General features: G+C 70.3%; 44 protein-coding genes, 1 tRNA gene and 3 pseudogenes (1 of these 48 running past the window's edge). 22 read left to right on the plus strand and 26 right to left on the minus strand.

Annotation, left to right across the window (positions count from 1 at the left end):
* Positions 1–104, minus strand: a 104-nt coding sequence (locus tag ACILRB_RS05620; RefSeq protein ID WP_395665410.1) for an NAD-dependent epimerase/dehydratase family protein, incomplete at its 3' end; no start/stop codon positions are given.
* 334 nt (positions 105–438) lie between these two features.
* Between ACILRB_RS05620 and ACILRB_RS05625 the strand changes: the two genes are divergently transcribed.
* Together ACILRB_RS05625 and ACILRB_RS05630 are read left to right on the plus strand one after the other, a co-directional pair.
* Positions 439–1,734 carry an aminotransferase class I/II-fold pyridoxal phosphate-dependent enzyme gene (locus ACILRB_RS05625; protein ID WP_395665318.1) on the plus strand — a complete coding sequence of 432 codons (1,296 nt, stop codon included), beginning with the start codon at positions 439–441 and terminating at the stop codon, positions 1,732–1,734.
* A gap of 164 nt (positions 1,735–1,898) precedes the next feature.
* Positions 1,899–3,734: an ABC transporter transmembrane domain-containing protein gene (locus ACILRB_RS05630; protein WP_395665319.1), complete on the plus strand. Its 1,836-nt coding sequence runs from the start codon at positions 1,899–1,901 to the stop codon at positions 3,732–3,734.
* A gap of 137 nt (positions 3,735–3,871) precedes the next feature.
* Here the strand turns inward: ACILRB_RS05630 and ACILRB_RS05635 are convergent, their stop codons facing one another.
* Positions 3,872–4,177, minus strand: coding sequence for a hypothetical protein (locus tag ACILRB_RS05635; RefSeq protein ID WP_395665320.1), 306 nt, complete (start codon positions 4,175–4,177; stop codon positions 3,872–3,874).
* 244 nt (positions 4,178–4,421) lie between these two features.
* Complete coding sequence (locus ACILRB_RS05640; RefSeq protein ID WP_395665321.1) at positions 4,422–4,886, minus strand: GNAT family N-acetyltransferase; 465 nt, start codon at positions 4,884–4,886, stop codon at positions 4,422–4,424.
* A 77-nt stretch (positions 4,887–4,963) separates the two neighbouring features.
* Between ACILRB_RS05640 and recF the strand changes: the two genes are divergently transcribed.
* Positions 4,964–6,130 (plus strand): DNA replication/repair protein RecF, encoded by a 1,167-nt coding sequence (gene recF, locus ACILRB_RS05645; RefSeq protein WP_395665322.1) that lies wholly within the window; start codon positions 4,964–4,966, stop codon positions 6,128–6,130.
* Between the two features lie 43 nt (positions 6,131–6,173).
* On the plus strand, positions 6,174–7,355 hold the full coding sequence (ftsY, locus tag ACILRB_RS05650; protein WP_395665323.1) for a signal recognition particle-docking protein FtsY: 1,182 nt from the start codon (positions 6,174–6,176) through the stop codon (positions 7,353–7,355).
* Here the strand turns inward: ftsY and miaA are convergent.
* Both miaA and ispH read right to left on the minus strand, forming a co-directional pair.
* Positions 7,352–8,257, minus strand: coding sequence for a tRNA (adenosine(37)-N6)-dimethylallyltransferase MiaA (gene miaA, locus ACILRB_RS05655; RefSeq protein ID WP_395665324.1), 906 nt, complete (start codon positions 8,255–8,257; stop codon positions 7,352–7,354). The two genes, ftsY and miaA, sit on opposite strands and share 4 nt — an antisense overlap.
* A gap of 37 nt (positions 8,258–8,294) precedes the next feature.
* On the minus strand, positions 8,295–9,266 hold the full coding sequence (gene ispH / locus ACILRB_RS05660) for a 4-hydroxy-3-methylbut-2-enyl diphosphate reductase (RefSeq protein ID WP_395665325.1): 972 nt from the start codon (positions 9,264–9,266) through the stop codon (positions 8,295–8,297).
* A 245-nt stretch (positions 9,267–9,511) separates the two neighbouring features.
* Here ispH and ACILRB_RS05665 point away from each other — a divergent pair, with 245 nt between their 5' ends.
* Positions 9,512–10,411 carry an alpha/beta fold hydrolase gene (locus ACILRB_RS05665; RefSeq protein ID WP_395665326.1) on the plus strand — a complete coding sequence of 300 codons (900 nt, stop codon included), beginning with the start codon at positions 9,512–9,514 and terminating at the stop codon, positions 10,409–10,411.
* Between the two features lie 20 nt (positions 10,412–10,431).
* Here the strand turns inward: ACILRB_RS05665 and ACILRB_RS05670 are convergent, their stop codons facing one another.
* A complete protein-coding gene (locus ACILRB_RS05670; RefSeq protein ID WP_395665327.1) occupies positions 10,432–13,965 on the minus strand; it encodes an AsmA-like C-terminal region-containing protein in 3,534 nt (1,177 codons plus the stop codon).
* A 278-nt stretch (positions 13,966–14,243) separates the two neighbouring features.
* Here ACILRB_RS05670 and ACILRB_RS05675 point away from each other — a divergent pair, with 278 nt between their 5' ends.
* Positions 14,244–14,735 (plus strand): peroxiredoxin, encoded by a 492-nt coding sequence (locus tag ACILRB_RS05675; RefSeq protein WP_395665328.1) that lies wholly within the window; start codon positions 14,244–14,246, stop codon positions 14,733–14,735.
* 130 nt (positions 14,736–14,865) lie between these two features.
* On the opposite strand, the gene ACILRB_RS05680 is transcribed toward ACILRB_RS05675, so the two are convergent.
* On the minus strand, positions 14,866–16,221 hold the full coding sequence (locus tag ACILRB_RS05680; protein ID WP_395665329.1) for an Nramp family divalent metal transporter: 1,356 nt from the start codon (positions 16,219–16,221) through the stop codon (positions 14,866–14,868).
* 888 nt (positions 16,222–17,109) lie between these two features.
* On the opposite strand from ACILRB_RS05680, the gene ACILRB_RS05685 reads away from it, so the two are divergent.
* Positions 17,110–17,976, plus strand: coding sequence for a tetratricopeptide repeat protein (locus ACILRB_RS05685; protein WP_395665330.1), 867 nt, complete (start codon positions 17,110–17,112; stop codon positions 17,974–17,976).
* Between the two features lie 115 nt (positions 17,977–18,091).
* On the opposite strand, the gene xth is transcribed toward ACILRB_RS05685, so the two are convergent.
* The 7 genes and pseudogenes from xth to gltX form a co-directional block, all read right to left on the minus strand.
* Complete coding sequence (gene xth / locus ACILRB_RS05690) at positions 18,092–18,868, minus strand: exodeoxyribonuclease III (protein ID WP_395665331.1); 777 nt, start codon at positions 18,866–18,868, stop codon at positions 18,092–18,094.
* A gap of 80 nt (positions 18,869–18,948) precedes the next feature.
* Positions 18,949–19,329, minus strand: coding sequence for a penicillin-binding transpeptidase domain-containing protein (locus tag ACILRB_RS05695; RefSeq protein WP_395665411.1), 381 nt, complete (start codon positions 19,327–19,329; stop codon positions 18,949–18,951).
* A complete protein-coding gene (locus ACILRB_RS05700; protein ID WP_395665412.1) occupies positions 19,326–19,529 on the minus strand; it encodes a penicillin-binding transpeptidase domain-containing protein in 204 nt (67 codons plus the stop codon). Before ACILRB_RS05700 ends, ACILRB_RS05695 begins: the two co-directional genes overlap by 4 nt.
* 235 nt (positions 19,530–19,764) lie before the next feature.
* Positions 19,765–20,154 carry an FAD-dependent monooxygenase gene (locus ACILRB_RS05705; protein WP_395665413.1) on the minus strand — a complete coding sequence of 130 codons (390 nt, stop codon included), beginning with the start codon at positions 20,152–20,154 and terminating at the stop codon, positions 19,765–19,767.
* A gap of 169 nt (positions 20,155–20,323) precedes the next feature.
* A pseudogene (locus ACILRB_RS05710) lies at positions 20,324–20,986 on the minus strand (FAD-dependent monooxygenase); the annotation flags it as partial.
* Between the two features lie 183 nt (positions 20,987–21,169).
* Positions 21,170–22,449 (minus strand): annotated as a pseudogene (gltA, locus tag ACILRB_RS05715) (citrate synthase).
* Between the two features lie 361 nt (positions 22,450–22,810).
* Positions 22,811–24,227: pseudogene (gene gltX, locus ACILRB_RS05720) on the minus strand (glutamate--tRNA ligase).
* 217 nt (positions 24,228–24,444) lie between these two features.
* Between gltX and ACILRB_RS05725 the strand changes: the two are divergent.
* Together ACILRB_RS05725 and ACILRB_RS05730 are read left to right on the plus strand one after the other, a co-directional pair.
* Positions 24,445–26,826, plus strand: a complete 2,382-nt coding sequence (locus tag ACILRB_RS05725; RefSeq protein ID WP_395665332.1) for a ComEC/Rec2 family competence protein — start codon at positions 24,445–24,447, stop codon at positions 26,824–26,826.
* Between the two features lie 147 nt (positions 26,827–26,973).
* Entirely contained in the window at positions 26,974–27,591 is a 618-nt protein-coding gene (locus ACILRB_RS05730; RefSeq protein ID WP_395665333.1) for a L,D-transpeptidase, read from the plus strand.
* A gap of 197 nt (positions 27,592–27,788) precedes the next feature.
* Here the strand turns inward: ACILRB_RS05730 and ACILRB_RS05735 are convergent, their stop codons facing one another.
* Both ACILRB_RS05735 and mbfA read right to left on the minus strand, forming a co-directional pair.
* The gene (locus ACILRB_RS05735; RefSeq protein ID WP_395665334.1) at positions 27,789–28,712 is read right to left on the minus strand and encodes a metallophosphoesterase family protein; all 924 of its coding nucleotides are present in this window, start codon (positions 28,710–28,712) and stop codon (positions 27,789–27,791) included.
* A gap of 22 nt (positions 28,713–28,734) precedes the next feature.
* Positions 28,735–29,706 carry an iron exporter MbfA gene (mbfA, locus tag ACILRB_RS05740; RefSeq protein WP_395665335.1) on the minus strand — a complete coding sequence of 324 codons (972 nt, stop codon included), beginning with the start codon at positions 29,704–29,706 and terminating at the stop codon, positions 28,735–28,737.
* A gap of 103 nt (positions 29,707–29,809) precedes the next feature.
* Between mbfA and ACILRB_RS05745 the strand changes: the two genes are divergently transcribed.
* From ACILRB_RS05745 to ACILRB_RS05765, 5 genes are all read left to right on the plus strand, one after another.
* A complete protein-coding gene (locus ACILRB_RS05745) occupies positions 29,810–30,316 on the plus strand; it encodes a GNAT family N-acetyltransferase (RefSeq protein ID WP_395665336.1) in 507 nt (168 codons plus the stop codon).
* A 362-nt stretch (positions 30,317–30,678) separates the two neighbouring features.
* Positions 30,679–30,768 (plus strand) — tRNA-Ser (locus ACILRB_RS05750).
* A 477-nt stretch (positions 30,769–31,245) separates the two neighbouring features.
* On the plus strand, positions 31,246–31,590 hold the full coding sequence (locus ACILRB_RS05755) for a hypothetical protein (protein ID WP_395665337.1): 345 nt from the start codon (positions 31,246–31,248) through the stop codon (positions 31,588–31,590).
* A 99-nt stretch (positions 31,591–31,689) separates the two neighbouring features.
* Positions 31,690–33,915: a TonB-dependent siderophore receptor gene (locus ACILRB_RS05760; protein WP_395665338.1), complete on the plus strand. Its 2,226-nt coding sequence runs from the start codon at positions 31,690–31,692 to the stop codon at positions 33,913–33,915.
* A gap of 10 nt (positions 33,916–33,925) precedes the next feature.
* The gene (locus tag ACILRB_RS05765; protein ID WP_395665339.1) at positions 33,926–34,765 is read left to right on the plus strand and encodes a DJ-1/PfpI family protein; all 840 of its coding nucleotides are present in this window, start codon (positions 33,926–33,928) and stop codon (positions 34,763–34,765) included.
* Between the two features lie 370 nt (positions 34,766–35,135).
* Here the strand turns inward: ACILRB_RS05765 and ACILRB_RS05770 are convergent, their stop codons facing one another.
* The 6 genes from ACILRB_RS05770 to fabA all read right to left on the minus strand — a co-directional run bounded on the left by ACILRB_RS05770 (position 35,136) and on the right by fabA (position 45,650).
* Complete coding sequence (locus ACILRB_RS05770) at positions 35,136–35,657, minus strand: hypothetical protein (protein ID WP_395665340.1); 522 nt, start codon at positions 35,655–35,657, stop codon at positions 35,136–35,138.
* A 228-nt stretch (positions 35,658–35,885) separates the two neighbouring features.
* Complete coding sequence (locus tag ACILRB_RS05775) at positions 35,886–40,811, minus strand: beta strand repeat-containing protein (protein WP_395665341.1); 4,926 nt, start codon at positions 40,809–40,811, stop codon at positions 35,886–35,888.
* Positions 40,812–41,002: 191 nt separating this feature from the next.
* Positions 41,003–42,802 carry a ShlB/FhaC/HecB family hemolysin secretion/activation protein gene (locus ACILRB_RS05780; protein WP_395665342.1) on the minus strand — a complete coding sequence of 600 codons (1,800 nt, stop codon included), beginning with the start codon at positions 42,800–42,802 and terminating at the stop codon, positions 41,003–41,005.
* A gap of 87 nt (positions 42,803–42,889) precedes the next feature.
* A complete protein-coding gene (fabI, locus tag ACILRB_RS05785) occupies positions 42,890–43,744 on the minus strand; it encodes an enoyl-ACP reductase FabI (RefSeq protein ID WP_395665343.1) in 855 nt (284 codons plus the stop codon).
* The gene (fabB, locus tag ACILRB_RS05790; protein ID WP_395665344.1) at positions 43,731–44,954 is read right to left on the minus strand and encodes a beta-ketoacyl-ACP synthase I; all 1,224 of its coding nucleotides are present in this window, start codon (positions 44,952–44,954) and stop codon (positions 43,731–43,733) included. Before fabB ends, fabI begins: the two co-directional genes overlap by 14 nt.
* A 168-nt stretch (positions 44,955–45,122) precedes the next feature.
* Entirely contained in the window at positions 45,123–45,650 is a 528-nt protein-coding gene (gene fabA / locus ACILRB_RS05795; protein WP_395665345.1) for a bifunctional 3-hydroxydecanoyl-ACP dehydratase/trans-2-decenoyl-ACP isomerase, read from the minus strand.
* Positions 45,651–45,967: 317 nt separating this feature from the next.
* Between fabA and ACILRB_RS05800 the strand changes: the two genes are divergently transcribed.
* The 4 genes from ACILRB_RS05800 to ACILRB_RS05815 all read left to right on the plus strand — a co-directional run bounded on the left by ACILRB_RS05800 (position 45,968) and on the right by ACILRB_RS05815 (position 51,460).
* Complete coding sequence (locus ACILRB_RS05800) at positions 45,968–47,017, plus strand: Tim44 domain-containing protein (protein ID WP_395665346.1); 1,050 nt, start codon at positions 45,968–45,970, stop codon at positions 47,015–47,017.
* 204 nt (positions 47,018–47,221) lie between these two features.
* Positions 47,222–47,749, plus strand: coding sequence for a single-stranded DNA-binding protein (ssb, locus tag ACILRB_RS05805; RefSeq protein WP_395665347.1), 528 nt, complete (start codon positions 47,222–47,224; stop codon positions 47,747–47,749).
* Between the two features lie 187 nt (positions 47,750–47,936).
* A complete protein-coding gene (gene gyrA, locus ACILRB_RS05810) occupies positions 47,937–50,726 on the plus strand; it encodes a DNA gyrase subunit A (protein WP_395665348.1) in 2,790 nt (929 codons plus the stop codon).
* Complete coding sequence (locus ACILRB_RS05815) at positions 50,726–51,460, plus strand: potassium channel family protein (protein WP_395665349.1); 735 nt, start codon at positions 50,726–50,728, stop codon at positions 51,458–51,460. The genes gyrA and ACILRB_RS05815 overlap by 1 nt, the downstream gene beginning before the upstream one ends.
* 29 nt (positions 51,461–51,489) lie before the next feature.
* Here the strand turns inward: ACILRB_RS05815 and hspQ are convergent, their stop codons facing one another.
* A complete protein-coding gene (hspQ, locus tag ACILRB_RS05820) occupies positions 51,490–51,819 on the minus strand; it encodes a heat shock protein HspQ (protein ID WP_395665350.1) in 330 nt (109 codons plus the stop codon).
* A gap of 271 nt (positions 51,820–52,090) precedes the next feature.
* Here hspQ and ACILRB_RS05825 point away from each other — a divergent pair, with 271 nt between their 5' ends.
* The 4 genes from ACILRB_RS05825 to ACILRB_RS05840 all read left to right on the plus strand — a co-directional run bounded on the left by ACILRB_RS05825 (position 52,091) and on the right by ACILRB_RS05840 (position 55,969).
* Positions 52,091–53,635 carry an NAD(P)H-hydrate dehydratase gene (locus tag ACILRB_RS05825; protein ID WP_395665414.1) on the plus strand — a complete coding sequence of 515 codons (1,545 nt, stop codon included), beginning with the start codon at positions 52,091–52,093 and terminating at the stop codon, positions 53,633–53,635.
* Between the two features lie 7 nt (positions 53,636–53,642).
* Positions 53,643–54,761, plus strand: a complete 1,119-nt coding sequence (locus ACILRB_RS05830; RefSeq protein ID WP_395665351.1) for an OpgC family protein — start codon at positions 53,643–53,645, stop codon at positions 54,759–54,761.
* The gene (locus ACILRB_RS05835) at positions 54,713–55,570 is read left to right on the plus strand and encodes an SGNH/GDSL hydrolase family protein (RefSeq protein WP_395665352.1); all 858 of its coding nucleotides are present in this window, start codon (positions 54,713–54,715) and stop codon (positions 55,568–55,570) included. The genes ACILRB_RS05830 and ACILRB_RS05835 overlap by 49 nt, the downstream gene beginning before the upstream one ends.
* Positions 55,571–55,666: 96 nt before the next feature.
* Positions 55,667–55,969 carry a hypothetical protein gene (locus tag ACILRB_RS05840; RefSeq protein WP_395665353.1) on the plus strand — a complete coding sequence of 101 codons (303 nt, stop codon included), beginning with the start codon at positions 55,667–55,669 and terminating at the stop codon, positions 55,967–55,969.
* A gap of 5 nt (positions 55,970–55,974) precedes the next feature.
* Here the strand turns inward: ACILRB_RS05840 and ACILRB_RS05845 are convergent, their stop codons facing one another.
* The 3 genes in view from ACILRB_RS05845 to ACILRB_RS05855 are tightly spaced (at most 6 nt apart) and all read right to left on the minus strand, a layout consistent with a single transcriptional unit that may run on beyond the window.
* Positions 55,975–57,147, minus strand: coding sequence for an ATP-binding protein (locus ACILRB_RS05845; protein ID WP_395665354.1), 1,173 nt, complete (start codon positions 57,145–57,147; stop codon positions 55,975–55,977).
* Between the two features lie 6 nt (positions 57,148–57,153).
* A complete protein-coding gene (locus ACILRB_RS05850; RefSeq protein ID WP_395665355.1) occupies positions 57,154–57,579 on the minus strand; it encodes a response regulator in 426 nt (141 codons plus the stop codon).
* A gap of 2 nt (positions 57,580–57,581) precedes the next feature.
* Positions 57,582–57,671 carry the 3' end of an ATP-binding protein gene (locus tag ACILRB_RS05855; protein WP_395665356.1) on the minus strand. It continues 1,071 nt past the right edge of the window, so the window shows 90 of its 1,161 coding nt (coding positions 1,072–1,161); its start codon lies off the right edge, out of view; it ends in the stop codon at positions 57,582–57,584.

The following is a 57,671-nucleotide window of genomic DNA, read 5'->3' on the forward strand; positions in this document are numbered from 1 at the left end:
CTCGACGTCCGGCGCAGAAGGGCGCGCACGCAAAAACCTTCGGCGATGAGCGCGCGCGCGACGGCTGAGCCGACGAAGCCCGACGCCCCCGTGACCAGAACCATGTCCGCGTTGACGCCGCCCTGCACGTCGCCTCGACCCCTCGTCGCGTCCGACGCGCGCGCCGGCGCGCTGTTCGACGGCCCCCCGCCGCAACGTCCGCGTGCGGCATTATCATCCCGACGCGCGCTTCGGCAAGGCGCGTGCGGCTCCGCGCCGGATTAAGAGAGGCGCGCGCGCCGCGCTTGACATTTTGCGCCGCGTCTCCGACGGCCCGCGCCAAAGCGCCGTTTCGCCGCTTCAACGCGTCGCTTTCCGGCCCGGCTTGGCGATCCGCGCCATGAGGCGTATGTACGCGCGGAATCCGCTTCAGATCCAACCGGCCCGGGGACAGGACAGATGAGCCTGATCGACGACCTTTCCGCTTCCGACCTCGCCGCGCGACGCGCCGAGGTCCAGGCGAAATACGACGCCTTCCGCGCCAAGGGCCTCAAGCTCGACATGACGCGCGGCAAGCCCGCGTCCGACCAGCTCGACCTCTCGAACGCCCTGCTCGCCCTGCCGGGCGAAGGCGACTTCAAGGCGGCCTCGGGCGAGGACGTGCGCAACTACGGCAATCTCCAGGGCCTCGCCGAGGCGCGCGCCCTGTTCGCGCCGATCCTCGGCGCCGCGCCCGAGAACATCGTGGTCGGCGGCAACTCCAGCCTCGCGCTGATGCATGACACGCTGGTCGACGCGCTGGTCAAGGGCGCGCCCGGCTCGCCGCGCCCCTGGGGCAAGGACGAGGAGGTCGTCTTCCTGTGCCCCTCCCCCGGCTACGACCGCCATTTCGCGATCTGCGAGGAATATGGGATTCGCATGATCCCCGTGCGCCTGACCGGCCACGGCCCCGACATGGACGAGGTCGAGCGGCTCGTCGCCGACCCGGCCGTGAAGGGCATGTGGTGCGTGCCGAAATATTCGAACCCGACCGGCGAGATCTATTCCGACGAAACCGTCCGGCGCCTCGCCGCGATGAAGACGGGCGCGCCGGACTTCCGCCTGTTCTGGGACAACGCCTATTGCGTCCACCATCTGACGCCGGCGCGCCACGGCCTCGCCGACGTGCTCGCGGCCTGCGCCGGGGCGGGCGCCCCCGACCGCGCCTTCGTGTTCGCCTCGACCTCCAAGATCACCCTCGCCGGCGCCGGCCTCGCCTTCTTCGCGTCGTCGCCGGCGAACGTGAAATGGCGCCTCGCCTCGATGGGCAGGAGCACCATCGGCTCGGACAAGGTCAACCAGCTGCGCCATGCGCGCTTCCTGCGCGACGTCGCCGGGATCGAGGCGCTGATGGACCGTCATCGCGCGCTGATCGCGCCGAAGTTCGAGGCGGTGATCGACGCCTTCGAACGCCATCTTTCAGGAACCGGGGCGGCGCGCTGGAGCGCGCCCGAGGGCGGCTATTTCATCAGCGTCGACGCCGCGCCCGGCACGGCGAAGCGCGTCGTGGAGCTTGCCAAAGAGGCCGGCGTCGCGCTGACGCCGGCGGGCGCGACCTATCCGCTCGGACGCGACCCGCAGGACCGGAACCTGCGCATCGCCCCGACCGTGCCGGGCCTCGCCGAGGTGCGCGCGGCGTCCGAAGGCGTCGCCATCTGCATCCTGCTCGCGGCGATCGAGGCGCGCGGGACGCAACTCGCCGGCAAGGCCGCCTGAGCGCGCCGTATCCCACGGCCGGATCTCGCGATCCGGCCCCTTCCTGGAATGAGCGCGAAAAGTTGAGCCGGCGGCTCGGCCTTTTGCGCTACAACCCTCGGCGATCGCCCGCAGGACCAGAACCCGCGGCCCGCGCGGGCGCCCCTCAACATGCGGCAGTCCCCATGACAGAGATTTCAGAGCCCGCCCGCAAGCGCCGTTCCCGCCGCGCCGCCGGCGACGGCGGCGTGAAGCGCGCGCTCGCCGCCATGGCGCCCTATCTCCTGCGCTACCGCGGCCGGGTCGCCGGCGTGGTGGCCTCGGTCCTCACGGCGGCGGCGGCGACGCTCGCCGTGCCGATGGCGCTGCGCCGCGTGATCGACTTCGGCTTCACGCCCGACGCCGCCGCGCTCATCAACCAGTATTTTCTGGCGCTCATCGGCGTCGCCGCGCTGCTCGCGGCGGCCTCGGGCTCGCGCTATTATTTCGTGACGACGCTCGGCGAGCGCGTCGTCGCCGACCTGCGCGAAAAGGTCTTCGCCCGCCTGACGCGGCTCGACGCCGCCTTCTTCGACCGCTCCCGCGTCGGCGAGCTGATGTCGCGCCTCACCGCCGACATGACGCAGATGCGCTCGGGCTTCACCACCACGGCCGCCGCCGCGCTGCGCAATTTCCTGCTCTTCGTCGGCGCCGCCGGGCTGATGATCTACACGAGCCCGAAGCTGTCGGCCTTCGTGCTGATCGCCATTCCGGTCATCGTGCTGCCGCTCGTCGCCTCCGGGCGCGCGGTGCGCGGGCGCTCGCGCGCGGCGCAGGACACGCTGGCCGAGGCCGCCGCCTACGCCAGCGAGGCGCTCAGCGCGGTCCGCGTCATGCAGGCCTATAACGCCGAGGACGAGACCGCCCGCCGCTACGCCGAGGCCGCCGAAGACGCCTATGGCGCGGCGCGCAAGGCCGCCTTCTCCCGCGCCAGGCTGACCGTCGTGGTCATCTTCCTCGTCTTTTCGAGCGTGGTCGCGCTCCTGTGGTTCGGCGCCCATGACGTGCTCGCCGGCCGCATGACGAGCGGGGTTCTGTCCCAGTTCCTGCTCTACGCCCTGCTCGCGGCGAGCGCGCTCAGCGAGCTCAGCCAGGTCTATGGCGAGATTTCCGCGGCCTCGGGCGCGGCCGGCCGGATCGCCGAGCTTCTCGCCGCGCAGCCGAAGATCGCCGCGCCCGCCGCGCCAAAGCCCTTCCCGACGCCGACGCGCGGCGCGATCCGCTTCGAGGACGTCTCCTTCGCCTATGAGAGCCGCCCCGACGAGCCGGCGCTCGCCCGCCTTTCCTTCGCGGTCGCGCCGGGCGAGACGGTGGCGATCGTCGGCCCTTCGGGCGCCGGCAAGTCGACGCTGTTCCAGCTCCTGCAGCGCTTCTACGATCCGGCCGAGGGGCGCATCCTGCTCGACGGCGTGGACATCCGCGAGGCCGACCCCTCGGAACTGCGCCGGCGCATCAAGTCGGTCCCGCAGGACCCGGCGATCTTCGCCGTCTCGATGGCCGACAACATCCGCTACGGCGCGCCGCAGGCGAGCGACGCGGCGGTGCGCGCCGCCGCCCGCAAGGCCGCGGCCGACGAGTTCATCAGCGCCCTGCCCGAAGGCTACGCCACCCGCCCCGGCGAACGCGGCGCGACCCTTTCGGGCGGCCAGCGCCAGCGCCTCGCCATCGCCCGCGCGATCCTCGAAGACGCGCCGGTGCTGCTGCTCGACGAGGCGACCTCGGCGCTCGACGCCGAAAACGAGGCGCAGGTGCAGGCGGCGCTCGACCGGGTGATGTCGGAGCGCACCACGCTGGTCATCGCCCACCGGCTGGCGACCGTGCTCAAGGCCGATCGAATCCTGGTGCTCGACGGCGGCGCGATCGTCGAAGAGGGCGACCACGCGAGCCTCGTCGCCGGCGGCGGCCTCTACGCCCGCCTCGCCAGGCTTCAGTTCGAGGCGGGCGCGGGCGCGGGCTTCGGGGCCGAGCAGGCGGCCGAATAGGAGCCGCGGCGAGGCCGCCGCCCGCGACGGCCGCGCGTCTCACGCCCGGCGGCTCCGGTCTCGTCCCGGAGCCGCGCGCATAAAAAAGCGCCCTTCGGGACGAAGGGCGCTTCAAGAAACGGCGAATCGGGCTGCGGCTAGTCGTCGCAGCAGCAGCCTTCGTCGTCGTCGTCCTCCATGGGCTGGAACTGTCCGAGCTTCGCCCAGAGGGTCGAACAGGTCTCGTTTCTGGCTTGCCATTGCGCCAGAAGATCGTCGAAGATCGGCGCGTCGAAGTTGAACACCTGATCGGGGCTCACCGTGATCGGCTTGGCGACGCCGAAGCGGATCGCGTAGAGCATGCCGGGGTCGGCGACATAGACAGAGTCGTCAGAGGCGGTCATCAGGACGCGTTTGAGCGGCTTGCCGCCTGAACCCTGCACCGTGACAAACTGCTGAAGCATGGAAAAAACCTCATGCGCGAGCATGACGCCGAAGCGGTCGCTCCGGACGGCGAATGCGTCTCGTCAATATTCTAGGGGGCAGAATGCGCGGACGCATTCTGCGCTGATTGCGCCGCCGTCTCTGGACAGCCGCGTCTGATGCGCGGATACATGCCGCGATTGACGGAAAATCTCAAGTCCCCGACGAAAATTTTTTCAGGCGCCGCGCCTGCGAAATCCTTTTGCGCACGCGAACATGACGGCCTCAGCCGGGGCCCTGCGCGTCGCGCATATGCAGGATGGCGAGCCCGGAGCGCGGATTGACCCCCTCGCCCGTCACGACGAACCCTTCGCGCAGATAAAACCGCAGCGCGCGCGGATTGTCGCGGTTGACGTCGAGGCGCAGGGCGCTTCGCGCGCGGGCCCGCGCGGCCGCGATCAGCGCCCGCCCCGCTCCCGTCCCCTTCGCCCGCGGCGCGACCGCGATCTGGTCGATGAAGCCGCCCGCCGGATCGACCGTGACGAATCCGAGAAGCGCGCCGTCGCGCGCGGCGCACAGCGTCAGAGCGCCGTCCGCCTCAAGGCGCGCGAGATGGTCGAGAAACCAGGCGCGCCGCGCCGGAAAGTCGATCTCCGGCATGGCCTCGGCCCAGCTTTCGACCCACAGGTCGGCGAGCGCGCCGCATTCGTCGCCGTCGCGCGGGCGCAGCCTGAGGCCGTCCGTCGTCACGCCAAATTCCTCCGCGCGCATTTTCCTATAAAAGCAGGGCCGGCGCGAGCCCGCGCCTCCGGATCGACGAACGGCCCATGACCGCCCCGCAAGACGACAGCCAAACCCCCGCCGGCGTGCGGCGGCTGACGCTCGCCGACTTCCGCTCCTACGCCGCGCTCGACCTTGACGGGCTCGGGCGCATGGTCGCGCTATCGGGCGACAATGGCGCGGGCAAGACCAATGTGCTCGAGGCGCTGTCGCTGCTGACGCCGGGGCGCGGGCTGCGCCGCGCCGAGCTGCATGACTTCGCCCGGCGCGGCGGGGCGGGCGGCTTTGCGGTTTCGGTCGAGGTCGCGGCGCGGGGCGGCGCGCTCCAGCTCGGCGCGGGCGTCGAGCCCGGCGGGCCTGCGGCGCGAAAGTTCCGCATCGACCGCGAGCCCGCCCCTTCGATCAGGGCCTTCAGCGGCCATCTGCGCGTCGTCTGGCTGACGCCGGCGCAGGACGGGCTGTTCATCGGGCCGCCGGCGGAGCGGCGGCGGTTCCTCGACCGGCTGGCGCTCTCGCTCGACGTCGACCATGGCGCGCGCGTCAGCGCGCTGGAGCGGGCGCTGCGCAGCCGCAACCGCCTGCTCGAGGAGCGTTCCGACCGCGCCTGGCTCGACGCCGTCGAGCGCGAGGCGGCCGAGCTCGCCGTCGCCGTCGCGGCGGCGCGGGCGGAGGCGACGGCGCGCCTCAACGCGCTGCTCGAACAGACGCCGCAGGCGGGCTTTCCGACGCCGGGGCTACGGCTCGAAGGCGAACTCGACCGGCTCATCGAGGGCCGCCCGGCGATCGCCGCCGAGGACGACTATCGCCGCCTCCTGCGCGACAACCGCGCGCGCGACGCCGCCGCCGGCCGGACGCTCGCCAGCCCGCAGTCGAGCGACCTGCTCGTCGCCTATGTCGAGCGCGGCGTCGAGGCGGCGCACTGCTCGACCGGCGAGCAGAAGGGCCTGCTCGTCAGCCTCATTCTGGCCCAGGCCCGTCTCGTGCGCGCCGTCAGCGGCCTCGCGCCCCTGCTGCTGCTCGACGAAATCGCCGCCCATTTCGACCCTTCCCGCCGCGCCGCGCTCTATGATCTTCTGGCCCGGCTCGACGCGCAGGTCTGGCTGACGGGGGCGGACCCTGCGGCCTTCGCCGCGCTCGAAGGCCGCGCGCAGGCGTTCAAAGTGACGCCCGGGCGGATCGAGCCGCTCGCCACGCCGGCGCACGCGCCTATATAGAAGGCCGGCGCGAAGCGCGGCGCGCGGCGTGAAGGAAGGCCCCATGGACGAGCAGGACGAGCGCCAGAGCGCGAAGAAGCCAGGCCTTTTCGGCCGCATGTTCGGCCGCCGCGACGCGCCCGCCGAGCCGCCGCAGGCGCCCCTTGAACGGCCGCAGGCGCCCTTTGAACCGCCGCAGGCGCCGGCCGAATCGCCGCAGGCGCCCCAGCAGGAGCCGGAGCCCGCTCTCGCCGCCCAGGACCCGCGGCCGGCCGCAGAGCTCGCGCCAGACCCGCCCGCCGGGCCCGCCGCGGAGGAGCCCAAAGGGTGGTGGAGCCGGCTCAGGCAGGGGTTGACCCGTTCGTCCGATTCGATCGGCTCGGGCCTCAAGGCGATCTTCGTCAAGCGCAAGCTCGACGCCGCCATGCTCGACGAGCTCGAGGACGTGCTGATCCGCGCCGATCTCGGCGTCGCCGCCGCCGCCCGCATCGCCGAGGCGGTGGGCAAGGGGCGCTATGACAGGTCGATCGAGATCGAGGAGGTGAAGGCCATTCTCGCCGGCGAGGTCGAGCGCGCGCTCGCGCCCCACGCCCGCCCGCTCGAGATCGACGCCGCACAAAAGCCTTTCGTGATTCTCGTCGTCGGCGTCAACGGCTCGGGCAAGACCACGACCATCGGCAAGCTCGCCGCCAAATTTTCGGGCGAGGGCCGCAAGGTCGTGCTCGCCGCCGGCGACACGTTTCGCGCGGCGGCGATCGAGCAGCTGAAGATCTGGGGCGGGCGGCTCGGCTGCGAGGTGATCGCGCGGGAGCAGGGCTCGGACGCGGCCTCGCTCGCCTATGACGCGATCGCGCGCGCGCGGGAGAACGGCGCGGACGTGCTGCTCATGGACACCGCCGGGCGGCTGCAGAACCGCGCCGAGCTGATGGCCGAGCTCGAAAAGATCGTGCGCGTCATGAAGAAAGTGGAGCCGTCGGCGCCGCACGCCGTGCTGCTCGTGCTCGACGCCACCGTCGGCCAGAACGCGATGAGCCAGGCGGAGATTTTCGGCAAGGTCGCCGGCGTCACCGGCTTCGTGATGACCAAGCTCGACGGCACGGCGCGCGGCGGCATTCTGGTGGCGCTCGTCGAGAAATTCGCCCTGCCCGTGCATTTCATCGGCGTCGGCGAAGGCGCGGCCGATCTCGCGCCCTTCGAGGCGAGGGATTTCGCGCGGGCGATCGCCGGGATCGAGGAGCCGGCCTAAACCAGCGCCAGCGCCGAAAGCGCGTCGTCGGGGGCCGTCCAGCGGAACGCCGGGAGCTGGTGGCGCGCGAAGGTGCGCTGGCGTTTGGCGTAGGCGCGGGTGTCGCGCTGGCTGAGCCGGATCGCCTCGTCAAGACTGACCTCGCCGCGCAGATGGGCTGCGAGATGCGGGACGCCATGGGCGCGCATGACGGGCAGCGCCGGATCGAGCCCGCGCGCGGCGAGCGCCGCCACTTCGTCGAGCGCCCCCTGGTCGATCATGTCGAGGAAACGGGCGTCGATGCGCGCGCCGAGCGCCGCGCGGTCGACGTCGAGAAAGACCGCGCGCGCCGTCGCGGGATCGAGCGGCGGCGGGCTTCTGGTCTGCTGGAAGACGGTCAGGCTGCGGCCGGTCGCCTCCAGCACTTCGAGCGCGCGCAGGAGACGCTGCGGGTCGCTCGGGCGCAGCCGCGCCGCGGCGGCGGGGTCGCGCCGCGCGAGCTCGGCGTGAAGCGCCTGCGGCGAAACCCCCTCGGCCCGCGCGCGGACCGCCGCGCGCACCGCCTCGGGCACGGCCGGAATGGCGGAGAGCCCCTGCGTCAGCGCCTTGAAATAAAGCCCGGTGCCGCCGACGAAGATCGGAACGAGGCCCAGTTCGCGCGCGTCGGCGAGCGCGGCGCGCGCGGCTTCGAGCCACAGCGCCACCGAGAAATTGGCCGCGCCGTCGACCGTCCCGAACAGGCGATGCGGCGCGCGCGCCTGATCCTGCCGGGTCGGGCGCGCGGCGAGGACGGCGAGGTCGCGATAGACCTGCATCGAATCCGCGTTGACGATCATCCCGCCGAGGCGTTCGGCGAGCCTCAGCGCCAGCGCCGATTTGCCGCTCGCGGTCGGGCCGGCGATGAGAAGGGCCGCGGGCGCCATGTTCTGACAGGCGTGTTGCGGCGCTGCGGCGCCTCCGTCAGGCGATCTCGCGGCGCAGCTCGCGCGGCAGCGGGAAGAACACGCCCTCGTTCGCCGTCGAGACCTCTTCGACATGGAGGTCGAACCGCTCGGCGAAGGCGTCCATGATCTCCTCGACCAGCACTTCCGGGGCCGAGGCGCCGGCGGTGATGGCGAGCGTGGAGATGTTCGAGAACAGGTCCCACTCCACGTCCTCGGCGCGCAGCACGAGCCGGGCGAGCCTGCAGCCGGAGCGCTCCGCGACCTCCTTGAGCCGCTGCGAGTTCGAGGAGTTCGAAGAGCCGACGACGAGCAGCGCGTCGACCGTGGGGGCGACCTGCTTGACCGCGTCCTGGCGGTTGGTGGTGGCGTAGCAGATGTCCTGCTTGTGCGGGCCGACGATCTGCGGGAAGCGCCGCGTCAGCGCCTCGACCATGCTGCGCGTGTCGTCGATCGAGAGCGTGGTCTGCGTCACATAGGCGAGATTGCCGGGGTCCGCGACCTCGAGCGTCTCGATGTCGGCCACGGTCTGCACCAGAATGATCGAGCCGGCCGGAAGCTGGCCGATGGTGCCGACGACCTCCGGATGGCCGGCGTGGCCGACGAGGAGCACGAGGCGGCCGCGCTTGTGGTGGATCTCGGCCTCGCGATGCACCTTGGTCACGAGCGGGCAGGTCGCGTCGATCGCGAAGATGGCGCGCCGCTCGGCCTCGCGCGGGATCGACTTCGGCACGCCATGGGCCGAGAAGATCACCGGCTGGCCGGTGTCGGGGATTTCGTCGAGCTCCTCGACGAAGACCGCGCCCTTCGCCTTCAGCGTCTCGACGACATATTTATTGTGCACTATCTCATGGCGCACATAGACCGGCGCGCCATAGATGCGCAGCGCCTCCTCGACGGCGTCGATCGCCCGCACCACGCCCGCGCAGAAGCCGCGCGGGGCGAGCAGGATGACGTTGAGCTTCGGCTTGCCAGTCGGTTCGGCGCTCATGAAGATCCTTTTGATGGCCATTGAGCCTGAAGCGAGCTTTAGGCCCGCCCAAAATTCTGTCAAGCAAGGGACGGACCGGGCCGAATCGCGCGGCCATGCGTTCAGGGACCATGTGTTCAGGGACCATGTGTTCAGGGGCCATGTGTTCAGGGGCCATGTGTTCAGGGGCCATGTGTTCAGGGGCCATGCGTCCAGCGGCCGGGCGGCCAGGGGCGCAAGGCCGCGCCGCCGGGAAAGGCCCAGCCATGAACGACCTCGCCGATCTCTTTCCGGGCTTCGAGACCCATTGGATCGACACCGGCCAGGGCCGCTTCTTCGCGCGGGCGAAGGGCGACGGCCCGCCGCTGCTGCTGCTGCACGGCTATCCGCAGACCCATGTCGAATGGCACAGGATCGCGCCGGCGCTCGCCGAGCGCTTCCGCGTCGTGGCCATGGACCTGCGCGGCTATGGCTGGTCGAGCGTCCCGCCGAGCGCGAAGGGCGAGGGCTACGCCAAGCGCGTGATGGCCCGCGACGCCATAGACGTGATGCAGAAGCTCGGCGCGCTGCGCTTCCATGTGGCCGGGCACGACCGCGGCGGACGCGTCGGCTGCCGTCTCGCGCTCGACGCGCCGGAGCGGCTGCTGAAGCTCGCCGTGATCGACATCATCCCCACGCTGGAGCGCTGGGAGGCGATGGATTCGGCGGGCGCCATGGCCGCCTACCACTGGACCTTCCTCGCCCAGCCCGAGCCTCTGCCCGAGACGCTGATCGGGCCGAACGCGGTCTATTACCTGAACCATACGCTGGCGAGCTGGACCGCCTCGAAGAACCTCGCCGCCTTCGACCCGCGGGCGCTGGCCCATTACCGCGCGGGCTTCAACGAGCCGAACCGCATCCACGCCGCCTGCGAGGACTATCGCGCGGGCGCCGCCATCGACCGCGACGACGACGCCGCCGACCGCGCCGCGGGGCGGAAGATCGCGGCGCCGCTGCTCGCGCTGTGGGGCGGGCGCGGCCTTGGCGGCGGCGGAGCCTCGACGCTCGACATCTGGCGGCGCTGGGCGCCGAAGGCCGAAGGCCGCGAACTCAGGGGCGGGCATTTTTTGCCGGAGGAGAACCCGGACGAGACGGCGGCGGCGCTGCTCGCCTTTTTCGCGGACTGACGCCGTTTCGGGGATCTGGCTCAGCGCCCCGCGCCGGCCGGCGCCGGCGTCGCGGACGCGCCGCCGGGCGTCGCGCCCGACTGGCCGACGCCAAAGATCTGGCGGAAGATGCCGGGCGCGATCGCCGACAGCGGATTGATGCTGAGCGAGGGCGCGGAGATCTTGCCCTCGACGCGGTAGTTGACGCCGATGAGCCCCTCATTGGTCGAGCCGCCGAGGATCGCGCCGACGACCGGGATCTGCGAGAACAGATTGTTGACCGCATAGGCCGGCACGAAGGTGCCCTTCACGTCGACCCCGTCGCGCGCGAAATCGAGCCAGCCCTCGACGGTCAGGCCGATGGCGTCGCCGTTCAGCACGCCGTCGCGCAGCACGATGCGCGTGCCGGCGCGCTCGAACCGCGCCTGCAGCCGATGGAACGCCATGGCCCCCGAATCGATGCCGCGCAGGCGCCCGTCGGCCGAGGCGCCCTCGGCGACGATGCGGCGCAGCGCCGGCTCGTCGCGCAGCACGAAGGATTCAATGGTGAGCGAGCCGGTCATGGGGTCGTCGAGCGTCAGGTCGGCGCGCAGGCGCCCGTGCTCCATGTGGCGGTAGAGGTCGGAGAACAGCAGCAGCGAGCCGGCGTCGTCGGAGAGCACGGTGAGCTGCCCGCCGCTGGTCAGATTGCCCGAGAGCGTGTCGCGGCCGAAGCGCCCCGCGAAAGACAGCTGTCTGTACTTTTCGCCGCGCTTCAGAAGCATCATCTCGAAGCCCGTCAGCGCCTGCTTGTTGTAGCCCGTCAGCACGGCCGCCCTGGCGTCGACGTCGATGTCGCGCGCGGGGCCCTGGGCGCTCGCGCCTCCCCCTGCGCCGCCCGCGCCGCCCTGCCCGGGCGAGGCGAGCATGGTCTTGAGGAACGGCCGCGCGTCGAGCGTCTGGGCGCGCAGGATCACTTTGATGGAGTCGCCCGCGCGCAGCGCGTCGAGCCGCGCGTCGTCTCCGGTCGAGAATTTGACGCTCGGGAATTTGGCCGAAAGCAGCGCGCCGTCGGCGCCGATCTCCATCTGGCCGCGCGCCTGCAGCGGCCCGGCGTCGAGCGTCACCTGGTCGAGCGTCGTCGCGCCCTCGTTCACGATCGCCGTGAACTTCGCCCGCCCCGGCCGGCCCGCGGGCTTTGAGGCGCCGGGCCAGTCGATCACCGCCTTCGCGAGGTCGAGGTCGACGTCGGCCCTCACACTGGGGCCGCCGCCGAGCTGGGCCGAAATGACGGCGCCGATCGGCCCGGTGACGCCCGGCGTGATGGAGGCGCCCTGCCGCGTGCGCGCGGCGTCGTCGAGCGTCGTCCTGACCACGCCCGAGGCCGGCTTGCCCGCGGGCTGGACGAGATCGAGCGTCGCCGGCGCGCCGAACAGGCGCCCCTGCCCCGAAGCCCTGAGCCCCGAAGGATCGACCGCGATCGTCAGCGTCGCCGCTTCGAGCGCCTCCTTGCCGATGAGGTTGGCGGCGCCGAAATTGGTCGCCGTGGCGTTGACCCTGAGCGTCGTGTCGTGCGGGCCCATGTCGGGGCCGAGCCTCAGGCCGATCTCGAGCCGCCCCGCGACCTCGCCCTGCAGCGTCGCCGGGTCGAGCGGCAGGGCGGCGTAGGGTTTGAGCGCCGGACGCGAGAGAAGCTCGCCGACGGCCTCGACGCTGCCCGAGACGTCGGCGACGATCGAGGCCGGAATCGGCCGCGGCTCGGAATTGGCGATCAGGAAATAGCCCCCCGGCGCCGTCGTCAGCACGCGGCCGCCGATCTCCATCATCGCCGCGCTCGTCGTCGTGAAGCGCGAGCTGCGGCCGGTGACATGGCCGACGCCGTCGATTCCGGTGAGCGGCGGCGCGCCGTCGAGGAACTCGACCGCGCCGCCGCTCACCGTGAAGTCGATCGCGAGGCTGCCGTCGGGCGGGGCGTGCTCGTTGCGCATCGCCTCGAGGTCCGCGCCCGTGAAGTCGAGCCGCAGCGTTCCCGAGCGCACCATGCCGTCGGGCGCGTGGTCAAGGAGATAGTTGCGCACGGGCGCGCACATGAAGGAGGGCCAGAGCCGCGTCACCACGGCGATCGGCGTCGGGTCGAGCGAGGCGGAAAGGCGCAGCCTGAGCCCGGCCGACCAGTCGACGTCGCCGCTCATCGAGAAGCCGGACTGCGGGCCGGACAGCGTGAAGCGGTCGAGCGTGAGCTTCTTCTCGTTCGGCAGCAGCCGCGCCGAAACGTCGAGGCCGTCGATCGTCACGGGCTTCTGGCGCGGCCGCTCGGGCGCGGCGACGATCGGCTCGGCGAGGCCGAACGACAGCGTGAACGGGTCGCCCTCGCGCTCCGGCAGGGCGACGAAGCCCGAAATCGCGCCATGCGCGTCGGCGGCGATGAGCCGCGTCGGCTCGACGACGACGCGCCGTTTCGCGCCGTCCCAATGCGCCCCGCCCCGGATCGATTCGACCAGCATCGGCTCGTCCTGCGGATCGTCGAAGCGCAGATAGCCTTCGCCGAAGCTGAAGCTCGCCGCGGCCTCGGACAGCACGCCGTCGGGCCGCATGCCGACGCTCGCCGCGGCTGAAAGCTTCATGTCGAAGTCGACGCCGATCGAGCGCGCCCCGGCGGCGACGAGCAGCTCGTCGATCGACAGGTCGTGCAGCGAGGCGGTGAGGCGGCGCTGCGCCCCCGGCGCGCCGCTCGCCGTCCCGTTCGCCGACCAGCGCCCGTTCGGCCCCTCGACCGACAGCGAGAAGGTGGTGCCGCTCTTCGTCTTGTCGAAGGCGAGGTCGACGCCGTTGAAGACGATGGTCTGGCCCATGGTGCGGTCGTCGATGACGATGCGCCCGTCCTTGATCGCGGCGTGGTCGACGGCGGCGATCTGGCTCGCCGGATCGGTCAGCGCGTCGATGAGAAGTCGCAGCGCGCCCGACATCTGCCGCACCAGCAGCGAGCGCGGCTTCGGCGCCGGAGCGTTCGCCTCGTTCGCCGCGCCGCCGGCGGCCGGGGCGTCGCCGAGCGACTGCGCGAGCGGCGGCGTCAGGGCGATCGTGTCGGGCTGGGCGTCGGCGCCCGAGGCCGCGGATTTGGCGAGCTGGGCGATCGAGCCGTCCGGCAAAAGCGCGAGGCGCAGCTCGACGCCGAACACTTCGAGCCGCTTCGGCGACACCTTGCCGAAGACGAGCGGCAGGAGCTCGACCGAAACCTCGGCGCGCGGCGCGTTGAGGAGGGTCCTTCCGGCGGCGTCGCGGATGCGCAGGCCGTCGGCGGCGAGCGTCGGCGAATAGCCGCGCTTCAGCATCGAGGTCTCGCCGATCGAGAAGGCGTAGCCGTGGCCGAAGCGCTGGTCGAGCGCCTTGGCGATGGCCGGGCCGAGCCCCGAGATGGTCATCGGCCCGTGTTCGAGGCGCGCGACGAGCAGCGCGCCGGCGAGCGCGAGCAGCGCCGCGAAGGTGGCGAAGCCATAGAGGCAGAGCCGCGCGGCGGCGCGGCGTCCCGCCCGGGCCGGCCGCGGATCGGCGGCCGCATCCTCGCGGCCGGACGTCTCGTCGCGCTCGACGGTCAACCGGCGGCGGCCCTTTCCGAAAGCTGGCGCATTGAACTTTGAAGCTAGGCGAATATAGAGGCCATGTCGAAGCGCGCGCCAGAGCCCGGACCGGCGCGGCGACGCCCCCCTGCGCGGCGCAGGCTCAATGGCGTCGGCCGTCACGGGGCGGCCCTCGCGGCCGCGGGCGGGACGCGCCTTTCGTCCGGCGAGGGCGTGGGAATCGCGGCTTTGATTGGTGTTTCTCTCGCGCCGAAGAAGCCTTCGATGGCGGCGCATTGCGACGAAAGGAAGGCGTCATGACCAGCGCGAAGCCGCAAGGCGCGTCTCCGGCGGAGGGCGACGCGGCGCCCGATTTCGCCCTGCCCGACGACGCGGGCGCAACGGCCCGCCTCGCCGATTACGCCGGCGAAAAGCTCGTCCTTTACTTCTATCCGAAGGACGACACGTCAGGCTGCACGCGGGAGGCCCAGGACTTCAGCCGCCTCCTGCCCGAGTTCGAAAAGGCCGGGACGAAGGCGCTCGGCGTCTCGCCCGACAAGCCGGCGTCTCACGCAAAATTCAAGGGCAAGCACGGGCTCGGCCTGCGCCTTGGCGCCGACGAGGCGAAGACGACGCTCGAAGCCTATGGCGTCTGGGTCGAAAAGAGCATGTACGGGCGCGTCTATATGGGCGTCGAACGCGCCACCTTCCTGATCGGACGCGACGGACGAATCGCCAAAGTCTGGCGCAAAGTGAAGGTCGCGGGCCACGCCGAGGCCGTGCTGGCCGCGGCGCAGGCGCTCGGCTAGGGCGTTTTCAGTAAAAGTTGCAGGCTTTTACGTTGGAAAATGCGCAGGAACAAAATGTCGGAGCGCGTTCGCGACCCGATGAAGTCCGGACGCGCTCCAGGACGCGCTTCAGGCCGCGCCCGCCCGCGCGTCAGCCGAAGGCCGCGTCATAGATCAGCTTGAGGTTGAGGCCGACGATCAGCGCGGCGATGGCGAAGGCCGCCGCGCGCGTCGGCGCGGGCGCCGTGAGTTCGCCCATCCATTTGCGCGAGGCCGTGAAGATCACGAGCGGCGCCACCGCGAACGGCAGGGCGAGGCTGAGCACCACCTGGCTCAGGATCAGCAGGCTGTTGGTCGAGCCCTCGCCGCCGAAATAGATGACCGCGACCGCGGGGACGATCGCCACGCCGCGGGTGAGAAGCCGCCGCGCGACCGGCGACAGCTTCAGCCTGATGAAGCCTTCCATGATGATCTGGCCGGCGAGCGTCGCGGTCAGCGTCGAGTTGAGTCCGCAGGCGATCAGCGCCACGGCGAAGAGCTTGGCCGCCAGCGCGCCGCCGAGCAGCGGCGCGATCAGCCGATAGGCCTCCTGCAGCTCGGCGACTTCGAAATAGCCATGCGCATGGAAGGCGGCGGCGGCGAGGATCAGGATCGAACCGTTGACGAGCAGCGCGAAGAACAGCGCGACGCCCGAATCGAGGACGGCGAGCCGGATCGCCTCGCGCTTGTCCTCGAGGCGATCGCCCACGGCCCGCGTCAGCACCACGCCCGAATGCAGGTAGAGATTGTGCGGCATCACCGTCGCGCCGAGGATGCCGAGCGCGATATAGAGCATTTCGGCGTTTGAGAAGATCGCCCGCGTCGGGATGAGGCCGCGCGCCACCTCGGCCATGTCGGGCCGCGACAGCACGAGCTCGATCGAGAAGCAGACGGCTATCACGATCAGCATGGCCACCACGAAGGCTTCGAGCTTGCGGAAGCCGAAGCGCATGAAGGCCAGCACCAGAAAGGCGTCGAGCGCCGTCAGCAGCACGCCGATTCCGAGCGGGATGTTGAACAGCAGCTCAAGGCCGATCGCCGTGCCGATGACCTCGGCGAGGTCGGTCGCGACGATGGCCGTCTCCATGATCAGCCAGAAGACGATGGCGACGGGCTTTGGCAGGGCGTCGCGGCAGAGCTGCGCGAGGTCGCGGCCGGTCGCGAGCGCGAGCCGCGCCGAAAGCGCCTGCAGGACCACGGCCATGAGGCTCGAAAGAACCGCGATGAACAGCAGCGCCGTGCCGAAGCGCGAGCCGCCGGCGAGCGCCGTCGCCCAGTTGCCGGGGTCCATATAGCCCGTGGCGACGAGATAGCCCGGCCCCGCGAAGGCGAAGAAGCGGCGAAGCCGCGATCCTCCGGCCGGAACGGCGATGCTGCCATGCGCCGCGCCAAGCGATCTTTCGGCGAAGGGAACTTTCGCCCCGATGGCTCCCGACGCGTCGTCGCGCCCCGCCACGGCTTCGGTCAATGCGCGCGCCCTTTTCGATTTGCACCGCAAAATGTAGCCGATGCTATAAATTATCCGCCGGACCATGGTCAAGCGCCCCGCGCAGCGCGCGTGGCGAGGTCGGGTCTGGGCTCTAGCCATGTCCGGGCCAGGTTTGCGACGCGAGCGCCGGCGCCGGCTCACTTTTTCTTAAATCATCACGCGAAATTTGATGCCGCGCGCCGCCGTCGCGTCCGCAAAGTCGACGCGATCGGACCGCATGTCTCGCCGCGTCGAATCGGCGCGCCCGGCGTCGGCGCGGGAGTCGTCAGGCGGGAGTCGTCAGGCGGGAGTCGTCAGGAATGTGCCTTTTCGACCACAGAGCGAAATAACTGCGCTTGACTTGACCGATAAAGAAAAAGGTCACTTTTCAAAACTATAAAACTGCACGATCTTCATCCTTAACAAGCAACTTCGGCGGCGCCGGAGTCAGGATGCGAGCGGCCGACAACGCCTTGCCAGCTCGCGCTGATCCTCCCCCCAAAGGCTGTTGGCTCTCGATGCGCCAGGCTTCGCCGCGCGCAGACGCGCATGCGCGAAGACAAAAAGCCATGCGCGAAGACACAAAGCGTTGAGGACGTGACAAACCGCACTTTTTCCCGGGCCGCCGCAGTCTATGTGTCTCGAGAGAGCCGGCGCGTGGGCGTCGAGGCTACGGTTTTTCCGGGGCTTGAAGCGGAGCGGCGGGTCCCTCATGTGGGTTCTGCGGACGAAGCGGAAGAAAATTATTTTCAGCCGCCTGCGCCCAAAGCGGATTTCGCGCGTTCTCTATGGAACGCTGGAAAAACGAGAGTGTCGTTTCTGGATCGGCGCCGCCCGGGCGGCGCCCTTTTTGTCGGAAGACTGCTGATGTTGAAGGCGGCGAGGCGCATGGGAGCCGCGGTTCTGTTGGGACTGGCGATGAGCCTGCCCCTGACGGCGATCCGCGCGCTCGAAAATCCGGGCGCCGTCCGGGCGGCCCAGCCCGTCGCGGCCCCGACGGCCGGCGGCGCGCACGCCGGTCAGGAGCGCGCGCTCGCCGGCGCGCCCTTCAAGACGCCGCGCGCCGCGCTTCGCGCCGGCCTCGATGATTTTCGCTCGGGCGCCTCGGATTCGGCCATCGCCGCGCTGAAATATGCGGCTTCGGGCGGCGAGACGCTCGCGCAATGGAAGCTCGCGACCATCTACGCCTCCGGCGAAGGCGCGCCGCACGACGACCTCAAGGCGTTCGAATATTTTTCCCAGATCGTCGAAGCCTATGACGAGGACGGCCCGAACTGGCGCGACCGCCCGCTCGTCGCCAACGCCTTCGTGGCGCTCGGCGGCTACAGCCTCGCCGGCATCCCCGATTCGGACGTCAAGCCGGACCGCGCGCGCGCCGTCGCGCTGTTCAAATACGCGGCCGCCAACTTCGGCGATTCGGCCGCCCAATACAGCCTCGCCCGCCTCTATCTCGACAATGACGTCGCCGACCGCGACGCGCGTCAGGGCGTGCGCTGGCTCTATCTCGCCGCCGAGAAGGGCCATCCCCAGGCTCAGGCGCTGCTCGGGCGCATGCTGTTCTCCGGCGAGGACGGTCTGCGCCCGGACCGCGCCCGCGCCCTGATGTGGATGGCGCTCGCGCGCGATTCGGCGTCCGAATCCGCCAAGGACGCCTGGATGGTCAGCCAATATGAGAAATCGCTCGCCGACGCGACCGAGGTCGAGCGCCAGACCGCGCTCGCCTATCTCGAAGACCATCTGAAGCGCCGCAACTGAAGCGCCGCACCCCAGGCCGGCCCGCTTTCGCCGAACGTCCGGTTCGGCGATCGTCCAACGCGACCGCGGCGCTCCGCGGGCGCCTGGCGTTTGGGCGCGCCGCGCCGGCGGCCCGTCAGCGCAGCTCGATCCGCACGGGCGCATGGTCCGACGGCTTGTCGTCGCCGCGCAGACGCCTGTCGACTTCGACCGACACGAGCCGGTCGGCCGCCTGCGGCGACAGCAGCAGATGGTCGATGCGGACGCCGTTGTTCTTCTGCCAGGCGCCCGCCTGATAGTCCCAGAAGCTGTAGACGCCGGCGGCGTCGGTCGTCGCGCGCAGCGCGTCGGTCAGGCCGAGATTGAGCAGCGCGCGGAAACGCGCGCGCGTCTGCGGCAGGAACAGGGCGTCCTGCGCCCACGCCTTCGGGTCGAAGCAGTCCTTCGGTTCGGGGATCACATTATAGTCGCCGGCAAGGACAAGCGGCTCCTCGAACCTCAGCAGCGCCTTCGCATGGGCCGCAAGCCGATCCATGAAGGCGAGCTTGTAGGCGTATTTGTCGGTCCCCGCCGGATTGCCGTTCGGCAGATAGATCGAGGCGAGGCGCAGGACGCCCGCGCCCCAGGGCAGGACCGCCTCGATATAGCGCGCCTGCGCGTCGGCCTCGTCGCCCGGCAGGCCGCGCACGACCTCGAGCGGCGCCTTCGACAGGATGGCGACGCCGTTGAACCCCTTCTGCCCGTGCACGGCGGCGGCGTAGCCCGCCGCCTCGACCTCGGCGAAGGGAAACGCCGCGTCGACGCATTTGAGCTCCTGCAGGCAGAGCGCGTCGGGCGCCTCCTCCTTCAGATAGGCGAGGAGATGCGGCAGGCGCTGGCGCACCGAATTGACGTTCCAGGTGGCGATCCGCACGCTGCCCTCTCCAAACCCGCGCCCGCTTCGCCCCGGCGCGACGGCCGCCTTTCCCAACTCGCCCGGACTCGCGGCGCGGCCTATGGCGCGCGCGCAGGGGCCGGCGCTTCGGCTGTTTCCGCCAGCGTCGCGAGCTTGGCCAGAAGGCCGTCGCGCGCCTCGGCCGCCGCGGCGGCGGCGGAGGAAGGTTCGCCCCGGACGAGGCGCGCGAAGACAACCCGGCGACCGTCCCGATCCGCCCAGCCGACGAACCAGCCGAAGGTGCCGCCGCGCGTTTCGGCGGCGCCGGTCTTGCCCCTGACGCGCCATCCGCCGGCCGCGGCGAAAGCCGGAACGATCTCCAGGGCGAGGCGCTGCGCCTGCGGCGAGGCCGGCCGGCGCAGCGCCAGCAGGGCGCGCAGAAAGCGCGCCTGCCCGTCGGGCGAAATCCTGAGCGAGGAGCCGAGCCAGGCGCGGGTCAGCGTCCATCTGCGCCGGGGTCGCCGGAAAGGTTCCGGTCGCCATAATCGAAGGCGTCGACGTAGCGCTGAAACGTCTCCATTCCGAGGGCGCGCGTCAGCTTCTGCGAATACCAGACGACCGAATTGGCGAGCCAGCTGGTCGGGTCGACGTCGGCGCGCCAGCTCTCGCGCGTGGCGGCGTATTCGGCGCGGTAGGCCAGACCGGCTCATGCGGTCCGATGAGAACCCCGGCGTCATAGCCCATGACGGCGAGCGCGATCTTGAAGGTCGAGGCCGGGCTTTCAGGCTCCTCGCAGCGCCCCTCCCGATGCAGCACGCGGTCGTCGGCCTCGACGACAAGCGTGCAAACGGGGCGCGCGAAGGCGCCGCCCGGGACGAGGCCCGCCATGAAGCCGAAGGCGAGCGCGACGGCGGCGCGCTGCGGGACGCGGACGCTCATCCGCGCGCGGACCCGGCCTGCATCAGCCGCGGCAGGGAGCCGTGGGTCAGCACCCCCTCGCGCATCAGGGCGCGTCGCAGCGGGCCGATGGCCGAGAAGGCCGCGAAGCCGAGGCTGCGCGCAAGATCGACGGGCGCGAGGCCGGCGAGGAAGGAGCGGTTCAGAAGGTCGACGCCATGGGCGCGCAGGGCGACGTCGCCGCGCCGCGCCCGGCCATAGGGCTCGAGCGCCTGCGCCGAACCGAAGTCGAGCCCGACGCCGCGCGCGTCCTCGACCGCCTGGGTCAGCGTCGCGACGTCGCGCAGGCTGAGGTTCAGCCCCTGCGCCGCGAGCGGCGGAAACACATGGGCGGCCTCGCCGACCAGCGCGGCGCGGGCGGAGAACATTTTGGGCGCGACCATGCCGGCTATGGGGGAACAGCCCGCAGGGGCTGTCGACGCGCATCGCGCCGAAAAGGCCGCGAACCTCGTCTTCGACCTCGCACGCGAGCGCCGCGTCGTCGAGCGCGCCGCGCCGGCGGGCCTCGGCGTCGGACATCAGCCAGACCAGGCTCGAGCGGTCGGGCGCGCCCTCGCGCGAGGGCAGCGGCACCAGCGTGCAGGGGCCGGCGCGGGTGTGGAATTCGGTCGAGACGGATCGGTGCGGCTTCTCATGGGCGAGAAGAACGGTCAGCGCCGTCTGCGGATAGCGCCAGCGCCGCGCCTCGAGCCCCGCGCGGCGGCGCACGAGCGACTCCCGCCCGTCGGCCGCGACGACGAGGGCGGCGCGCAGCCGCGTCCCGTCCTCGAGCGTCGCGCGCACGCAGGCGGGATCGACGATGTCGGACACGAGGCTTTCGCGGAGGTCGAGCGCCGCGCGCGCCGCGGCTTCGAGCGCGCCAACGAGCAGGTGATTCTCGACATTGGCGCCAAAGGCGCCAAGCCCGATCTCGGAGGCCGCGAAGGCGAGCGTCGGCGCCTTGAAGCGCGCGCCCGTGGCGTCGGCCATGGCGATCTTGGCGATTGGCGCGGACAGCGGCTTGAGCGTCGGCCACAGGCCGATCGCCCTGTAGAAGCGCAGCGACGATTCGAACAGGGCCACGGTGCGGCCGTTGACGCGCCGGTCGATCGCGCCCGCGCAGACGACCGAGAAGCCGGCCTGCGTCAGCGCGAGCGCGGCCGAGACCCCGGCGGCCCCCGCGCCCGCGACGAGAATGTCGACCTGCCGCTCGTCCGCCATGCGCTTCTCCGACCTCAGGCGTGTTCAGGGCCGCGGCCCCGGAGCGGCGAGCATAGTCCCGCCGGGCGGACCGATTCAATCCGGCCGGAGCGTCCGGCGCGGCGCGCAGGGTCGGCGCAAAAACGCCGGCGCTCGCGCGCAGCAGTCGTCGACGTTTCGCCCGGGAGGCGCGGGCCGCGGCGCTCAGCGCTTGTCGGTCGCCACATAGTCGCGCAGGGCGGCGCCGGTGTAGAGCTGGCGCGGACGGCCGATCTTCTGGCCCGGATCCTCGATCATCTCCTTCCACTGGGCGACCCAGCCCGAGGTGCGGGCGACGGCGAGAGCATTGAACATGGGGTGGGGAAGCCCTTCAGCGTGATGCCCGAATAGAAGTCGATGTTCGGATAGAGCTTCTTCTCGACGAAATATTCGTCCGACAGCGCGATGCGCTCGAGCTCCATGGCGACGGCGAGCAGCGGGTCGTCCTTGACGCCGAGCTCGTTCAGCACCTCATGGCAGGTCTCCTGCATGATCTTCGCGCGCGGGTCGTAGTTCTTGTAGACGCGATGACCGAAGCCCATGAGGCGGAACGGATCGTTCTTGTCCTTCGCCTTGGCGATGTATTTCGGAATGTTGTCGACGTGGCCGATCTCGGTCAGCATCTTGAGCGCGGCCTCGTTGGCGCCGCCATGGGCGGGGCCCCAGAGGCAGGCGACGCCGGCGGCGATGCAGGCGAAGGGGTTCGCGCCCGACGAGCCGGCGAGGCGCACGGTCGAGGTCGAGGCGTTCTGCTCGTGGTCGGCGTGCAGGATGAAGATGCGGTCGAGCGCGCGGGCGAGCGTCGGCTTGACCTTGTATTCCTCGGTCGGCACGGCGAAGCACATGCGCAGGAAGTTCGAGGCGTAGTCGAGGTCGTTCTTCGGATAGACGAAGGGCTGGCCGATCGAATATTTATAGGCCATGGCCGCGATCGTCGGCATCTTGGCGATGAGCCGCATCGAGGCGACCATGCGCTGGCGCGGGTCCGAGATGTCGGTCGAATCATGGTAGAAGGCCGACAGCGCGCCGACGCTCGCGACGAGCACGGCCATCGGATGGGCGTCGCGGCGGAAGCCCTGGAAGAAACGCGCCATCTGCTCATGGATCATGGTGTGGCGCGTGATGCGACGGTCGAAGTCGCGCTTTTCGTCGGCGGTCGGCAGCTCGCCGTAAAGCAGCAGGTAGCAGGTTTCGAGGAAATCGCCCTGCTCGGCGATCTGGGCGATCGGGTAGCCGCGATAGAGCAGCACGCCTTCGTCGCCGTCGATGTAGGTGATCTGGGACTCGCAGCTCGCCGTCGAGGTGAAGCCCGGATCGTAGGTGAACATTCCGGTCTTGGCGTAGAGCTTCCCGATGTCGACCACGGCCGGGCCAATAGTTCCGGTCTTGACCGGCATGTCGACGGTCGCGCCGTCAATGCTGAATGACCCGCTGGATGCGCTCATGAAGGATGCCTTCCGCAAGAAAAAGACCTGACGATCTCCAGATCTTTATGAAGAGGGGAGATGTGCGGCGACAGGTTTTAACAACCTCTGATTTACGCCATGCGCTTCCTATCCCAAGCCAAGCTGACGTTCAAGCGGGCCCGCTCCGCTTAAAGCGTCCTTAACTATTCCATGAGCGCGACGGCCATTCGCCGCTGCCAACGCGCCCGGAGCCGAAAATACGCGATCACGCGGCGCGCATGACTTTAACCCTTCGGGCGTAAGCGCAGGCGCCTCGCCGCGAACCGGCGGGAGCGCGCGCCGCGAAGCGATGGCAGACCCGCCGCCCTCTCGCAGCAAGCGCTCCACCCGACCCCGCGCCTCAGGCCGCCGCCTGGTCCTCGAGCCGGCCGACGCTCTCCTCGCGGCCGAGCACGGCGAGCACGTCGAAGATGCCCGGGTCGCGCGCCCGGTCAAAGCCGCGCGCAGCGGCTGGGCGATCTCGCCGAGCTTCACCCTGGCCGATTTCGCGTAGTCGCGCACGACCGATTCCGTCGAGGCCGCGGACCAGTCGTCGAGCGCCTTGAAGAGAGGCAGCACGCCCATGATGTGGGCGCGGCCGCCGCCCGCCAATATGTCCTGCGCCTTGACGTCGAGCGGCAGCGGCCGGCGCGCGAAAAGATAGTTCGCGCCGTCGAGCAGCTCGATCAGCGTCCTGGCGCGCTCCATGAGGCCGGCATGGCGGCGAGCAGCGCGCGCAGGCCGGCGTCGAGCGCGGCGACGCGCGCGTCGCCCTCCGGCAGGAAGGGCAGCGTCGCCTCGAGCGCGGCCAAAAGCTCCGCGTCGGGCGTCGCGCGCATGTAATGGGCGTTCATGTTCTCGAGCTTGGCGAAGTCGAAGCGCGCCGCCGAGCACCCGACATGCTCGAGGTCGAAGGCCTCGATCATCTCCTGCGTCGTGAAGAATTCGCGGTCGCCCTGGCTCCAGCCGAGCCTGACGAGGTAATTGCGCAGCGCCTCGGGCAAGAAGCCCATGGCCCGATAGGCGTCGACGCCGAGCGCGCCATGGCGTTTCGAGAGCTTCGCCCCGTCCGGCCCGTGGATCAGCGGAATATGCGCCATGTCGGGCGCGCTCCAGCCGAGCGCGTCATAGATCTGCATCTGCCGCGCGGCGTTGGTCAGATGGTCGTCGCCGCGGATGATCTGGGTCACGCCCATGTCGCGGTCGTCGACGACCACGGCGAGCATGTAGGTCGGCGCGCCGTCGGAGCGCAGCAGCACGAAATCGTCGAGGTCCCGGTTGGCCCAGGCGACGCGGCCCTGCACCTTGTCCTCGATCACGGTCTCGCCGTCCTGCGGCGCCTTCAGGCGGATCGCCGGCCTGACGCCGGCCGGCGCCTCCGCCGGCGAGCGGTCGCGCCAGCGCCCGTCGTAGCGCGGCGGGCGCCCCTGCGTGCGCGCCGTCTCGCGCATCTCGGCGAGCTCCGCGGGCGTGGCGTAGCAATGATAGGCGCGCCCCGCCGCGATCAGGCTCTCGGCGACCTCGCGATGGCGCGCGGCGCGGCTGAACTGATGCACGACGTCCCCGTCCCAGTCGAGGCCGAGCCACGCGAGCCCCTCGAGGATGGCGTCGATCGCCGCCTGCGTCGAGCGCTCGCGGTCGGTGTCTTCGATGCGCAGCAGCATCCGCCCGCCGTGACGGCGCGCGTAAAGCCAGTTGAACAGCGCCGTGCGCGCGCCGCCGATGTGGAGAAAGCCGGTCGGGGACGGCGCGAAACGGGTGACGGGGGTCGCGGACATGGCGGCGCTTGCTACTCCTGGTGGACGATCGGGCCGCGGCGCTCTCGCCGCGCGCGGAAAACGGCCCCAACCGCCTCATTTCTCAACCAAATTCTCACTCCCGGCGAAGCTTGGCCCTATCGCCCGGAAGCGGCTCGTGTAACATAGTTCGCCGCAAAGAGCAGGACGTTCGCGCGAGGCGCGGATTTATCCCGACGCGCCTTGCCGGAGACCGGCCTTGACGACGCCTTCAGACGCCTCGCTCGCCGACGCTTCACTCGCCGACGCCGCGCTCGCCGGTCATGGCGCGTCGCCCCGGGCCGGCCTCGCCGCGCTTCGCCAGGCGTCGGCGCGCGGCGCAGGGGCGCTCGCGCGCCTCTATGCGCAGGCGTTCGAGCAGGAATGCGCGCAGCGCCGCCTGTTTTTGTGGCTGCCCGTCTGCGTCGGAGCCGGCGCGGTCCTGCATCTTGGCGCCGACCGCGAGCCCTCGCTCCCCCTCCTCCTGCTGCTCGCCTGCGCCGCGGTCCTCTGCGCGCGGCTTGCGCGGGAGCGACGCTTCGCCTTCATCCTGTTCTGCGCCGCGGCGGCCGTTTTCGCGGGCGGGGCGGCCTCGGCCTGGCGCACGGCCCGCGTCGCCGCGCCGGTCCTCACCCGCACCACGGTCGCCGAGGTCGAGGGCTTCGTCGAGCAGATGGACTTCCGCCGCTCCGGCGCGCGCTTCGTGCTGCGCGTCTCCTCGGTCAGGGGCCTCGCCCCCGGGGCGACGCCCTATCGCCTGCGCCTCACCCTGCGCCGCGCCCCGCCGTTCGAGGCCGGAACCTATGTGAAGCTCAAGGCGCGCCTGCTGCCGCCCTCGCGCGCGAGCCTGCCCGGCGGCTATGATTTCGCGCGCGACGCCTTTTTCGCGCGCATCGGCGGCGTCGGCAACGCGCTCGGGCGCGTCGAGGCCGTTGCGCCGCCGCGGCCGATGGGGCTCGGCCTCGCCCTTTCGGCCGCGCTCGACCGCGGCCGCAACGCGCTCTCGCGCCGTATTGACGCCGTGCTCGGCGGCGACGCCGGGGCGATCGCCGCGGCCATGGTCACCGGCAAGCGCGACCTTCTTTCGGAGGAGGCGCGCGAAACCATCAGGGAGGCCGGCGTGTTTCACATCATCACCATCGCCGGCGTGCAGATGACGCTGGTCGCGGGCATCTTCTTCGTCGGCTTCCGCCGCCTGCTGGCGCTCTCGCCGACGCTCGCGCTGCGCTATCCGATCAAGAAATGGGCGGCGCTCGCGGCCATGGGCTGCGCGATCTTCTACGATCTTGCGACCGGCTCGCGCGTCGGCACCGAACGCGCCCTCGTCATGACGCTGATCATGCTCGGGGCCGCGCTGTTCGACGCCCAGGCCTTCACCATGCGCAACCTCGCCTTCGCGGCGCTGTTCGTGGCGCTGTTCGAGCCGGACGCCCTTCTCGGCGCGAGCTTCCAGCTGTCCTTTGCGGCGGTCGCCGGGCTCGTCGCCGTCTATGAGGGGCGCATGGCCGCGAGAGCCGCCGCGTTTGAAGAGGCCCGCGCGCTCCGCGTCAGGCCGCCGAGCGGCGGAAACGTCGCCGCCGCGGCGCTGCGTCTCCTGCGCGAAAAGACCAGCCATGGCGTCGGCGGGGCGCTGTTCGCGACCTTCTGCGCGACCGCCGCCACGACCTCCTTCATGACCTATCATTTCCATGAATTCAGCCCCTATGTGCTGATCGGCAACCCGCTGACGCTGACCGCAATCGAATTTTTCGCCGTGCCCGGCGCCCTGCTCGGGACCGCGCTCTATCCGCTCGGGCTCGACGGCCCGGTCTGGCGCTTCGTCGGCTTCGGCGTCGATCTCGTCATGGGGGCGGCGCGGATCATCGGCGCCCTGCCCGGCGCCTCGCTGCATCTGCCGGCCTTCGCGCCCTGGTCCCTGCCCTTCCTCGCGCTCGCCGTGCTCTGCGCGACGCTGTGGCGCACATGGGCGTTCCGGCTTCTGAGCCTGCCCCTGCTGGCGCTCGGCGTCGCCGGCGCGCTGTCGGGGCCGCGCCACGACCTCATCGTCGCCGCCGACGGCTCCGCGCTCGCCTATCGCGGCGCCGACGGAAAGCTGTCCGTGCTGGCCGCGCGGCCGAGCCTGTTCGCGGTCGAGCAATGGCTGCGCGCCGACGCCGACGCCCGCCCGCCCGCCGCGGCCGTGCGCAAGGAGGCCTGCGACAGGACCGCCTGCGTCGGGCGCCTCGCCGACGCCCGCGCCGTCTCGCTCGTCGTCGACCGCGCCGCCTTCGCCGAGGATTGCCAGCGCGCCGACGTGATCGTGACGCCGCTGTTCGCGCCGACGGGCTGCGCCGCGCCGCTCGTGATCGACCGCGACGGGCTGCGCCAAACGGGCGCGCTCGCCTTCCGCCTGACGCCGCAGGGGCTCGTTCCGACGCCGGCGCGCGCGCCGGGCGAGGACCGGCCCTGGTCGCCCGCCCCGCCGCGGCGCTGGGGCGTGGCCGAACGCGCGCCCGCGCCCCGCTTCATGGAGGAGGGCGCCGAGCCGACCGGTTTCTGGCGCGACGAGGGCGCGGCCTCGCTCCAGCTCTCCGACTCCGACGACGGCGCGCCGCCGCAGTGACGGCGGCGCATTGCGGCGGCGAGGCGGCGGCTTCGCGGCGGCGGATACAAATTTTTAAGGTTAAAATGGAACAAATCGCACAGGCTCAGCGTCGACTGGAGCATAGAGTCGTCCTGTTGAGTTCGAGCCTTGGGGGGTGTTCCGAACATGTCGATCCGTCTGTCGATCCGCTTGGGATTTTTCGCCGCTTCCGCGTCTGTCGCCCTTTTCGCCGCCGGCGGCGCGCAGGCGTTCGACGATCTTTCGGCCATGGGGCGCGAGCCCGCGCAGGGCGCGCAGCAGGCGAGCCTGTCGACGGAGCTTTCCCGCGCCGTCCAGTCGACCCGCGTGCTGGTGCCCGATCCGACCGAAGAAAAGCCCGGCGTGATCACGGTCGACACGAAAAACCGCTATCTCTACCTGTCGCTCGAAGGCGGCAAGGCGATGCGCTACGACGTCGGCGTCGGCCGCGACGGGTTTGAATGGCAGGGCCGCGCCTATGTCGGCCGCCGCGCGCAATGGCCCGGCTGGACGCCGCCGGCCGCCATGCTGAAGCGCCGCCCCGACCTGCCGAAATACATGGCCGGCGGGATCGACAATCCGCTCGGCGCGCGCGCCATGTATCTCTACAACGGCGCGGGCGACACCATGTTCCGCATCCATGGCACGAACGAGCCCGACACCATCGGCCAGGCGGTGTCGTCGGGCTGCATCCGCCTGCTCAATGACGACGTGGTCGACCTTTATGACCGCGTGAAGGTCGGCGCGCCGGTCAACGTTCTCTAAAGCGTCTTCAGTAAGAGTTGCAGACTTTTACGTTAAGAAAATGCGGAAAAACAAGATGTTGGAGCGCGTTCGCGAGTTGATGAACGCCGAACGCGCTCCGGTCAAACGGCCCGCTCTCCCCGACGCGGCCCCGGGGCGCGCTTTTTTGGCGCGCCCCTTTTTCTTTGGGGCGCGTGTTTCTTTGGGGCGCGCCGCGCTCAGGCGGCGGCGGGGGCGCCCGAAGGATCGAAGACCAGCCGGCCGAGCGGGCCGATCCCGCCCTCCGTCGCGCCGCGCGAAAACCCCCTGATCTCGTAATCGCGGCCCGTCCCCTCGATTTCAAAGACGTGATAGGCGGCGCACTGGCGCGCGGCGGTGCGCGCCGACGAGGCGGACGGCGCGCCGACGACCGGAATGCGCCCGCGCGGCCCTTCGAGATAGCGCACGCTGGCCTTGTGGTTGTGGCCGTGCAGGATCAGCTCCGCGCCCTGCCGGCGCAGCATGTCCGAGAAGTCGCGCGCGTCGATCAGCCCGCGGGCGAGGCTCGCCGGATCGATCTGCGGCGGATGATGCAGCAGCACGACGCGCACCAGATGTTCGCGCCCGCAGCGCGCCAGAATCGCCTCGGCTTCGGCGATCTGTCGTCGGCCGAGCCGGCCCGAGGCGATGAACATCGGCGTCGGCACGGCCGACGACAGGCCGACGACCGCGACCTTCCCGCGCACGCGCAGATAGGGGTAGCGGCGCTCGCGGTCGGGGTCGGTTCCGCCCGTGGTCCAGGGCGCGAAGGCGCGGGCGAGGTCGGGCAGCGAGCCGCGCACATAGGCGTCATGATTGCCGGGCACGAAGCTGACGTCTTCCGGCGCGCCCAGCCCTTCGAGCCAGCGGCGGGCGGCCTGAAACTCGGCCGGCAGGCCGAGATTGGTGATGTCCCCGGTCATCGCCACATGGTCGGGCGACTGCGCCCGCATGTCGGCGACGATATGGGCGAGCACGCCCATGTCATGCACGAGGTGGCGGCCGCGCCGCCAGTTGAAATAGCCGGTGGCGCGCTTGCCGAGAAGCTCGCGGCGGCGCAAGCTCGGCAGGGGTCCGATGTGGGGGTCGGTCAGATGGGCGAGGCGAAAAGACACGCGCGCCACTATCGGCGCCGGCCGCGCCCCGTCAAGACGCGCCGATGATCACGCCCGTCGCGAGCACGATGGCGCCGCCGAGCACGATCTGCAGCGCGGCCTTCAGGAAAGGCGTGTCCATGTAGCGGGACCGCACATAGGCGATGATCCACAATTCGACGAACACGATCGCGGAGGCGATGGCGGTCGCCGTCATGAAGGCGTTGGGCGTCGAATCCGGCACGAGATAGGGCAGCGAATGGCCAAGCCCGCCCGCCGCCGTCAGCACGCCGCAGACGGCGCCGCGCGCGACCGGCGAGCCGCGCCCGCTGATGCGCCCGTCGTCGGACAGCGCCTCGGCGAAGCCCATGCTGACGCCGGCGCCGAGCGAGGCGGCGAGGCCGACGAGAAAGGTCTGCCCGTTGTCGCGCGTGGCGAAGGCCGCGGCGAACAGCGGGGCGAGCGTCGAGACCGAGCCGTCCATCAGCCCGGCGAGGCCGGGCTGGACATATTGCAGGATGAAACGCCGCTTCTCGGCCTCGATCTCCGCCGTCCCCGCCGGCGAGACGGAAACCGCGCGTTCGAGCTCGGCGGCGAGCGCCTCATGGCCCTTTTCGTCCCTGGCGAGCATCATGAGCAGGGCGCGGGCCTGCGGATCCTTGACCTTCGCCGCCGCCGCCTCGTAGAAGCGCGCGGTCTCCGCCTCGCGCGCCTCGGCCTCGTGGCGGATCGCATGCAGCGACAGGTTGCGCGTCAGCCAGATGGGCGGGCGCCGCACGAAGGAGACGACGTCCGCCTTGCGCAGCGGCAGGACCGTCTGGCCGAAACGCGCGCGATAGAGGTCGAGGAGCTTTTCCTTATGGCTCCGCTCGGTTCCGGCGACGGTCTCGAACATCGCCGCCGTGTCGGGATAACGGTCGCGCAGATCCTCGGCGAACAGCCTGTAGACGCAATTGTCCTCGTCCTCGGAGGCGATCGCGAGCGACAGGATTTCGCGTTCGGAGAGATCTGTGAATTTTTTCATCGGAGCCTCTATTATAGAACAGTTCTAAAATGAATTTTATGGCATTGCAAAAGCCGCGTCGCTCTTCTTTCCTGCCCGCCGTCGCAGTCCAAGCCGTCGAGCCATGCCAGACCTTTCGCTCGCCCTGACGCCGCAGGGCCCCGCCGACGCCGCCGCCATCGAGCGGCTCGACGAGCGCGCCTTCGGCCCCGGCCGCTACGCCCGCTCAGCCTATCGGCTGCGCGAGGGGCTTGAGCCCGACTATGCGCTGTCTTTCGTGGCGCGGGTCGGCACGCTGCTCGTCGGCGCGAACCGCATGACGCGGATCCGCTGCGGCGAGGCGCCGGCGCTGCTGCTTGGGCCGCTCACCGTCGATCCGGCGTTCCGCTCGGGCGGCATCGGCGAGGCTCTGGTCCTGAAGTCGCTTGAGGCGGCGCGCGAGGGCGGGCACGCGCTCGTGCTGCTGGTCGGCGACCTGCCCTATTACGAGCGCATGGGCTTTCGCCGCGCCCCGCCCGGCAGGCTGCGCTTCATCGGCCCCGTGGATCCGGCGCGGCTCCTTTATCGCGAACTCGTCCCCGGCGCGCTCGCGGCCGCCGGGGCGCGCGTGCGCCGCCTGCGCGCGCGATAGGCGCTTTTCGCCGTCGCGCGCCTCGCATGGGGCGTCCGGGGCGCGGCGGCCGGGCGGATTGAGGTCCCCGTCGCGCGGCAGGGCGTTTCGCCGCGCTCTTCGGCGGACGGACGGAAATCCGGGCTTTCGCGCGGCGCGGCCCCGAACTCCCGCGCTTTCGCGACACGCGGACGAGGCCGGAGCCTGCGCCGGTTCCGCCCCAAAATCCTTACGCGGCGCGGCGGCCGGGTTCGGACGGGCGGCGCGGGCCGCGACGCCGCTTGTAACGCTTTTGTCGCCATGCTAAGTGCGCCGCAGCCACACGCGAGGGCGGCCCGAAAGCCGCGCTCGCATCCGCCCCCGCGCTACGCGGAGGCAAAGACGGAGAGGTGGCAGAGTGGTTGAATGCACCGCACTCGAAATGCGGCATGGGCGCAAGTTCATCGGGGGTTCAAATCCCTCCCTCTCCGCCATCAGCTTTATCTAATCATCTGAATTAATTTATAGATTCCGTCTGGCGTCTCCATCGGGCCGACGTCCGAATCGCGCCCGCGTGCGAAAGGCGCGCGGGTCGAGATCTTCCATGCGCCCGCTGCAGCCGGCGGCCTTCCCGCACGGGCGCTGATCGGCCGTTCCGCGACGAAGGCGCGTCGTTGCGCCTCAACCGTCTGCGCCGCCGTCTGCCTCCGGCTTTGATCGACGCGTCCTGCGCCGGGCGTTCTTTCGCTCGAGGCGCGGGAGACGCGGCGGCGGCGGCGAAGCCCGTTTCGCGCGGCGCGCGACCGTTAGTCCAGCGCCGTCCGTGGCGCCGTAGCGACATCTGCGTGAATTCGGCGTCGCGGGGTTCTGGGTGGCGGCGCAGGCCGTTCCGGCAGGTCAGCCGTCATGTTACGAAGGGCGCTCGGAAGGCGCGCATGATCGGGTTCAGGAGACGATTTAAAACGTTCGGGATGGTCGCGACATGCGCGGCCATTTACGCGCTCGTCCTCCAGATCGTGCTGACGAGCGCGCTGGCCGCCAGCCTGCCGGTCGGTTTGGCCGACGGCGGCCTGTGGCGTATCTGCGTCGGCGCCCCGGCTGTCGACGGCGCCGCCGACAGCGCCCCGCTTCCGAAATATCACTGCCCGCTCTGCTTCTGCCGCATCGACGCGGCGTCGTTTGCGCCGCCGCCGGCGAGCCTCCTGATCGACCGCTTCGCCATCGAACTGCGGTTCGAGATCGCCCTGGAGAGCGGCCGCCGCGCCGGCGGGCCGCCCGAGTCCTGCCAGCCGCGCGGCCCGCCGATCGCCGCCTGACGCCGCCTCGCGCGGCGACCCTTCCAAATCCCGTCCATTCTCGTGAACCGCCGCAATCGGCCGCGCGCCCGCGCAGGCCATGCCGCGATGGATTTCGCCATGACGACCCCATCCATTCTCCGACTCGACAAAGCGCTGCGCGCGACAAGCGCGATCATCGGCTCGCTCGCTCCGCTCATCTGCTTCGGCGCGCTCGGCGCGACGTCGGCCTTTGGCCAGGACGCTCCAGACCTTCCGCCCGTCGTCGTCGAACCGATGGCCAACCCCGATGGGCCGCCGATCGTGCAAACCACGGCCGGTCCCGTGCAAGGCTACCGCGCCCTCACCGCGACGGGCGCGACACGCACCGAAACGCCGATCCAGCAGATTCCCCTGTCGATTGAGGTCATCCCCCGTTCGGTGATCGACGACCAGGACAATCTCTCGGTCGCCGAGACGCTGCGCAACGTCAGCGCGACGCAGGGCACAAACCCGCTGCAAACGCCGGCCTTCACCTCGGTCTACATCCGTGGCTTTCCGGCCCAGCAATGGGTCGACGGCTTCACCAATCTATATGGCGGCGGCGACCGCGACTCGCTGATCAATGTGGAGCGGATCGAGGTTCTGAAAGGGCCGAACGCCATTCTTTATGGCGGCGGCGCCGGCGCCCCGCTCGGCGGCGTGGTCAATCTCGTCTCCAAGCTGCCGATCGACAAAGCCTTCGCCGAGCTCGGCTTCACCTTCGGCAGCTATAATTTCGTCCAGCCCTATTTCGACGTGAACACGCCGGTCACGAAGGACGGAACCGTCCTGTTCCGCATGACCGGCGAATACACCTCGTCGAACTCCTTCGTCGACGTGCTCGATCTGCATCGCTATTCGTTCAATCCGACCCTGACCTTCACCAATAAGTCGGATACGACGCTGACCATACGGGCGAGCTTCACGAACTGGGAGCAACAGGAATATCAGGGCTTGCCCGCGACCGGCACGGTGACCGGCTCGTTCCGCCTTAATCCCAACATGTATATCGGGCCGCCGAACATGCCGCCGTCCTGGTCGCGCACGCAGAGCGTGACCGCGATCTTCGACCACAGCTTCGACGAGACCTGGTCAACCAACATTCAGGCGCGTTTCGCTCATACCCAGTTCAAGGAAATGGCGCAGAGCTTTTCGGCCGGCTTCGATTTCGCCGGCAATGCTCCGGCGGCGGCGCCCTCGTACTGGAATCTGCTCAATATCGCCATGCATCAGGAGGAGACGGAAGGCGAGATCGTCGCCAACGCAAAGGCGAAATTCAAGGCGGGCCCAACGGACAACACGATCCTGTTCGGCGCCGACTTCAGCTATCTCTATGACAATAGCGACATGTGGGGGAATCTCAACGACATCTTCACGCTCGGCTATGTCAATCTGCAGAGCCCGGTCTATCCGCCGTTCACCGATCCAGTTGCGGGACCGCAGAACGCCAACGTCATGATCGACGGCCACAACACCTACACGACGGCCGGCGTCTATGCGCAGATCCAGTCGACGCTGTTCGAGCGAGCGCATTTCCTCGGATCGCTAAGGCTCGCCACGCTCCAGATCGACAATTCATATCCGCTTTCCATGACTGAACAGACGCAGGACGCGACGCGGCTCCTCCCGCAGGTCGGCCTCCTCGTCGATCTCTTCGGCGGCGTCTCGGCCTATGCGAGCTATTCGCAAGGCATGAAAGCCAATCCCTGGTTCATCTACACCGGCGCCGCGCAGCCGGAATTTTCCCGGCAGGCGGAGGTCGGGCTGAAATTCGATCTCGGCCATGGCTTCACCGGATCGACCGCCCTGTTCGAGATCAACCATACGGGCGTTCCGATTTCGGTTGGTCCGGTCATTGGCGGCTTCGGCCAGCAGCGCTCGCGCGGCGTCGAGGCCGATCTTCTGTGGCAGCCCAATCGCAATCTGCAGGTGCTTGGCAGCTTCGCCTTCATCGACGCGACGCAGGTCAACGACGTGCCCGGCGTCGCCGCGGCCGGAAACCGGCTCAACATCGTGGCGCCGACGTCGGGCCGGATCTGGGCGAACTACACCTTCGATCCGGGCGTGCTCGACGGGTGGAGCACGGGCGTCGGCATGTATGCGGCCTCGAGCGCCTATGTCGATCCGGCCAATGTCTACAAGACGCCAGGCTATGTGACCTTCGACGCCAAGCTCGCCTATGAGACGGCGCATTTCAAGGCCTCGGTCACCGTCAAGAACCTCGCTGGCGAGCGCTTTTTCGTTCCCTATAACTACTGGGGCGGCCGCGTCGCCGTGGGCGAAGGACGCGGCGTCTTCGGCAAGCTCTCGTGGACTTTTAACTGAGGAGGGGCGAATGGCTTTGACGCGTCGCGATCTTGCTCTCGCCGGGCTCATCTCGCCCTTGATCGCGGCGGCGTCAAACGCCCGCGCCAATGGGGCTTCGGACAGCGCGCCCGACTTGCCGGTTCATGACATGTCGGGGATGCCGCCCGGGTGGATGGGAAGCGAGAAGATCGCCATCCTGATCTATCCGGAATTCACGGCGCTTGACGCGCTCGGGCCGCATTACATGTTCACCAATCTCATGGGCGCGACGACCATGATCGTGGCCAAGACCCACGATCCCGTGACGAGCGACGCCGGACTTGTCCTGACCCCTTCGGCGTCGTTCGACGAATGCCCCGAGGATCTCGACATTCTATGCGTTCCCGGCGGATCGCGCGGCACGCTCGCCGCCATGCGCGACGACGTGACGCTGCGCTTCCTCAAGTCGCGCGGAGGGCGCGCCAGATATGTGACGTCCGTCTGCACCGGATCCTTGCTGCTTGGCGCGGCGGGCTTGCTTGACGGCTACCGGGCGACCTCGCACTGGACGGCGCGCGCGCTGCTGCCCGAGTTCGGCGCCATTCCCGTCGACGCGCGCGTCGTGCGCGACCGCAATCGCTTCACCGGCGCGGGCGTCACCGCGGGACTCGATCTGGGGCTCACGCTCGTCGGCGCGCTGCGCGACCGCGCCTACGCCGAAGCCGTGCAGCTCATGGCGGAATACGCGCCGCAGCCGCCGTTCGACGCCGGAACGCCGCAGACGGCGCCGCCCGAGGCGACAGCCCTTCTCGAAGGCATGATGACCGACTTTCTGACGGAGGCGACGAAGGTCGGACGCGACGCCTTCATCCGGGCGCGCGCATTGTGAGCGGGCGCGCCCACAGCTCTGTCAGGCAGATCGCGCAGCCCTGGCTGCTCGAACAGGCCGGCGAAGGCTCCCGCCACGTCGGCTTCGATCCCGCGGCGCCGGCGCGCCTCAAGGCGCAGGAGCCGGGTTGTCAGACGCGTATCTCGAAGAGGCTCCGGAAGGCCGGGCTTGTCCCCGGTCACGGATCGAGACGCAGCGTCTCACCCGCCCCTTTAAGCGCAAGACATTGAGCGAGATCCGCGCGCCTTCCTCCACCACCGGCCCTGGCGGGCGTGTTTTCACGATTCAGGGCGCTCAATGAGGGGGGAAACGGCGCGTCAGAGCGATGCGCGCGGTTCGGGCCGCAGGGCGATTGCCGTGTTCATCGCCGTCACGGCGAAGTTCCAAACCCACGCCGCGTCGCAGGCGATGACCTCATCGTCATAGAAGGAAGCATCGAGGAGCGTGCGGGTGAAAAAATACCCTGCATCCACCCGATCATATGCTGCGCTTCAGACGGGCGAAGCGTTCGGCTTGCGACGTCAGTCGCCATGTGTCCGTAGCCTGCGCGACGCAACGCCAGAGGCGCAAAATAGTCGACCGCCGCCTGGGCAAAAAAATCGGCGCGGCGGCGCTCTTGCCTGTCGCCGTCCCTCTTCGCCCGTTCGCCGTCGCCGTCCTGCGACCACGAGAAGGGAGTGTCGTTCGGCATGTCCGTTCGTGCAAGTTCGGCTTCGAGCGCTTGGCTCAACGGGAGCGGCATGGCGTCGTCGCAGAAGAACAGGCCCTGGGCGAAGCTGGCGACGACGTGGCTATGGGCGAATGGCTTGAGGACGACCGGACCCTCACGCAGGGCCCCAGGGGCGACAGGGGCGCCGATTGCGCACAATCCGGCGCCAACGCCGGAGATCAAGAACTCGCGGCGGCCAGAGACCGGGCGCATTATCTTATCTCACTGAAATTATATTAGAAATTACCATCTTATCGGCTCCGGCGCACGCGCGCAGGCTCCAAGATCACGCCTTCCTGAGCGGCGGGACGCTCCCCGCCGGCGGGCGTTCCTGTCGATCCGCCGGCGCGCGACGCCGCCCCGGGCGGCTCAGGGCTTGAGGAGCGGGCGGTTAGCGCGGCGTCGCGGGCCCTATGGCGCGGGCTTCAGAAAGGGATAGGTCACGCCCGGAACGATGCTCCAGACAGCCGGATCGAAGCCTTGGGGAAGCGCGGCCTTGAGCTGCTGCGTGGTGAGTCCCGCAGCCGAGAACTGGCCCGTGTTGGCCCAGAAGCCGGCGGCCTGCGTCGTGGCCTCGACGTCCCAGTAGGCGGTCGAGACCGAACCCGTATTCGAGCCGACGAGGCCGCCGGCGGCGCCGTCGGCGAAATACGCTATCGTCGAAGAGACGACCCCGGCCGCATAGACGGCCTCGACCACGCCGCTGTTGCGCCCGATGAGGCCGCCGGCGACGGGGCGCGCCGAGGTCGCCGGGTTGCCTCCGACCGCGGTGTCCACATAGGCGGTCGCCTGGGCGCGCGCGTAAGAATTCAGGATGGAGCCCGAATTATAGCCGACGAGGCCGCCGGCGTCGGCCTGCGCGAGATGCGCCCCGGGCACGACGGGCCAGAAGAAATCATTGAGGTTGACGGCGGTGGCCGACGCCGGCCCGAGCGCATAGGCGCGTTCGATCGCGCCATAATTTTCACCCACGAGCCCGCCGCCCGAGGCGTGTGGCGACGTGAGGTCGAGGCCTGTCGTCTTGACCGCCATGGCGGCCGCGCCGCCCGTGGCGTAGGACTGGCTGATCAGGCCCGAAGCGGCGTTGATCCCGACGAGCCCGCCCGACGCCACGAACGGGGCCTGGCAGCAGGAGCGCGAGGCTTTAGCCCATGTCGCGCCGTCGGCGTGAGAGCGGAGGATGGAGCCGGCGTTGAAACCGGCGAGGCCGCCCGCGGCGACGCTGACGTTCGCCGCGGCGGCGGGGTCGGCGACGACATAGAAGAAGACGCCCCCGGTCGCGGACGAGTCGCGCACGACGCCGTCGTTGCGGCCGACGAGGCCGCCGGCCATGAACGGCGTCGCGCCGGCGTCATAGCCGATGGCTTCGGGCGTGACATCGACGGCGCCCGACGCGTCCGAGCCCTCGATCAGCCCCGTGTTGGTCCCGGCGAGGCCGCCGAACCGCCACGGCCCGACGGCGCCGTTGAGGTCGCGGCCGTAGCTCACCGTCGCCGCGGCGTGAGACTGGCGGATCGCGCCGTCGTTGCGGCCGACGAGGCCGCCGAGATCGACCTCGCCCACCGGCGTCGAGCTGGCGCTGGGGCTCGAAACCGCGCCGGAGAGCGACGCCGCGTTGACGATCGAGCCGGAGTTCCACCCGACGAGGGCGCCGGTGTGGAATTGACCCATGACCGAAGCCGACGCCGAAGCGTTCTCGACGAGGCCGGCGTTCGTGCCGACGAGCGCGCCGACGCGGTCATAGCCGGTGACCGAGGCGACGGCGAGTTCGATGTTTTTCACCACGCCGCCCACGCCGACATAGCCGAACAGGCCGACGTTTGACGTAAACGGCCGGTAGATCCCGAGATTCGAGATCTTGTGGCCGCCGCCGTCGAACGTTCCCGTGAACTGCGGCGCCCAGGTTCCGATCGGCACGAAGCCGTAGCCGAACCAGGGCGCGCCCGCCGCCGTTCGCCACATGTCCGAGCGGTCGGTCTGCGCCGCGCCGAAGTCGAGATCGGCCTTGAGCGCATAGGCGGCCGCGGGCGCGAGCGCCGCCAGCTGGAGCTGATGCAGGTTGACGATGTCGGTCGCATATTCGGACAGGAGCATCGGCCGGGTTCCGCCGGCCTGACCGCCGGCGTTGTTGAGCGTGCCGCCATTGTCGACGATGACCCAGCCCGAGGCCCCGGGCGTGGTCCCGAAGGTCCAGCCGGCGAAGCTGGCGGTCTTGAAGAATGCGTCGGTCGAAAGGCCATTCGCGTCGAAGGTCCCGGCGTTGACGGCGACGCCGCCGATCTGGCCGGTGGTCGTCTTGTCCCAATAGGACTGCGTGACCGCGCCCATGTTGCGGCCGGTGAAGCCGGCGGTCGCGGCGACGCCCCGGCCGACCGCGCCCGTCGCATAGGCCTGCGAGATAAAGCCGAAATAAGCGTCGCCGTTCGTGTCGACGAGGCCGTTCGACCCCGCAAAGCCGCCGACGGCGTCGCCCCCCGCGCCGGGCGCGACCGTGACCGCGCCGGTCGCATAGCTCTGGCTGACGACGCTGAGCCCCACAGGCGCGCCGGCGGCCGACCCGAAGTTCGCGCCGACGAAGCCGCCGACCTGTCGCGAGCCGGGCCCGGCGGAGACCGCGCCCGAGGCGTAGCTTTGCGTGACGACGCTGTGCTGCGTCGTTCCGTTGGAGCCGCCGATGTTCGCGCCCACGAAGCCGCCGACCTGCCGCGCGCCTTCGCCCGCAGTCACGGAGCCCGTGGCGTAGGACTGGCTGATCGTCTCGTCATAGTTCAGGCCGGCGAAGCCGCCGACCCGGTTCGCCCCGGCTCCGGCGCTGACGGGCCCCGAAGCGTGGCTTTGCGAGATCCGCGTATGGAAATTCGACCCGACGAAGCCGCCGACGTCGGTCGTCACATAGGTGGGGAGGCTCGGCGCGCCGGTCACGGCGCCCGTCGCGTAGGACCGCGCGATGGCGCCCCTGAACGTCGCGCCGACGAGGCCGCCGACCTCGGAATAGGCGGTCGCTGCGCCCGTGGCGTAGGAGTCCGTGATCGTCCCCGACTGATTGGTCCCGACGAGGCCGCCCACATAGAACGAGCCCACGTCGGAGCCGGTCGCGGTCCCTGACGCATGGGAGCGCGCGATCAGGCCGTCGTTCTCGCCGACGAGGCCGCCGACGGTCCGCGACCCAAGGGCCGCGCCCGACGCATGGGAGTCGACGATCGAGCCGGCGTTCTGACCGACGAGGCTTCCCGCCCCCCAGATGCCGCCCGTCACGTCCATGCTCGACCAGGACTGCGATATGACGCCGCCATTGTATCCGGCGAGCCCGCCGGCGACCGCGACGTCCTCCGTCGTGGCGGCGGCGCCGTCGACGACGCCGAGATGCGTGACGACCCCCTGGCCGCCGACATAGCCGAACAGCCCCGCATGGAAATAGTTTTCCGTCGTGGCGACGGAAAAGCGCGCCACGCTGTTGCCGAGCCCCTCGAATTTTCCGTTGAACTGCGCGGCGTAGCCCGGCGCGATCAGGGCGCGCCCATGGCTCGCGCCGCCCGCGTCGACGGGCCGCGCCAGGGCGTAGGCTCCAGACAGGTTGGCGTTGACCCCGGCGAGGTCGGCCATGGAGTAGAGCAGCGCATAGGCCTGCCCGTTCACGCTCAGCGCCTGTCCGGCGTTGGGCGCGCCCGTATACTGGACGCTCGCGCCTTCGCCGAAGGAGATCAGCGGCAGGCCCGCAACGGCCGGGTCGAAGGCCGCGATCAGCGACAGCTTGCCGGCCCCCGAGATGGTTATGGGGGCGTCGATCGTGACGGCGTTCGCCGCGTCGAGCGTCAGCCTGTTGGCGCTCGCCCACGAAATCGGCGCGGCGACGGCGATGTCGCCGGCCTGGCTTCCGGCCGCCGGCGTCGCCACGGTCACATTGGCCGTGGCGAGGCCGGACGAGATGGCGGCCGCCTCGGCCGTTCCGATCATGAGGTCGGTCGGGTCGATCAGCCAGTTTCCGGCCGCGCCCTTCGGCGCCGCGGCGTCGATCTTCGCGGTCAGGAAATCGACGCTCGTTCCCGAGGTCTCGATAAAGCCGCCGTCGCCGCCCTGCGCGCCGCCCCGCGCCGACAGCGCGCCCTTAACGCTCGCCACGCCCTTCGAGACGATCGAAACCGCGCCGCCGTTCCCCGCGTCGGTCGCGTCGGCCTTCAGCCTCGCCGCCGCGCCGGCCGTCGCCGATTTTTGCGCGGCGACCGTGATCGCGCCGCCGCCCGAAGCGCCCGAGACGTCGACGGCGCCGAGAATTTCGAGCACGTCGCCGGAGAGCGTCACGAGGCCGCCCCCCTGCGCAAAGCCGCGCGCCGCGGCGCGGCCGGACAGCCTGACGCTTTCGCCCGAGAGCGCGATCGCGCCGCCTCTGGCGCCCGAGGCGTCAAGGCGCCCCGAAACCGCGACGGCGCGGCCCGAAATGGCGATGGCGCCGCCGGCGTGCGTCCGGCCGCCCGACACGCTGAGCCGGCCCGAGACATTGACCGCCCCGCCCGGCCCGCCGCCGATCACGATCGCGCCCGAGCGGCCGGACACGCTGCGCGCCTGCACGACGCCCGACAGGTTCACGGCGTTGCGCGCCGCCTCGCGCGCGGTCGCGGCGGTCATCACGACGCGCCCGCCATTGGCCCTGATCGTCCCCGAATGGCGGATCAACGCCTTGTCGCCGCCAGATTTCGTCGGCATCGCGACCTGAAGGAAGCCGTCGCCAGAAAGATCGAGCGTCGCCATCTCGCCGGAGCCGAAGCCGACGCGGCCGAGCGGGGCCTCGATCACGCCGGCGTTCGAGACCGTCCCGCCGATCAGCGCGGCGTAGCCGCCCCGGCCGATGTTGATCGTTCCGGCGTTCGAGACCTCGGCCGAAGCGCCCGAGCCCCTGAAGGCATATTTGCCCTTCCTGAAATCCTCGTCCGTGATCGCGAGCGTCGAGGCGACGAAGCCCGCGGCGCTGACGACGCCCGTCGCCGTGATGGCGATTCCGTTGGGATTGACCAGGAACACCTGCCCGTTGGCGTCGAGCCGGCCGGCGAGGGTCGAGGGCGCCGACCCCGTCACCCGGTTCAGGATCGCCGCCGTCGCGGACGGCTGCTGGAACGTGACCGAACCGGCCTCGCCGATCGAAAACCCCTGCCAGTTGACGATCGCCGTCGGCGACCCCTGCCGCACGACGAGCGACTGGGCGTTCGGAGTCGACAGGGCGACGGACCCCGAGACCACGTTCGCGCCCGTCGGCAGCGCCTGCGCCAAGGCGGGCGACGCCGCCGCCGTCAGCGCGGTGGAAGCGAGCAGGGCGGAGCCGAGGCCGGCGACATTGCGAGGCATGACGCTCTTTCAATGAATGAATTAAAGCCGGGAAACGCCATTATATCTCATATGTGATTCATCAAAGCACGGCCGCATGACGGTTTCAACGCCGGCGTGGCCCTGGCGCGTGGCGGCGAACGCCGGCGCGCCGCCACGCTCTATCGCCCTGTTTCTTTACGCGAACGCCTGCGCCCTTCGCTGAAGCCGCCTTAAAGCTTCAGGGAGACCGCGAGCATGAAACGGTCGCCGCCCTGCGGACGGGCCTCGAAAAAGCCGCCGCTTCCCCCCCCCCGCCGGCCCCATTCAAGCGACAGCGAGCCCGCGGCGAAGCCGCCCTTCTGCACGCCCGCGACGCGCAGCCCGAGCCCATAGGCGGCGGCGCGCCGGACCGCGCTCTCAAGCTCGGTCGGCCGGGCGAAGGCGGTCGCGCCGACCGCGCCGAACAGATAGGGCGACAGCGTGACGACGACGCCGTCCGCGGCCGGAAGATTCCAGGGCGAGGCGATCTCCGCGCGCAGCGCGACGCCGGAGTCGCCCTGGACCGTTCCGGCGTCGAAGGACGAAAGCCCGGTCGGCGTCGCGAGGCCGATCTGCTCGCTCTGCGGCAGCGCCTGCCCGAACGAGGTCTGGGCGCGGACGAAGCCCGCGACCGACAGATGCTCGACGACAGGCTGCGCATAGGAGGCGAACGCGTCGATCTTTGAAAAGCTCGCGTCGGCGAACTGCCGGGTCAGCGGAACGGGCGCGTCGGCGGGCTGCGTCCCGCGCGCGCCGAGCCCGTCGAGCCCGAAGGAGGCTGTCGCGCGCGCGGCGAGCACGCCGCCCCAGGGCGCCTCCCAATTGCCGTCGCCCGTCAGCCGCATGACGCGCAGGCGGTCGCGCGCGAGCGGAATCGAGCCCGCGGCGACGACGAGGTTCTGGCGCTCCTCGACGGCGTCGAAGGAGATCTCCCCGTTGAGGTTGAGCGCGCGGGCGCGGACGAAGGGATAGCGCAGCCGCGCCGAAGCGCGCGTGAAGCTTGAGGCGCGGGAGACGCCTTCGGTCGGGATGGCGTTGGCGCGCGCCTGCGTCGCCTCGAGGTTGAAGCTCGCCCCGTCGGCCCCGAGCGGCAGGACGAGGCCCGCCGCCAGCGCCCTGTTGCGCGGAGTTTCATTCAGAAAGCCGTATTGGCCCGCGTTCGGATCGCCGGTCGCGCGCAGATAGACGAGCTCGCCGAGGCCGAAGACGCCATTGAGGTCGAGGCCCGTCCCCAGGCTCCAGCGCCCGAGCGAGGCCGAAAGCGAATTGTCGACCGAGACGAGCCCGCCCATGGGCTCATAATTCGCCTCGACGACGAGGACCGTCGCGCCCTGCCCCGTCCCGGGGGCGAGCGTCGAGCGCAGCAGAACCCCGGGCGCGTCGCCGGCGAGGAGAACGCGGCGCTCGATCTCGGCGAGCGTCAGGCCGCGCCGGCCGGCCAGCGGCGCGAGAACGGCTTCGACCCGCGCCCGCGCGCGCTCCGGCACGCCCTGCGCGTCGACGCGCTCGATGAAGCCGTCGACCACGACGAGCTTCAGCCGGCCGCCGTCGACGAGGGTCTGCGGCGGCAGGACCACGCGGACGAGGACGAAGCCCGCCTTCGCATAGGCCGCTTCGAGCGCGCTCGAAGCGGCGAAAATCTCCGCGCCCGAAACGCGCCGGCCGACCAGCCGCGCCGCGACGGCGCGCCCGGCCTCGTCCATGCCGGCGAAGGCGTCTTCGACGTCGACGCCCGAGAGCGTGACGAAAAGGCGGTCGGCGCCTTCGGGCGCGGGCGCGGCTTCGACGGGCGCGAGCGCCGCGCCGGCCGCGGGACGCTCTTCGGGCGGCCGGAACGACTGTGGCGTGATCTGGCTCGCGGTCTGGGCGAAGGCTCCGGTGGCGGCAAGAGCCGCTATGGCGAGAACCATCGCGCCCATAAGCGCGCGGCGGCGCGGGGCGGGCGCCAGAGCGCCGTCGAGCCTCGCCGCGTCGCCTGCCCGATATCTCACTTCGGCGCCCCTGCGGCGGCCGTCTCGTGGACGCCCGCCCTTCGGACGCATCCTGGGGCCCGCGGGCGAAAATGCCAAGCCCCCGCGTCAGGCGCCGGGCTCGGCGCCTTTCATGTCGTTTGGATGCGGCATGGAGATGATGTTGTAGCCGGCGTCGACATAATGGATCTCGCCGGTCACGCCGCTCGAAAGGTCCGACAGGAGATAAAGCGCCGCGCCGCCGACGTCGTCGATGTCGACCGTGCGGCGCAGCGGGGCGTGCGTCTTCTGGAAATTGAACATGAAGCGCGCGTCCGTGATGCCCGCTCCCGCGAGCGTGCGCACCGGCCCGGCCGAAACCGCGTTGACCCTGATCCCGGCGGGTCCGAAATCGGCCGCGAGATAGCGCACGCTCGCCTCGAGCGCGGCCTTGGCGACGCCCATGACATTGTAGTTCGGCATGACCCGGGTCGAGCCGCCGAAGGTCAGGGTCAGCATCGACCCGCCGTTCTGGGCCATCAGCGGGGCGGCGCGGGCCGCCGCCTCCGTGAAGGAGAAGGCCGAGATGGTCATGGTGCGCTGGAAATTGGCGCGGCTCGTGTCGGCGTAGCGGCCCTTGAGTTCGGCCTTGTCCGAGAAGGCGACGCAATGGACCAGAAAATCGAGCGAGCCCCAGAGATCGCGCACGGCCGCGAAGACCGCGTCGAGCGAGGCGAGGTCCTCGACGTCGCAGGGCAGGACGAGATGCGAGCCAAGCTCGGCGGCGAGCGGCTTCACCCGCTTGCCGAGCGAGTCGCCCTGATAGGTGAAGGCGAGCTCGGCCCCCTGCGCGTGCAGCGCGCGCGCCGCGCCCCAGGCGATCGAATGATCGTTGGCGACGCCCATGACGAGGCCGCGCTTGCCGGCCATGAGCGGCGCGCGGAAGCGCTCCGGCGCGCCGCCGCCGGCGTCAGGCGTCGACATGCTTGAAGACGAGCGAGGCGTTGGTGCCGCCGAAGCCGAAGGAGTTCGAAAGCACGGCGCGCAGGGCGACATTGTCGCGGCGCTCGCGCACGATGTCGATGTCGGCGAAGGCCGGGTCGAGCTCGTCGATATTGGCGCTGGCGCAGATGAAGCCGCTCTGCATCATGAGCAGCGAATAGATCGCCTCCTGCACGCCGGTCGCGCCGAGCGAATGGCCGGTCAGCGATTTCGTGGCCGAGACCGGCGGCGCCTTCTCGCCCGAGCCGAACACGGTCCGCAGCGCCTCGATCTCCTTGAGGTCGCCGACGCCGGTCGAGGTGGCGTGCGGGTTGACGTAGTCGATCGGCGCCCTGACGCCTTCGAGCGCCAGCCTCATGCAGCGCGCCGCGCCCTCGCCCGAGGGGGCGACCATGTCATAGCCGTCGGAGGTCGCGCCATAGCCGGCGATCTCGGCGTAGATCTTGGCGCCGCGCGCCTTCGCCCGCTCATATTCCTCGAGCACGACGACGCCCGCGCCGCCGGCGATGACGAAGCCGTCGCGGTTCCTGTCGAAGGCGCGCGAGGCGGCCTTCGGCCGGTCGTTGTAATTCGACGACATGGCGCCCATGGCGTCGAAGAACACCGAAAGCGTCCAGTCGAGCTCCTCGGAGCCGCCGGCGAACATGACGTCCTGCTTGCCCCACTGGATCATTTCATAGGCGTTGCCGATGCAATGATTGGAGGTCGCGCAGGCGGACGAGATCGAATAGTTGACGCCCCTGATCTTGAACCAGGTGGCGAGCGTCGCGGAGGCGGTCGAGCCCATCGCCTTCGGCACGGCGAAGGGGCCGATCTTCTTCGGCCCCTTGGCGCGGGCGATGTCGGCGCCTTCGACGATGGTGCGCAGCGAGGCGCCGCCCGATCCCATGATGATGCCGGCGCGCTCGTTCGAGACCTCGTCAGGCGCAAGGCCGGAATCGGCGATCGCCTGCTCCATGGCGACATGGTTCCACTGACCGCCCTGGGCGAGGAAGCGCAGCGCGCGCCGGTCGATCATCGCCTCGGGCTCAAGCGTCGGCATGCCATGGACCTGGCTGCGGAAGCCGAGCTCCGCATATTTTTCGGCCCGCACGATCCCCGAGCGGCCCTCGCGCAGCGAGGCCAGGACTTCCTGCGAATTATTGCCGATGGACGAAACGACGCCCATTCCGGTGACGACGACGCGTCTCATGCTCTCCTCGCTCCCGCCTGGCCCCCGCTTGCGGCGTCAAGGCCGCCTCGCTCGGCGCGGGCCGTTCTCCTGGTGAAATTTCGCCTCGCCGCCGCCAGAGCGCCGGCGTCGGCCTCTCCGGCGCCGCCGGACGCGCCGAAATCGTCTGGATTCGCGCCTCGGACGGCTTTACGCCGCGGCGGCCGCGCCAAACAGGCCGACGCGCAGATCCTTCGCCTCATATATGCGGGTTCCGTCGGCCTCAAGGAAACCGTCGGCGACGCCGAGCACGAGCTTCGTCCTGAACACGCGCTTCAGGTCGACGCCATAGACGACGCGCCTGACCGACGGCAGCACCTGGTCGGCGAACTTCACCTCGCCGACGCCGAGCGCGCGGCCCTTGCCGCGAAGGTCGAGCCAGCCGAGATAGAAGCCGAGCAGCTGCCACAGCGCGTCGAGCCCGAGGCATCCGGGCATCACCGGGTCGCCCTTGAAATGGCAGCCGAAGAACCAGAGGTCGGGCTTGATTTCGAGCTCGGCGCGGATCATCCCCTTGCCGTTCGCCCCGCCTTCCTCCGACAGCGCGCTGACGCGGTCGAACATCAGCATCGGCGGCAGCGGCAGCTGCGGATTGCCGGGGCCGAACAGCTCCCCGCGCGCGCAGGCGATCAGGTCTTCATATTCGAAGCTGCTGCGCCGCTCTTTGCCTGTGCTCACTCTCGCCAACCTCTTTCCGCCGCGGCCCCCTAAAGGGCCTTGCGCCCCTTTATCGACCCTCGCGCGCTCGCGTTCGACTCGTCGCGCGCCCGCGGCGCCCGGCGCGGGCGGCCGCAAAGTCGCGGCGTTCTAGCACAGGCCTCGTCCAGCCGAAAGCGCCCCGCGTCCGCGCAAGGCCGCGCCTCCCTTACTAAAAAGCAATCTTCAAAACGCCCCGAATCGGCGCCCGACCCCTTAATTTCAATCGGCGAAGGATCCATATCCGACGTTCAAGGCGGCGTGAGCCGTCCGAAGTCCAAAGCGGGGAAGAGGAGACCATGAGGATCCGCCAAAAGACGTTCATCTGGCTCGTCGCGCTGGCTCTCGCCGGCGGCGCCTCGGCCGACGCCTTCGCGCGGGCCGGCAAGGGCGGCTCCTTCGGCAGCCGCGGCGCGCGCACCTTCGACGCGCCCGCCGCGACCGCGACCGCGCCGCGCGGCGGCTCGGCCTTCGAGCGCTCGGCGACGCCGAATCAGGGCCAGTACACCCCGAACTTCGGCAATCAGGCGACGCAGCGGCGCGGCGGCATGTTTTCGGGCATCGGCGGCGGGCTGCTCGGCGGCCTTCTCGGCGCCGGCCTCGTCGGCATGCTGTTCGGCCACGGCTTCGGCGGCGGCCTTGGCGGAATCATGTCGTTCCTCGGCCTGCTGCTCCAGCTCGCGCTGCTGTTCTTCATCGTCCGCTTCGCGCTGAACTATTTCCGCAACCGCCGCCCGGCCATGCAGGGCGCGGCCGGCGGCCCGGCGCCCTCGCCCTTCGGCTTCAACCGGCAGGGCGACGGCGCTCCGGGGAGCGCGCCGGGAGGCGGCGCCTTCGGCGGCCTGTTCGGCGGCGGGCCGGGCGCGGGCCCCATGGCGGGTCCCATGGCGGGCCCGATGAACGGCCAGCGCCCCGGCGCGCCCGTTCCGCAGCAGAAGCTCGACGTGACGGGCGCCGACTTCAGCGCCTTCGAGCGCCGCCTGCAGGACATCCAGAAAGCCTATTCCGACGAGGACCAGGCCCGCCTGCGCGCCCTCGCCACGCCCGAGATGGCCTCGAATTTCGCCAATGAGCTCAACGACAACGCCGCCCGGGGCGTGGTCAACCGGCTCTCCAGCGTCGAATTCCTGCAGGGCGACCTGTCGGAGGCCTGGCGCGAGCCCGGCGCCGACTACGCCACCGTCGCCATGCGCTTCTCGCTGGTCGACGCGACCTATGACCGCGCCACCGGCCGGCTCGTCGGCGGCGATCCGGCCAGTCCGCAGACCGCGACCGAGCTGTGGACCTTCACGCGCCGGCCGGGCGCCGGCCCCGACGCCTGGGTTCTTTCCGGCGTGCAGCAGGCCTGAGTTCAGACGGCCCGCGGCCGGGTCAAAATGCAGCGATCGCCCGAATCCGCTTGCGGTTCGGGCGATCGGCCGTTAAGAACAAAAAAAGAACACAGGTGATGGGATAGTGGGGAAAAGCCGTCCGGCGTCCTGCGCGGACGCTTGCGGTTCTCTATAGTCGCGACCCCGGACCGCGACGGGCGCGGAACATTTTGGGAGCGTCACATGGCGGGCAGCGTCAACAAGGTCATTCTCATCGGCAATCTCGGCCGCGATCCCGAGACGCGCCGGATGAATTCGGGCGACGCTGTCGTCAGCTTCAGCCTGGCCACGACCGAAAGCTGGCGCGACAAGGCCTCGGGCGAGCGCAAGGACCGCACCGAATGGCATAACATCGTGATCTTCAACGAGAATCTCGGCAAGATCGCGGAGCAGTACTGCCGCAAGGGCTCCAAGGTCTATCTCGAAGGCCAGCTCCAGACGCGTGAATTCACCGACAAGGACGGCAACCAGCGCAAGGTCACCGAAGTCGTGCTGCAGCGCTTCCGCGGCGAGCTCACCCTGCTCGACAGCCGCGGCCGCGGCGACTCCGAGGAGCGCGGCGGCTATGAGGAGCCGGGCTTCGGCCGCTCCTCGCCGATGGAGCGCCCCGAGCGCGCCTATGAGCGGGCCGAGCGCGGCGAGAGCCGCCGTCCGGCGGGCGCGGGCGCGGGCCGCGCGGCCGACATCATCGACGACGACATCCCCTTCTAGGCGGCGGCGGCGGGCGACGCTTCGGCCGGTCCGCCGCGTCGCGGGATAATCCCCTGTTTTAAGACGCTTTCCGGCGCGGCGGCGGCGGGCGGCGGCGCTGGCCTTTCGCGGCGCGCCCGCCTATAGTCGGCGCGAAGCCTTCGAGCCGCGCCAAGCCGTCGCGGCGTTTTCCTGGATCAGCTCAGTTTTGGCCGACAACGACGCAAGAGAGCCGGGCGCCCCCGGCTCCGACATCCGCCCCGTCTCCATTTCGGACGAGATGCGCCGCAGCTATCTCGATTACGCCATGAGCGTGATCGTCAGCCGCGCGCTGCCCGACGTGCGCGACGGCCTGAAGCCCGTGCACCGGCGCATCCTGTTCTCGATGAACGAGAACAACCACACGCCGGACCGGCCTTACGTCAAGTCCGCCCGCATCGTCGGCGACGTGATGGGCAAATACCATCCCCATGGCGACGGCGCGATCTATGACGCGCTCGTGCGCATGGCGCAGAATTTCTCGATGCGCCTGCCGCTGATCGACGGCCAGGGCAATTTCGGCTCGGTCGACGGCGACCCGCCGGCGGCCATGCGCTACACCGAATCGCGCCTCGCCCGCCCGGCCATGGCGCTCCTCGAGGACATCGACTTCGACACGGTCGACTTCCAGCCGAACTATGACGGCAAGGAGTCCGAGCCCGTCGTCCTGCCGGCGCGCTTTCCCAACCTGCTCGTCAACGGCGCGGGCGGCATCGCCGTCGGCATGGCGACCAACATCCCGCCGCATAATCTTGGCGAGGTGATCGACGCCGTCGTCGCCCTCATCGACGACCCGACCCTGTCGATCGAAGAGCTGATGGCCTATGTGCCCGGCCCCGACTTCCCGACCGGCGGGGCGATGCTCGGCCGCGCCGGCGCGCAGTCGGCCTATCTCACCGGGCGCGGCTCGGTCCTGACGCGCGCCAAGGTCGAGGTCGAGACCATCCGCAAGGAGCGCGAGGCGCTCATCGTCACCGAGATCCCCTATCAGATCAACAAGGCGAGCCTTGTCGAGAAGATCGCCGAGCTGGTGCGCGAGAAGAAGGTCGAGGGCATAGCCGACCTTCGCGACGAATCCGACCGCGACGGCATGCGCATCGTCATCGAGCTGAAGCGCGACGCCGTGGCCGAGGTGGTGCTGAACCAGCTCTGGCGCTTCACCGCGCTGCAGTCGAGCTTCGCCTGCAACATGATCGCGCTCAACGGCGGCCGGCCGGAGACGCTGACGCTCAAGGACTTCCTCTCCGCCTTCGCCGATTTCCGCGAGGAGGTCGTCACCCGCCGCACCAAGCACCTGCTCGGCAAGGCGCGCGACGCCGCCCATCTGCAGGTCGGCCTCGCCATCGCGGTCGCCAACATCGACGAGGTGATCCGCCTCATCCGCCAGTCGCCCGACGCGGCCGCGGCGCGCGAGGCGCTGATGGCGCGCGAATGGCCGGCGCATGACATGGCGCCGCTCGTGCTGCTCATCGCCGATCCGCGCCATGTGCTGAACGAGAACGGCCATATCCGCCTCTCGGAGGCGCAGGCCCGCGCCATTCTCGAATTGCGCCTGCAGCGCCTGACCGCGCTCGGCCGCGAGGAGATCGCCGAGGCGCTGAACAAGCTCGCCGCCGAGATCGCCGACTATCTCGACATTCTCGGCTCGCGCGAACGGCTGTTCTCGATCGTCAAGGAGGAGCTGCTCGCGGTCAGGTCCGCCTACGCGACGCCGCGCCGCACGATCATCCTCGACAGCGCCGCCGGCGTCGAGGACGAGGACCTGATCCAGCGCGAGGACATGGTCGTCACCGTCTCGCATCTCGGCTATGTCAAGCGCGTGCCGCTCGCCACCTATCGCGCCCAGAAGCGCGGCGGCAAGGGCCGCTCCGGCATGCAGACCCGCGACGAGGATTTCGTCGCGAGGCTGTTCGTCGCCTCGACCCATGCGCCCGTGCTGTTCTTCTCGTCGCGCGGGCAGGTCTACAAGGAAAAGGTGTGGCGGCTGCCGCTCGCCGCGCCCCAGGCGCGCGGCAAGGCGCTCGTCAACATCCTGCCGCTCGAACAGGGCGAGCGCATCACCACCATCATGCCCCTGCCCGAGGATGAAGCCGGCTGGGCCGCGCTCGACGTGATGTTCGCGACGACGGGCGGCGGCGTCAGGCGCAACAAGCTCTCCGACTTCGCCCAGGTCAATCGCGCCGGCAAGATCGCCATGCGCCTCGACGACGGCGAGGAGATCGTCGACGTGCAGATCTGCGGAGAAGGCGACGACGTGCTGCTCACCGCCGCCAGGGGCCAGTGCATCCGCTTCCCCGTGCCGGAGGTGCGCGTGTTCAAGGGCCGCGACTCGATGGGCGTGCGCGGCATTTCGCTCGGAGCCGGCGACCGCGTCATCTCGCTCGCCATCCTGCGCCACGCCGAGGCCGACGCCGGCGAGCGCGCCGCCTATCTCAAGATGCGTCGCGCCGTCGCGGGCGAGGCGTCAGCCGAGGCGGAAGACGCCGAGGCCGGCGCCGAAGACACGGCCGAGGACGCCGCCGCGGGCGCGCTGAGCCCGGAGCGCTACGCCGAAATGTCGGCCGGCGAGCAGGTCATCCTGACGCTCTCGCGCAACGGCTACGGCAAGCGCACCTCGTCCTATGAGTACCGCATCACCGGGCGCGGCGGCAAAGGCGTCGTGGCCATGGCGGTCAACGCCCGCAACGGCGAGCTCGTCGCCTCCATGCCGGTCGAGCATGGCGACGAGATCATGCTGGTGACGAACGGCGGCCAGCTCATCCGCTGCCCGGTCGAGGGCATCCGCGTGGCCGGACGCGGCGCGCAGGGCGTGATCGTGTTCAACACCGGCCCCGACGAGCGCGTCGTGTCGGTCGAGCGCATCACCGAAGAAGACGCGGCGCGCGCCGAGGCCGAGGACGACGCGCCGCCGCAAATCGGCGACGAACCCTCCGGCGACGAACCCTCCGACAGGCCCTGATGCCGCCCGACTCCCCGCAGGGAAAGGCGCGCCTCGCGGCCGTCGCCCGCCGGCGCGCGTTCGCGTCCCTGACGGACCGCGACGCGCTGCGCGACCCGCTGCTGTCGGTGCTGACGGTGCTGCTCGCCATTTTGATCTTTGGCGTCGTGCCCCTGCACGCGGCGCAGATCCTCGCCGCCGAAGGCTATACGGTGGTGCTCGCGCTCATTCTGGCGAGCTGCGCCCTCGTCCAGTCGCGCCGCGTGGGCGTCGTCGTCATCATCACGGCCGGCGTCCTGCTGTCGACCATGGCGATCGTCCTGCGCAGCCACTCGCCGTCCGACCTCGACCTCTACCTCGACGGCGCGGCGACGAGCATCATCTCCGGCGCGCTGATCATGCTGGTGACGGCGGCCTCCTTCGCGCCCGGCCCCATCACCATCCATCGCGTCAACGGCGCGATCCTGCTCTATCTGACCCTTGGCATCGGCTTCGCCGGCGCCTTCACGATCATCTGCGTCGCCTCGCCCGGCGCGATCCGCGATTTCGACGTCGGGAACCAGCGCACGGTCGCGAGCACGGCGCTCTATTTCAGCTTCTCGACGCTGACCTCCGTCGGCTACGGCGACCTGACGCCGGTCCATCCGCTCGCGCGCTCGTTCGCGACGCTTGAGGCGATCATCGGCCAGCTCTTTCCGGCGACGCTGCTCGCGAGCCTCGTGACCATGCACATCGAAAGCCGGCGCCGCCGGTGAGGCTCGCCCGGCCAGTCAGCGACGCGGCGTCAGTTGCGCCGCGCGACGCGGATCTGATAGCCGCCGTCCTCGGCGCGGGTGAAGATTTCGTCGACCTGGGGATGGCGCACCGGATCGCCCGACGTGTCGAGCAGAAGGTTCTGCTCCGAGACATAGGCGACATATTCGGTCTCGGCGTTTTCGGCGAAGAGGTGATAGAAGGGCTGGTCCTTGCGGGGCCTCACCTCTTCGGGAATTGACTGCCACCATTCCTCGGTGTTGGAGAAAACCGGATCGACGTCGTAGATGACTCCCCGGAACGGATATTTCCGGTGCTTGACGACCTGCCCTATGCCGAACTTTGCAATCAGCGGTTTCATCGGATCACGTCTGCGGCGGAAATGCCCAGGGGAAGGGCGCGAAGCGGACCATCCGGACCTTAAGCAGGTACAGGCGCGTGGCTTTCATGTCAATCGCGCGACGCGGCAAGACGCCGCGGCCGGCCCTCTCCCGGCCCCTCCAGATGCTTGACGCCGAAGGGTTTTTCTGGCTCCCGAAGGTGTCCGGCCGCCCGGCCGGCGCCCTTCCGGCGCGAATGGGGACGTCGCAGTCTTGAGCAAGATTTCGCCAGAACTTCTTTCCACCGCCGAAATGGCCGAGGCCGACCGGCTGACCATCGCCGCGGGCGCGCCCGGCGCGCGGCTGATGGAGAACGCCGGCGCGGCCGTCGCCGCCGAGGCCGGCCGCCTCGCCCCGCGCAAGAGCCGCGTCGCCGTGCTGTGCGGCCCCGGCAATAATGGCGGCGACGGCTTCGTCGCGGCGCGTCTCCTGAAGGCGCGCGGCTTTTTTGTGACGCTCGGCCTCCTTGGCGCGCGCGACGCCCTGCGCGGCGACGCCGCCGGCGCCGCAGCAGGCTTCGACGGGGAGGCGCTCGCGCTCGACGCCGTCGATTATGAAGACGCCGACCTCGTCATCGACGCGCTGTTCGGGGCGGGGCTCGCGCGTGATCTCGACGGCGCCGCGCGCACGGCCGTCGAGCGCCTCAACGACTGGTCGGCGCGGCGCGGGCGCCCCGTGCTCGCCGTCGACACGCCGTCGGGCGTCGACGGCTCGACCGGCGAGATTCGCGGCGTCGCCGTGCGCGCGGCCCGCACCGTCACCTTCTTCCGCCGCAAGCCCGGCCATCTCCTGCTGCCCGGGCGCGCCTGCTGCGGCGAAACCTTCGTCGCCGACATCGGCATCCAGGCGGAGACGCTCGAGACCATCGCGCCAAAGACCTTCGCCAACGCGCCGCAGCTCTGGGGCCGGCTTTTGCCCTTCCCCACGATCGAGGGGCACAAATATTCGCGCGGCCATGCGCTCGTGCTGTCGGGCGGGCTCGCCCACACCGGCGCGGCGCGGCTCGCCGCGCGCGGCGCGCTGCGCGCCGGCGCCGGGCTCGTCACCGTCGCGACCCCGCGCGACGCCCTGCCCGCGCATGCCGCGGCCCTCACCGCGATCATGACGGCGGTCTGCGACGGGCCGCAGGAGCTCGCCGAAATCCTCGCCGACCGGCGCAAGAACGCGGTCGTCGTCGGGCCGGGGCTCGGCGTCGGCGAGGCGACGCGCGCCCTCGTCAAGACCGCCCTCGCCGGCCCGCGCGCGGTCGTGCTCGACGCCGACGCGCTGACGAGCTTTGCCGGCGACGCCGCCTCGCTCGCGGCCGCGATCCGGGCCGGCGGCGCCGACGTCGCGCTGACGCCGCATGACGGGGAATTCGCCCGCCTGTTCAAGGACGCCGCCGCCCGGAAGGAGCGCTGGCTCGCCGCCGGCGCCGACGCCGCGACGCTCGACGCGCGGCTCGCGGCGCTCGAAGGGCCAAAACTCATGCGCGCCCGCGCCGCCGCGGCGCTGACGGGCGCGATCGTGCTGTGCAAGGGCGCGGACAGCGTCGTCGCCGCGCCCGACGGGCGCGCCGGGATCGACGAGATCGCGCCGCCCTGGCTTGCGACCGCCGGCGCCGGCGACGTGCTCGCGGGCATGGTCGCGGCGCTGCGCGCGCAGGCCATGCCGGCGTTCGAGGCGACGCTCGCCGCCGTCTGGCTGCATGGCGCGGCGGCGCGCCAGTTCGGGCCGGGGCTCATCTCGGAGGACCTGCCCGAAACCCTGCCGACGGTCCTGCGCGCGCTTCATGAAAGCTTCGGGCGCAAGGAATGACCGCGGAATGAAGCGGGCCGGCGCGCGCGCGCCCAACGAGATCGACTTTTGGCGCGGCTTCGCGCTGCTCACGATCTTCGTCAACCATGTGCCGGGCATCGCGCTCGAACGCCTGACCTACCGCAACCTGTCCCTTTCGGATTCGGCCGAGCTGTTCGTGTTTCTCGCCGGCGTCGCGCTGCGCAAGCTGGTCGGCGGGCAGATCAGCGCCCTGCCCGCGCCGGCGCTGGCGTTTCGCCTGCTCGGGCGCGCCTTCACCGTCTATGTCGCGCAGATCTTCATCACCGAGGTCGCGATCGCCATGCTGGCCGCCGCCTCGCTCGTCTATGACGCGCCCTTCATGCTCGACTGGCACAACGCTTCGGCGGTGTTCCACCAGCCGGTCGAGGCGCATGTCGGGCTCATGCTGCTCACCTATCAGCTCGGCTATTTCAACATCCTGCCGCTCTATGTGGCGCTGATGGCGGCCGCGCCGGCGATCGCCCTGCTGCACCGGCGCGGCCCGACGCTGCTCCTCGCCCTGTCCTTCGCGCTCTACGCCTTCGCGCTCGTCTTTGGCGTCAACCTGCCGACCTGGCCGATCGAGGGGAGCTGGTTCTTCAACCCGCTGAGCTGGCAGTTCATCTTCTGCCTCGGCTTCGCGCTGGCGGGCGCCGACGGGCTCGGCGGCTTCGCGCGCCGCCATGCGCGGGCGCTGCGTCTCGCGGCGCTGCCGGTCGCGCTCGCAGGGGCGGCGGCGGCGCTTGCGCATTATTCGCCAAATCCGCGCTTCACGCCCGAGCCCAAGCTCGTCTTCATGTTCGACAAGACGTTCCTGTCGCCGGCGCGGCTCGTCCATGCGCTGGCGCTCTGCGCGCTGTTCGTCGGCGCCTGGCGCTTCGTCGCGCCTGTCGCGCCGCGCGTCTCGGGCTTCTTCTCGCTGCTCGGCCGCAACTCGCTCAACGTGTTCTGCGCCGCCTCGCTGCTCAGCCTCGGCGGCCAGATCCTCCGTTTTGTCTATGGGGGCCATCTTGCAACGGACGCGCTGATCGCTATCGTCGGCGCGACCATCATGGGATCTGTCGCATGGGCTTCGGAATGGCGCGCCAGACTGCCGTCCTCGCCTGCGCCCTTGCGCTCGGGCTGACCGCGCCCGCGCCCACGCGCGCCGCCGCGGCGCAGGCGCAGCAGCCTGAGCTGGCCGCGCCGCAGACCCCGCTCGCGCCGCAGACCGGGCTCGCGCCGCCGCAGCCCGCGCCGCCGGCGCTGAGCCCGGCCTGCGAGGTGCCGTCCGCCGACCTTGCGGCGCCGACGGCGCTGCCCAATTTCGCCGCCGCGCTGCAAAAGCGCCAGCGCGTCACCATCCTCGCCATCGGCTCGTCCTCGACGTCGGGCACCGGCGCGTCGAGCGCCGCGCGCAGCTACCCCTCCCAGCTCGAACCCATCCTCGAGACCGCGCTGAAGGGCGAGGACGTGGTGATCGTCAACCGCGGCCTGCCGGGCGAAGTCGCCGACAGCGCCGCCGACCGCATCCGCAGCGAGGTCGCGCTGGCGCGGCCCGACCTCGTGCTCTGGCAGCTCGGCACCAACGACGCGCTCGCGCGGGTCTCGGCGCGCGACTTCGAGGCGACCGTGCGCGAGACCGTGCGCTGGCTGAAGGACGCGGGGATCGACGTCGTGCTGATCGGCCTGCAATATTCGCCGCGCCTCGCGCGCGACCCGGCCTATGGCGAAATCAGGGAGGCGCTGCGCCGGATCGCGCTCGAAGAGAACGTGCTCTACGTCAGCCGCTATGACGCCATGCGCTTCATCGCGCAGCGCCGGGAGGGCCAGCCGATGATGGCGACCGACGGCTTCCACCTCAACGACCTCGGCTATCACTGCATGGCCGAGCATGTCGCCCATGCGCTGATCGTCAGCCTGTTCAGGAAAAAGACGCGGCCGGCCGAAAACTAGCCCACGCTTGTCCTTGCGGACGATTGCGCGCAAACTTCGCGCTTCCGTCCCCGCCGGCGAAGGCCTGCGGACGCCCGACAGAAAGGCTGAGCGGACATGATCTCGCCCTTCACCCATCCCGGAACGAAGATCGTCTGCGTCGACGTGTCTTCGAATTTTCAGCACGTCAGCACCCACGCCTCAAGCGGGCGGCTCGACGGGCTGACCAAGGACGAGGTCTACACCGTTCTCGAGATCAGGCCCGACGGCAACATCAAGTCGGGCTATGAGGTGCTGGTGCGCGAGATCGCCCGGCCCTCCGGCGCGGGCTTCGCGCTCGAACGCTTCCGCCTGCTCGACCTGCCGGAGGCGATCACGCGCCTGCTCGAAGCCGCGCCGCTCGACGCCGAGCCCGCCTGAGCGATTCAGGCGCCGAGCGCGTCGCGTTCGGCGCAGGCGTCGGACTGCGCGCCAGGCAGGTCGAAGCTGAAGGTCGTCCCCGCCTCGGGCGCGCTCTCGACCTTGAGCGCGCCGCCGAGCCGCTCGACGAGGTCGCGGCACAACAAAAGCCCCATGCCGCTGCCGCGCTCGCCCGCCGTGCCGGGCGAGGTGACGCGGCGGTCGAGCCGGAACAGGTCGGCGACGCGCTCCGGCGCCATGCCGACGCCGGTGTCGGCGACGAACATCTCGACCCGCTCGCCGCGCCGGCGCGCGCCGACGCGCACCAGGCCGCCGGGCCGGGTGAACTTGACGGCGTTGCTGACGAGATTGCGCAGCACCGTCGCCAGCATGTCGGCCTGGGCGCAGGCGCGGACGGCGCAGGGCTCGACCTCGATCGCGACGCCCTTCTCGGCATGGCCGGAGGCGACGGCGGCGACGGCCTCGCGCGCCACCTCGCCGACGTCGATGACGTCGAAGGCGATCGAGGTCTGGTCCATCTGCAGGCTCGCCCAGGCGAACAGGCTCTCCATCAGGCCGACCGCCTGCTCGGCCGCGGTCCTGACGCCGCGCGCGCGCCGCTCGATCGCCGCATGCTCCTTCGATTCGACCGCCTGCGTCAGCATGTGCGACAGGCCGAGGATGGCCTGGAACGGATTGCGCAGATCATGCGCGATGATCGAGAACAGCACCGATTTCTGGCGGTTCAGCACGTCGAGCGCGGCCGATTTCTCCTCCGCCTCGCGGCGCGCGCTTTCGATCTCGGCGAGCGAAGCGCGCCGCGCGCGGGCGTAGCGGATGGCGCGCGCGAGGCCCTGCGGCTGGATCTCGTTCTTGGCGAGATAGTCGAGCGCGCCGGCGCGCATCAGGCGCAGCGCGATCTCCTGGTCGGCCTCGCCCGTCAGCATCATCACGCCCTGCGCGCCGCCCGTGGGGGCGATCAGCTCGGCGAGCAGATCGAAGGCGTCGACGTCGGGCAGCCTGTAGTCGAGCAGCACGCAGTCGAAATCCTGCGCCTGCGCGGCCCTGAGGCCGGCCGCGCCGTCGGCCGCCTCGACGAGCTCATGGGCGAGGCCCGATCTCGCCAGCATCCGCCGCACCGCGGCGCGGTCGACCTGGTCGTCGTCGATGAGGAGGATGCGCGTCGGCGTCGTCGGCATGGCGCTTTATTCGGGAAATTCGATGACGCGCCAGTAATGCTCCAGCAGCGAGACCGCCTGCATGAAGGTGTTGGCCGGATCCTGCTTGACGATGTAGCCCGCGACGTTGTGGCCATAGGCGCGCGCCTTGTCCTCCTCGGCCTTGGAGGTCGTGACCATGAAGACGATGGCGCTCTTGAGCTCCTCGTCGGCGCGCAGCGCCTCCAGAAATTCGAGCCCGTTCATGCGCGGCATGTTGAGGTCGAGCAGGATGAGATGGGGCTTGGCGAGCTTCTCCCGGCCGTTCTCGCCGCGCAGGATCTCGAGCCCCTCGACGCCGTCGCGCGCGACGGTGATCGGGTTGGCGATCTTGCTCCTGGCGAAGGCGCGCTTGAGGCCCTGGACGTCGACCTCGTCGTCGTCGATCAGCAGCAGATTGACGGTCGGCCCCATGCTCAGCTCTCCCTTGCGTCGTTCGCCAGGCTCGAAGACCAGTCGGCCGGCCAGGTGAAATGGACCGAAAGGCCCTGGCCTCCGGGACCGTC

This window comes from Methylocella sp. (genome assembly GCF_044226135.1).
Taxonomy (GTDB): Bacteria; Pseudomonadota; Alphaproteobacteria; order Rhizobiales; family Beijerinckiaceae; genus Methylocapsa.

Coding starts and splice junctions, on each gene's coding strand:
- ACILRB_RS05685 (WP_395665330.1), top strand. CDS start 17,110: ATGGGAGCCGCGGTTCTGTTGGGACTGGCGATGAGCCTGCCCCTGACG.
- ACILRB_RS05835 (WP_395665352.1), top strand. CDS start 54,713: ATGGCGCGCCAGACTGCCGTCCTCGCCTGCGCCCTTGCGCTCGGGCTG.
- ACILRB_RS05800 (WP_395665346.1), top strand. CDS start 45,968: ATGAGGATCCGCCAAAAGACGTTCATCTGGCTCGTCGCGCTGGCTCTC.
- ACILRB_RS05775 (WP_395665341.1), bottom strand. CDS start 40,811: ATGCCTCGCAATGTCGCCGGCCTCGGCTCCGCCCTGCTCGCTTCCACC.
- recF (WP_395665322.1), top strand. CDS start 4,964: ATGACCGCCCCGCAAGACGACAGCCAAACCCCCGCCGGCGTGCGGCGG.
- ACILRB_RS05825 (WP_395665414.1), top strand. CDS start 52,091: ATGGCCGAGGCCGACCGGCTGACCATCGCCGCGGGCGCGCCCGGCGCG.
- ACILRB_RS05845 (WP_395665354.1), bottom strand. CDS start 57,147: ATGCCGACGACGCCGACGCGCATCCTCCTCATCGACGACGACCAGGTC.
- ftsY (WP_395665323.1), top strand. CDS start 6,174: ATGGACGAGCAGGACGAGCGCCAGAGCGCGAAGAAGCCAGGCCTTTTC.
- mbfA (WP_395665335.1), bottom strand. CDS start 29,706: ATGAAAAAATTCACAGATCTCTCCGAACGCGAAATCCTGTCGCTCGCG.
- ACILRB_RS05665 (WP_395665326.1), top strand. CDS start 9,512: ATGAACGACCTCGCCGATCTCTTTCCGGGCTTCGAGACCCATTGGATC.
- ssb (WP_395665347.1), top strand. CDS start 47,222: ATGGCGGGCAGCGTCAACAAGGTCATTCTCATCGGCAATCTCGGCCGC.
- hspQ (WP_395665350.1), bottom strand. CDS start 51,819: ATGAAACCGCTGATTGCAAAGTTCGGCATAGGGCAGGTCGTCAAGCAC.
- ACILRB_RS05630 (WP_395665319.1), top strand. CDS start 1,899: ATGACAGAGATTTCAGAGCCCGCCCGCAAGCGCCGTTCCCGCCGCGCC.
- fabI (WP_395665343.1), bottom strand. CDS start 43,744: ATGTCGACGCCTGACGCCGGCGGCGGCGCGCCGGAGCGCTTCCGCGCG.
- ACILRB_RS05705 (WP_395665413.1), bottom strand. CDS start 20,154: ATGTTCTCCGCCCGCGCCGCGCTGGTCGGCGAGGCCGCCCATGTGTTT.
- ACILRB_RS05840 (WP_395665353.1), top strand. CDS start 55,667: ATGATCTCGCCCTTCACCCATCCCGGAACGAAGATCGTCTGCGTCGAC.
- ACILRB_RS05755 (WP_395665337.1), top strand. CDS start 31,246: ATGGTCGCGACATGCGCGGCCATTTACGCGCTCGTCCTCCAGATCGTG.
- ispH (WP_395665325.1), bottom strand. CDS start 9,266: ATGAGCGCCGAACCGACTGGCAAGCCGAAGCTCAACGTCATCCTGCTC.
- ACILRB_RS05760 (WP_395665338.1), top strand. CDS start 31,690: ATGACGACCCCATCCATTCTCCGACTCGACAAAGCGCTGCGCGCGACA.
- ACILRB_RS05815 (WP_395665349.1), top strand. CDS start 50,726: ATGCCGCCCGACTCCCCGCAGGGAAAGGCGCGCCTCGCGGCCGTCGCC.
- ACILRB_RS05830 (WP_395665351.1), top strand. CDS start 53,643: ATGAAGCGGGCCGGCGCGCGCGCGCCCAACGAGATCGACTTTTGGCGC.
- ACILRB_RS05625 (WP_395665318.1), top strand. CDS start 439: ATGAGCCTGATCGACGACCTTTCCGCTTCCGACCTCGCCGCGCGACGC.
- miaA (WP_395665324.1), bottom strand. CDS start 8,257: ATGGCGCCCGCGGCCCTTCTCATCGCCGGCCCGACCGCGAGCGGCAAA.
- ACILRB_RS05675 (WP_395665328.1), top strand. CDS start 14,244: ATGACCAGCGCGAAGCCGCAAGGCGCGTCTCCGGCGGAGGGCGACGCG.
- fabB (WP_395665344.1), bottom strand. CDS start 44,954: ATGAGACGCGTCGTCGTCACCGGAATGGGCGTCGTTTCGTCCATCGGC.
- ACILRB_RS05850 (WP_395665355.1), bottom strand. CDS start 57,579: ATGGGGCCGACCGTCAATCTGCTGCTGATCGACGACGACGAGGTCGAC.
- ACILRB_RS05745 (WP_395665336.1), top strand. CDS start 29,810: ATGCCAGACCTTTCGCTCGCCCTGACGCCGCAGGGCCCCGCCGACGCC.
- ACILRB_RS05635 (WP_395665320.1), bottom strand. CDS start 4,177: ATGCTTCAGCAGTTTGTCACGGTGCAGGGTTCAGGCGGCAAGCCGCTC.
- ACILRB_RS05765 (WP_395665339.1), top strand. CDS start 33,926: ATGGCTTTGACGCGTCGCGATCTTGCTCTCGCCGGGCTCATCTCGCCC.
- ACILRB_RS05730 (WP_395665333.1), top strand. CDS start 26,974: ATGTCGATCCGTCTGTCGATCCGCTTGGGATTTTTCGCCGCTTCCGCG.